At 38.1% G+C, this 57,671-nt stretch carries 58 protein-coding genes, 1 pseudogene and 2 riboswitches (2 of these 61 cut by a window edge); of the genes and pseudogenes, 40 read left to right on the plus strand and 19 right to left on the minus strand.

The window, feature by feature from the left end; genetic code table 11:
• Window positions 1-502 carry the 5' portion of an ABC transporter ATP-binding protein gene (locus FI644_RS13255; protein WP_142108491.1) on the minus strand. 287 nt of this gene lie to the left of the window's left edge, so the window shows 502 of its 789 coding nt (coding positions 1-502); it begins with the start codon at window positions 500-502; its stop codon lies beyond the left edge, outside the window.
• A gap of 120 nt (window positions 503-622) precedes the next feature.
• Here FI644_RS13255 and FI644_RS13260 point away from each other — a divergent pair, with 120 nt between their 5' ends.
• On the plus strand, window positions 623-1,636 hold the full coding sequence (locus FI644_RS13260; protein WP_053477719.1) for an NAD(P)/FAD-dependent oxidoreductase: 1,014 nt from the start codon (window positions 623-625) through the stop codon (window positions 1,634-1,636).
• A 42-nt stretch (window positions 1,637-1,678) separates the two neighbouring features.
• On the opposite strand, the gene FI644_RS13265 is transcribed toward FI644_RS13260, so the two are convergent.
• Window positions 1,679-2,674 carry an ABC transporter substrate-binding protein gene (locus FI644_RS13265; RefSeq protein WP_053477720.1) on the minus strand — a complete coding sequence of 332 codons (996 nt, stop codon included), beginning with the start codon at window positions 2,672-2,674 and terminating at the stop codon, window positions 1,679-1,681.
• A gap of 150 nt (window positions 2,675-2,824) precedes the next feature.
• On the opposite strand from FI644_RS13265, the gene FI644_RS13270 reads away from it, so the two are divergent.
• Together FI644_RS13270 and FI644_RS13275 are read left to right on the plus strand one after the other, a co-directional pair.
• The gene (locus FI644_RS13270) at window positions 2,825-3,871 is read left to right on the plus strand and encodes a FecCD family ABC transporter permease (RefSeq protein WP_082446703.1); all 1,047 of its coding nucleotides are present in this window, start codon (window positions 2,825-2,827) and stop codon (window positions 3,869-3,871) included.
• Entirely contained in the window at window positions 3,871-4,890 is a 1,020-nt protein-coding gene (locus tag FI644_RS13275; protein WP_142108492.1) for a FecCD family ABC transporter permease, read from the plus strand. The genes FI644_RS13270 and FI644_RS13275 overlap by 1 nt, the downstream gene beginning before the upstream one ends.
• A 151-nt stretch (window positions 4,891-5,041) precedes the next feature.
• Here the strand turns inward: FI644_RS13275 and FI644_RS26325 are convergent, their stop codons facing one another.
• From FI644_RS26325 to FI644_RS13285, 3 genes are all read right to left on the minus strand, one after another.
• Window positions 5,042-5,179 (minus strand): hypothetical protein, encoded by a 138-nt coding sequence (locus FI644_RS26325; protein ID WP_156319154.1) that lies wholly within the window; start codon window positions 5,177-5,179, stop codon window positions 5,042-5,044.
• A 395-nt stretch (window positions 5,180-5,574) separates the two neighbouring features.
• The gene (locus tag FI644_RS13280) at window positions 5,575-7,689 is read right to left on the minus strand and encodes an MMPL family transporter (RefSeq protein WP_142108493.1); all 2,115 of its coding nucleotides are present in this window, start codon (window positions 7,687-7,689) and stop codon (window positions 5,575-5,577) included.
• Between the two features lie 115 nt (window positions 7,690-7,804).
• Window positions 7,805-8,380 (minus strand): TetR/AcrR family transcriptional regulator, encoded by a 576-nt coding sequence (locus tag FI644_RS13285; RefSeq protein WP_142108494.1) that lies wholly within the window; start codon window positions 8,378-8,380, stop codon window positions 7,805-7,807.
• Between the two features lie 256 nt (window positions 8,381-8,636).
• On the opposite strand from FI644_RS13285, the gene FI644_RS13290 reads away from it, so the two are divergent.
• The 4 genes from FI644_RS13290 to FI644_RS13305 all read left to right on the plus strand — a co-directional run bounded on the left by FI644_RS13290 (window position 8,637) and on the right by FI644_RS13305 (window position 13,391).
• Window positions 8,637-9,236, plus strand: a complete 600-nt coding sequence (locus FI644_RS13290) for a TetR/AcrR family transcriptional regulator (RefSeq protein ID WP_142108495.1) — start codon at window positions 8,637-8,639, stop codon at window positions 9,234-9,236.
• Window positions 9,237-9,265: 29 nt separating this feature from the next.
• Window positions 9,266-9,421, plus strand: coding sequence for an anti-repressor SinI family protein (locus tag FI644_RS13295; RefSeq protein ID WP_246066938.1), 156 nt, complete (start codon window positions 9,266-9,268; stop codon window positions 9,419-9,421).
• Window positions 9,422-9,480: 59 nt separating this feature from the next.
• Complete coding sequence (locus tag FI644_RS13300; protein ID WP_142108496.1) at window positions 9,481-9,867, plus strand: PilZ domain-containing protein; 387 nt, start codon at window positions 9,481-9,483, stop codon at window positions 9,865-9,867.
• 116 nt (window positions 9,868-9,983) lie between these two features.
• A complete protein-coding gene (locus FI644_RS13305; RefSeq protein WP_142108497.1) occupies window positions 9,984-13,391 on the plus strand; it encodes an MHYT domain-containing protein in 3,408 nt (1,135 codons plus the stop codon).
• 197 nt (window positions 13,392-13,588) lie between these two features.
• On the opposite strand, the gene FI644_RS13310 is transcribed toward FI644_RS13305, so the two are convergent.
• On the minus strand, window positions 13,589-14,164 hold the full coding sequence (locus tag FI644_RS13310) for a helix-turn-helix domain-containing protein (RefSeq protein WP_142108498.1): 576 nt from the start codon (window positions 14,162-14,164) through the stop codon (window positions 13,589-13,591).
• A 16-nt stretch (window positions 14,165-14,180) separates the two neighbouring features.
• Window positions 14,181-14,900 (minus strand): EAL domain-containing protein, encoded by a 720-nt coding sequence (locus tag FI644_RS13315; RefSeq protein WP_053477729.1) that lies wholly within the window; start codon window positions 14,898-14,900, stop codon window positions 14,181-14,183.
• A 347-nt stretch (window positions 14,901-15,247) separates the two neighbouring features.
• Between FI644_RS13315 and FI644_RS13320 the strand changes: the two genes are divergently transcribed.
• From FI644_RS13320 to FI644_RS13335, 4 genes and pseudogenes are all read left to right on the plus strand, one after another.
• Window positions 15,248-15,973 (plus strand): LytR/AlgR family response regulator transcription factor, encoded by a 726-nt coding sequence (locus tag FI644_RS13320; RefSeq protein WP_053477730.1) that lies wholly within the window; start codon window positions 15,248-15,250, stop codon window positions 15,971-15,973.
• Window positions 15,974-16,033: 60 nt separating this feature from the next.
• Window positions 16,034-16,324: pseudogene (locus FI644_RS13325) on the plus strand (BCCT family transporter); the annotation flags it as partial.
• Between the two features lie 99 nt (window positions 16,325-16,423).
• A complete protein-coding gene (locus tag FI644_RS13330) occupies window positions 16,424-16,882 on the plus strand; it encodes a MarR family winged helix-turn-helix transcriptional regulator (protein WP_053477732.1) in 459 nt (152 codons plus the stop codon).
• Between the two features lie 2 nt (window positions 16,883-16,884).
• On the plus strand, window positions 16,885-20,022 hold the full coding sequence (locus FI644_RS13335) for an MMPL family transporter (protein WP_142108500.1): 3,138 nt from the start codon (window positions 16,885-16,887) through the stop codon (window positions 20,020-20,022).
• A 48-nt stretch (window positions 20,023-20,070) separates the two neighbouring features.
• Here FI644_RS13335 and liaG read toward each other — a convergent pair whose 3' ends face one another.
• Window positions 20,071-20,916: a LiaG family protein gene (gene liaG / locus FI644_RS13340; RefSeq protein ID WP_053477734.1), complete on the minus strand. Its 846-nt coding sequence runs from the start codon at window positions 20,914-20,916 to the stop codon at window positions 20,071-20,073.
• 222 nt (window positions 20,917-21,138) lie between these two features.
• Between liaG and FI644_RS13345 the strand changes: the two genes are divergently transcribed.
• Window positions 21,139-21,660, plus strand: coding sequence for a sigma-70 family RNA polymerase sigma factor (locus FI644_RS13345; RefSeq protein WP_053477735.1), 522 nt, complete (start codon window positions 21,139-21,141; stop codon window positions 21,658-21,660).
• On the plus strand, window positions 21,653-22,975 hold the full coding sequence (locus FI644_RS13350; protein WP_056686196.1) for a DUF4179 domain-containing protein: 1,323 nt from the start codon (window positions 21,653-21,655) through the stop codon (window positions 22,973-22,975). Before FI644_RS13345 ends, FI644_RS13350 begins: the two co-directional genes overlap by 8 nt.
• A 34-nt stretch (window positions 22,976-23,009) precedes the next feature.
• Here FI644_RS13350 and FI644_RS27140 read toward each other — a convergent pair whose 3' ends face one another.
• A complete protein-coding gene (locus FI644_RS27140; RefSeq protein WP_256376300.1) occupies window positions 23,010-23,144 on the minus strand; it encodes a hypothetical protein in 135 nt (44 codons plus the stop codon).
• Window positions 23,145-23,328: 184 nt separating this feature from the next.
• On the opposite strand from FI644_RS27140, the gene FI644_RS13355 reads away from it, so the two are divergent.
• From FI644_RS13355 to FI644_RS13365, 3 genes are all read left to right on the plus strand, one after another.
• On the plus strand, window positions 23,329-24,156 hold the full coding sequence (locus tag FI644_RS13355) for an amino acid ABC transporter substrate-binding protein (RefSeq protein WP_056686193.1): 828 nt from the start codon (window positions 23,329-23,331) through the stop codon (window positions 24,154-24,156).
• Window positions 24,143-24,841 (plus strand): amino acid ABC transporter permease, encoded by a 699-nt coding sequence (locus FI644_RS13360; protein WP_053477738.1) that lies wholly within the window; start codon window positions 24,143-24,145, stop codon window positions 24,839-24,841. Before FI644_RS13355 ends, FI644_RS13360 begins: the two co-directional genes overlap by 14 nt.
• A 204-nt stretch (window positions 24,842-25,045) precedes the next feature.
• A complete protein-coding gene (locus FI644_RS13365) occupies window positions 25,046-25,780 on the plus strand; it encodes an amino acid ABC transporter ATP-binding protein (protein ID WP_053477739.1) in 735 nt (244 codons plus the stop codon).
• Window positions 25,781-25,826: 46 nt separating this feature from the next.
• On the opposite strand, the gene FI644_RS13370 is transcribed toward FI644_RS13365, so the two are convergent.
• The 5 genes from FI644_RS13370 to FI644_RS13390 form a co-directional block, all read right to left on the minus strand.
• The gene (locus FI644_RS13370; RefSeq protein WP_142108501.1) at window positions 25,827-26,027 is read right to left on the minus strand and encodes a hypothetical protein; all 201 of its coding nucleotides are present in this window, start codon (window positions 26,025-26,027) and stop codon (window positions 25,827-25,829) included.
• 59 nt (window positions 26,028-26,086) lie between these two features.
• A complete protein-coding gene (locus FI644_RS13375) occupies window positions 26,087-26,821 on the minus strand; it encodes an ABC transporter ATP-binding protein (protein ID WP_056686184.1) in 735 nt (244 codons plus the stop codon).
• Window positions 26,818-27,516 carry an ABC transporter permease gene (locus FI644_RS13380; RefSeq protein ID WP_056686180.1) on the minus strand — a complete coding sequence of 233 codons (699 nt, stop codon included), beginning with the start codon at window positions 27,514-27,516 and terminating at the stop codon, window positions 26,818-26,820. The genes FI644_RS13375 and FI644_RS13380 overlap by 4 nt, the downstream gene beginning before the upstream one ends.
• A gap of 79 nt (window positions 27,517-27,595) precedes the next feature.
• Window positions 27,596-28,465 carry an ABC transporter substrate-binding protein gene (locus tag FI644_RS13385; protein ID WP_142108502.1) on the minus strand — a complete coding sequence of 290 codons (870 nt, stop codon included), beginning with the start codon at window positions 28,463-28,465 and terminating at the stop codon, window positions 27,596-27,598.
• Window positions 28,462-29,397 (minus strand): substrate-binding domain-containing protein, encoded by a 936-nt coding sequence (locus FI644_RS13390; RefSeq protein ID WP_246066940.1) that lies wholly within the window; start codon window positions 29,395-29,397, stop codon window positions 28,462-28,464. The genes FI644_RS13385 and FI644_RS13390 overlap by 4 nt, the downstream gene beginning before the upstream one ends.
• A gap of 221 nt (window positions 29,398-29,618) precedes the next feature.
• Here FI644_RS13390 and FI644_RS13395 point away from each other — a divergent pair, with 221 nt between their 5' ends.
• The 3 genes from FI644_RS13395 (at window position 29,619) to FI644_RS13405 (ending at window position 32,603) form a co-directional block, all read left to right on the plus strand.
• Complete coding sequence (locus tag FI644_RS13395; protein WP_056686174.1) at window positions 29,619-30,368, plus strand: FixH family protein; 750 nt, start codon at window positions 29,619-29,621, stop codon at window positions 30,366-30,368.
• A 152-nt stretch (window positions 30,369-30,520) separates the two neighbouring features.
• On the plus strand, window positions 30,521-31,285 hold the full coding sequence (locus FI644_RS13400) for a DUF4931 domain-containing protein (RefSeq protein ID WP_056686170.1): 765 nt from the start codon (window positions 30,521-30,523) through the stop codon (window positions 31,283-31,285).
• A 142-nt stretch (window positions 31,286-31,427) separates the two neighbouring features.
• Window positions 31,428-32,603, plus strand: a complete 1,176-nt coding sequence (locus tag FI644_RS13405) for an FtsW/RodA/SpoVE family cell cycle protein (protein WP_142108503.1) — start codon at window positions 31,428-31,430, stop codon at window positions 32,601-32,603.
• A 28-nt stretch (window positions 32,604-32,631) separates the two neighbouring features.
• On the opposite strand, the gene FI644_RS13410 is transcribed toward FI644_RS13405, so the two are convergent.
• The 4 genes from FI644_RS13410 to FI644_RS13425 form a co-directional block, all read right to left on the minus strand.
• The gene (locus tag FI644_RS13410) at window positions 32,632-33,699 is read right to left on the minus strand and encodes a Ger(x)C family spore germination protein (protein WP_053477747.1); all 1,068 of its coding nucleotides are present in this window, start codon (window positions 33,697-33,699) and stop codon (window positions 32,632-32,634) included.
• The gene (locus tag FI644_RS13415) at window positions 33,696-34,787 is read right to left on the minus strand and encodes a GerAB/ArcD/ProY family transporter (protein WP_053477748.1); all 1,092 of its coding nucleotides are present in this window, start codon (window positions 34,785-34,787) and stop codon (window positions 33,696-33,698) included. The genes FI644_RS13410 and FI644_RS13415 overlap by 4 nt, the downstream gene beginning before the upstream one ends.
• 18 nt (window positions 34,788-34,805) lie before the next feature.
• A complete protein-coding gene (locus FI644_RS13420) occupies window positions 34,806-36,299 on the minus strand; it encodes a spore germination protein (RefSeq protein ID WP_053477749.1) in 1,494 nt (497 codons plus the stop codon).
• Window positions 36,300-36,432: 133 nt separating this feature from the next.
• Entirely contained in the window at window positions 36,433-37,359 is a 927-nt protein-coding gene (locus tag FI644_RS13425) for an ABC transporter substrate-binding protein (RefSeq protein WP_053477846.1), read from the minus strand.
• A 226-nt stretch (window positions 37,360-37,585) separates the two neighbouring features.
• Between FI644_RS13425 and FI644_RS13430 the strand changes: the two genes are divergently transcribed.
• The 5 genes from FI644_RS13430 (at window position 37,586) to FI644_RS13450 (ending at window position 41,600) form a co-directional block, all read left to right on the plus strand.
• Window positions 37,586-38,587 (plus strand): FecCD family ABC transporter permease, encoded by a 1,002-nt coding sequence (locus FI644_RS13430; RefSeq protein ID WP_053477750.1) that lies wholly within the window; start codon window positions 37,586-37,588, stop codon window positions 38,585-38,587.
• Window positions 38,587-39,642: a FecCD family ABC transporter permease gene (locus FI644_RS13435; protein ID WP_056686165.1), complete on the plus strand. Its 1,056-nt coding sequence runs from the start codon at window positions 38,587-38,589 to the stop codon at window positions 39,640-39,642. Before FI644_RS13430 ends, FI644_RS13435 begins: the two co-directional genes overlap by 1 nt.
• Window positions 39,643-39,738: 96 nt before the next feature.
• Window positions 39,739-40,569 carry an ABC transporter ATP-binding protein gene (locus tag FI644_RS13440; RefSeq protein WP_053477752.1) on the plus strand — a complete coding sequence of 277 codons (831 nt, stop codon included), beginning with the start codon at window positions 39,739-39,741 and terminating at the stop codon, window positions 40,567-40,569.
• Complete coding sequence (locus FI644_RS13445; protein WP_142108504.1) at window positions 40,562-41,362, plus strand: IucA/IucC family C-terminal-domain containing protein; 801 nt, start codon at window positions 40,562-40,564, stop codon at window positions 41,360-41,362. The genes FI644_RS13440 and FI644_RS13445 overlap by 8 nt, the downstream gene beginning before the upstream one ends.
• Window positions 41,355-41,600, plus strand: coding sequence for a YusU family protein (locus FI644_RS13450; protein ID WP_053477754.1), 246 nt, complete (start codon window positions 41,355-41,357; stop codon window positions 41,598-41,600). The genes FI644_RS13445 and FI644_RS13450 overlap by 8 nt, the downstream gene beginning before the upstream one ends.
• Before the next feature lie 66 nt (window positions 41,601-41,666).
• On the opposite strand, the gene FI644_RS13455 is transcribed toward FI644_RS13450, so the two are convergent.
• A complete protein-coding gene (locus FI644_RS13455) occupies window positions 41,667-41,798 on the minus strand; it encodes a YuzL family protein (protein WP_075209222.1) in 132 nt (43 codons plus the stop codon).
• A 215-nt stretch (window positions 41,799-42,013) separates the two neighbouring features.
• On the opposite strand from FI644_RS13455, the gene FI644_RS13460 reads away from it, so the two are divergent.
• The 16 genes from FI644_RS13460 to sufC form a co-directional block, all read left to right on the plus strand.
• Entirely contained in the window at window positions 42,014-44,395 is a 2,382-nt protein-coding gene (locus FI644_RS13460; RefSeq protein WP_053477847.1) for a 3-hydroxyacyl-CoA dehydrogenase/enoyl-CoA hydratase family protein, read from the plus strand.
• A gap of 56 nt (window positions 44,396-44,451) precedes the next feature.
• Window positions 44,452-45,627: an acetyl-CoA C-acetyltransferase gene (locus FI644_RS13465; protein WP_056686156.1), complete on the plus strand. Its 1,176-nt coding sequence runs from the start codon at window positions 44,452-44,454 to the stop codon at window positions 45,625-45,627.
• Between the two features lie 314 nt (window positions 45,628-45,941).
• Entirely contained in the window at window positions 45,942-47,726 is a 1,785-nt protein-coding gene (locus tag FI644_RS13470) for an acyl-CoA dehydrogenase FadE (protein WP_053477756.1), read from the plus strand.
• A 338-nt stretch (window positions 47,727-48,064) separates the two neighbouring features.
• A complete protein-coding gene (locus FI644_RS13475) occupies window positions 48,065-48,424 on the plus strand; it encodes an arsenate reductase family protein (RefSeq protein WP_053477757.1) in 360 nt (119 codons plus the stop codon).
• Between the two features lie 69 nt (window positions 48,425-48,493).
• Entirely contained in the window at window positions 48,494-48,877 is a 384-nt protein-coding gene (gene gcvH / locus FI644_RS13480) for a glycine cleavage system protein GcvH (RefSeq protein ID WP_053477758.1), read from the plus strand.
• Window positions 48,878-48,972: 95 nt separating this feature from the next.
• Window positions 48,973-49,221: a YusG family protein gene (locus FI644_RS13485; protein ID WP_142108505.1), complete on the plus strand. Its 249-nt coding sequence runs from the start codon at window positions 48,973-48,975 to the stop codon at window positions 49,219-49,221.
• 234 nt (window positions 49,222-49,455) lie between these two features.
• Entirely contained in the window at window positions 49,456-49,812 is a 357-nt protein-coding gene (locus FI644_RS13490) for a toprim domain-containing protein (RefSeq protein ID WP_075209220.1), read from the plus strand.
• A gap of 6 nt (window positions 49,813-49,818) precedes the next feature.
• Window positions 49,819-50,127 carry a thioredoxin family protein gene (locus FI644_RS13495; protein ID WP_053477761.1) on the plus strand — a complete coding sequence of 103 codons (309 nt, stop codon included), beginning with the start codon at window positions 49,819-49,821 and terminating at the stop codon, window positions 50,125-50,127.
• A gap of 129 nt (window positions 50,128-50,256) precedes the next feature.
• Entirely contained in the window at window positions 50,257-51,528 is a 1,272-nt protein-coding gene (locus FI644_RS13500) for an MFS transporter (RefSeq protein WP_053477848.1), read from the plus strand.
• 150 nt (window positions 51,529-51,678) lie between these two features.
• On the plus strand, window positions 51,679-52,017 hold the full coding sequence (locus FI644_RS13505; RefSeq protein WP_053477762.1) for a hypothetical protein: 339 nt from the start codon (window positions 51,679-51,681) through the stop codon (window positions 52,015-52,017).
• An 88-nt stretch (window positions 52,018-52,105) separates the two neighbouring features.
• Window positions 52,106-52,208, plus strand: a riboswitch (SAM riboswitch).
• A gap of 151 nt (window positions 52,209-52,359) precedes the next feature.
• Complete coding sequence (locus tag FI644_RS13510) at window positions 52,360-53,676, plus strand: O-acetylhomoserine aminocarboxypropyltransferase/cysteine synthase family protein (protein ID WP_056686150.1); 1,317 nt, start codon at window positions 52,360-52,362, stop codon at window positions 53,674-53,676.
• 165 nt (window positions 53,677-53,841) lie between these two features.
• Window positions 53,842-53,949, plus strand: a riboswitch (SAM riboswitch).
• 150 nt (window positions 53,950-54,099) lie between these two features.
• Window positions 54,100-55,125, plus strand: a complete 1,026-nt coding sequence (locus tag FI644_RS13515; protein WP_142109032.1) for a methionine ABC transporter ATP-binding protein — start codon at window positions 54,100-54,102, stop codon at window positions 55,123-55,125.
• On the plus strand, window positions 55,118-55,786 hold the full coding sequence (locus tag FI644_RS13520) for a methionine ABC transporter permease (RefSeq protein ID WP_142108506.1): 669 nt from the start codon (window positions 55,118-55,120) through the stop codon (window positions 55,784-55,786). The genes FI644_RS13515 and FI644_RS13520 overlap by 8 nt, the downstream gene beginning before the upstream one ends.
• A 13-nt stretch (window positions 55,787-55,799) precedes the next feature.
• On the plus strand, window positions 55,800-56,657 hold the full coding sequence (locus tag FI644_RS13525; RefSeq protein WP_142108507.1) for a MetQ/NlpA family ABC transporter substrate-binding protein: 858 nt from the start codon (window positions 55,800-55,802) through the stop codon (window positions 56,655-56,657).
• A 205-nt stretch (window positions 56,658-56,862) separates the two neighbouring features.
• Window positions 56,863-57,057 carry a YuzK family famiily protein gene (locus FI644_RS13530; protein WP_053477766.1) on the plus strand — a complete coding sequence of 65 codons (195 nt, stop codon included), beginning with the start codon at window positions 56,863-56,865 and terminating at the stop codon, window positions 57,055-57,057.
• Between the two features lie 460 nt (window positions 57,058-57,517).
• Window positions 57,518-57,671: the beginning of a Fe-S cluster assembly ATPase SufC gene (sufC, locus tag FI644_RS13535; protein ID WP_053477768.1), read on the plus strand. The gene runs 632 nt beyond the window's last position; only the first 154 of its 786 coding nucleotides appear in the window; its start codon is at window positions 57,518-57,520; its stop codon lies off the right edge, out of view.

The raw sequence follows: 57,671 nt of genomic DNA on the forward strand, positions 1-57,671 counted from the left end.
TGGTAGGCTCATCCAAGAAGATAATCTCGGTTTCCTGTGCTAGTGCCATGGCAATCCAAACACGCTGTCTTTGACCGCCTGATAGGGAATCTACAGTCCGAAATTTGTAATCAAATGTATTTGTTACTTGTAAAGCCCAATCGATGACTTCATAATCTGCCTGTGATAATTTTCCGAACCCTTTTTGATAAGGAAATCTTCCATATGAAACGAGCTCGCCTACCGTTAGACCGGTTGCACTATCTTGGGTTTGCGGCAAGATAGCCATTTTTTGTGCTAGTTTTTTTGTGTTTTCCTTTGCAATGGATTGCCCGTCTAATAAAATACTTCCTTTAGAGTGGGGGATAATACGTGTAATTGCTTTTAGCAAAGTGGATTTTCCACAGCCGTTTGGGCCGATGATGGTCGTAATTTCATTGCTATTAAACTGTATATTCATTTGGTTAACGATGATATTTTCTTGATAACCGACAGATAAGTCTTTCGTTAATAGACGATTCATGCCAAAGCCTTCCTTCATGAATTCTTTTCATTCATTATTGAGTTGTATCTAAATTCATCTTATACTAGTTGATAATGAGAATCAATCATAAATAGACATTAGGGAGTGGGGACTGCAACCATGGAGATATTTGATGTAACCATAATTGGCGGCGGACCAGCAGGTTTGTATGCAGCTTTTTATAGTGGATTAAGAGAGCTAAAAGTAAAAATTATTGAGGGACAGCCTTATTTTGGCGGGAAGATGCAATTATATCCAGATAAAGTTGTATGGGATGTTGGGGGACAGCCGCCTACTTTAGCTTGCAAGCTTTTAGATCAAATTATTCGCCAAGGCTTAACATTTAATCCCACTCTCTGCCTGAATGAAAAAATAACGAGTATTGAAAAACAGGAAGATGTATTTATTGCGCGTTCAGATAAAGGAGAGCATTTTTCTAAAACGATTATCCTGGCCATTGGCGGTGGGATGTTCTCCCCGCAAAGGCTGACGATTTTTGAAAATCACCTTGAAAATGTGCATTACACATTAAAGGCTCCAAGCTTTTATAAGGATAAAAGAATTACCGTTTCTGGTAAAGGGATATCAGTATTTGATTGGGCAAATGCGTTGGCAGATGTTGCTCAAAAGGTAACGATTATCATTTCTGAGGGTCAGGAAAAAATTCCTGCAGAGCTTCTCAAACAGTTAACAGAGAAAGCAGTTGACATTTTTGATCACTCTACGATTGCTCATGCAGAAATGAATGATAATAACCGTATTATATCTTTGCGATGTGATAGTAAGGAAAAAAGCACAACACATCAAGTGGATGAAGTGCTGATTAATTTAGGCTATGACAGGGATTTTACATTACTCAGAAATTGCCAGCTTCCAATCCAAACAGTAGAAAACAGCTATATTGATGGACAGCCAAATGGGACAACCTCTGTGCCCGGCTTATTTGCGATTGGTGATATTATTAAGCATAACGCAAAACTAAATTTAATCACTGGTGCCTTTCAAGATGCAGCTAATACAGTAAATGAATTGACGCAATTTATCGATCCAAAGGCACGCAAAACAGCGATGGTCTCAACTCATAATACTGTGTTTAAGGAGAGAAACAAAGAGATCCGCCGAAAACTAAACTAACTAATAAGGGCTATCACAATGAATGTGATAGCCCTTTATCAATTATTTTACGATGCTTTTTAAAATGTTATCGATCATTTGTTCATTTGCAATTGCACCAGTGTACAACCAGCTTTCGTCAGGAGAGAATTCGTATACATTGCCTGCCTTAACTGCAGGAACACTCTTCCATAATGCATCGCTTAAGGAAGCAGATCCGCTTGCTGCATCACTGTTAATAAGGAATAGGTGATCTGCATCAAGTTCAACTAACTTTTCTAAAGAAATCGCATTCCAGTTGCTTTCTCCACTAGCTGAAATTTCTTTCACGACTTCTGGCACCTTTAATCCTAAATCCTCGTACATGACTGCACCGCTTGATAAGTTTTCACTAACGACGAAGAATTTTCCGCCTACTAGCCAAATTGCCGCAACAGAAGGATTCCCGACTTTATCTTCTATTTCTTTCTTTGCTTCCGCAGCTTTTGCTTCATAATTTTCTAATACTTTCTTTGCTTCTTCTTCCTTGCCAAATACTTCACCTACACGAAGAAGCTCATCACGCCAGTCATTGTTTACCTCTGTACCGATTACATATGTAGGGGCTATTTTGCTATATTGTTCGTATTTTCCGCCTTCAACCATACTAGCAGAATCCATAATAATTAAATCGGGTGAAAGCTCTTGAACCGCTTCAAATGGCAGATCGTGAGGGATTGTAGGGATTCCTTTTAAATCACCTTGTAAATAGCCTTGGATGCTAGCTCCATCCTTTACACTCCATTGAGCGACAGGCTTGATTCCTAATGCGACTAAATTATCTTCAAGATACGATGCAAGCACACGCTCAGGATTAGCCGGAATAACCACTTCATTGCCCATCGCGTCAGTTAATGTCCGTTCAGCTGCAGTCTCTTTATTTGTATCTTGCTGTTCCATTTTTTCTTGAGAGGATTGATCCGTGTTCTTGTCACCATTTCCGCAAGCTGTAAGTGACAATGCAACAAGTCCAGCACCCATTAACTGAATGAATTTCCTTTTACTTATTATATTACTCATTGGAATCCTCCTAAAATTATGTTAAAATACAATTGTTAATTATTAATTGATAACGATTATCGATTTCAATTAAAATATAAAACCATCAACTTGTCAATAATATTTATGAATTAAATGTGGACAATATTTGAAGGAAGAAGCTTACATATTATGAGTCAAAGAGAAAAAAACCATTCTGAATTAGTTAAAAATAAGATACATAGTAATCGATTACTTGGATCGCTCATCGTATTGGGTGGTTCGATTTTGCTTTTATTTTCAGTCATCGCATCCATTCATTTTGGGGCAGCAGATCTTAGCTATCACACCGTTTGGAACGCGTTGTTTGATTTTGACATTGAAAATTCCTCACATGTCATTATTAGAGAATTACGGCTTCCGCGTGCGATTGCGGCTGTCATTGTTGGTGCAGCACTGGCAGCTTCGGGTGCGATTATGCAGGGTATGACGAGAAATCCACTCGCTTCCCCCTCGATTATGGGTGTAACATCGGGATCCTCTTTTCTGATTGCCATTGCTTTCGCGCTCTTTCCAGCGATTTCTTATTCTGGCTTAATTACATTTTCATTTATTGGTGCAGGTCTGGGAGCTGCTTTGGTGTTTGGGATTTCTTCTTTATCCAAAGGGGGAGTGACTCCTGTAAAGCTTGCGCTTGCCGGATCAGCAATCACATCATTGCTTAGTGCATTATCAACAGCCATTGGGATTAAATACAATGTGTCGAAGGACATAAGTTATTGGTATGCTGGGGGTGTATCTGGCGTACAGATGCAGCAATTAATGTATGTCCTTCCTTTTGTTGCTGGAGGATTAATCCTTGCATTACTCATCTCTCGTTCCATTTCCATTTTAAGCTTGGGTGAGGAGATTGCGAAAGGTTTAGGCCAGAATACAAGAATCATTAAACTACTAGGAACGGTAGCAGTTTTATTTTTAACAGGGGCTGCTGTTTCTATTGCTGGAATGATTGGATTTGTCGGTCTTGTCATCCCGCATATTACCCGTTTTTTAGTCGGGGTAGATTATCGGTGGATCATTCCTTGCTCAGCTATTCTTGGGGGGATTTTGTTAGTTGTTGCCGATATTGTCGGACGGATGGTAAATGCTCCTTTTGAAACACCAGTCGGTGCGGTAACTGCGTTAATCGGTGTGCCGTTCTTCCTTTACTTAGCTCGTAAAGAAGGGAGAGGACTATAATGCAATTATCGAAAGATCAGCATAAATTTAAAATCCTCATGATTGTAACAAGTATTTTAATAGTCATTGTTTTTCTTCTTAGTATAAATGCAGGCTATCTTAAAATTCCCTTGAATGAAGTTTTTGCTACACTTATTGGTCAAGGGACATCGAAAAATGAACTGACGATATTTGATTTCCGCCTCCCAAGAATTATCATGGCCCTTCTAGTCGGGATGGGAATTGCTGTTTCAGGCGCAATTCTCCAAGGCATTTCACAAAATCCGCTTGCAGATCCAGGCATTCTTGGCATCAATTCTGGGGCAGGATTTGCTGTTGTCTTATATATGTTTTTCTTTCAAGGAACGGCATTTTTTACAGGGATGCTATCGATCTTTATCATGCCGCTGACTGCATTAGCAGGGGCATTTATCGCAGCATTAATGATTTACTTGCTCTCCTGGAAAAATGGAACAGTGACACCTGTTCGATTATTATTAGTTGGGATCGGAATAAATGCTGCCTTTGGTGCAGGATTGATCATTTTCCAAATGAAAATGGATTCGATTGATTTTATGAAAGCCATCATATGGATCTCAGGGACCATTTGGGGAACGAACTGGACCTATGTATGGGCGCTTTTGCCTTGGCTGCTCATTCTTATTCCGTTTGCAGTATATAAGGCTAGATTTTTAGATGTATTGCGCTTGGGTGATCCTATTGCCATAGGGGTCGGTGTTCGAATAGAGAAAGAGAGAGTAATCTTACTGCTTGTCGCTGTCGCTCTAGCTGGTGCCAGTGTATCAGTAGGAGGCGGTATTACTTTCTTAGGGTTAATCGCTCCGCATATTGCAAGGCGTCTCATTGGTGCAAGACATACAAAGATTATCCCGCTAACTGCGGTAATTGGTGCATTATTGCTGCTCACAGCTGATACGCTGGGCAGAGTCGTTATGGCACCAATGGAATTGCCAGTGGGTTTAGTTGTATCTATTTTAGGTGCACCCTATTTCATTTATTTATTAGTGAAAACAGTGTAGGACGTTCAGAAAGTAAATCTTTCTGAACGTTTTTTTTGTAGGTTTTGTCGAAAAATCGATATTTCGGAAATTTCGTAGATACTAAGAAAATAACGGATTACAAGAAATTCATTTGAGTAAGTGAAATGTTAATATTCACTCCCTGAAATTTTTATTGGTTATTTTCATCTTCGGAAGTTTCGTTGTTATCTTCCTCATGTTTATTTTCGTCATTATCTAATTGTTCAGTGAGTTTTTCTTGTACTTGCTCTTGTACAGTTTTAATTTTTTCTTCTAATTCAATCAGCATATTTTGCTTTCTTTCGATGTTCACTCCTATATTGTTGTCTTGTTTAATTTCGCTTTTAAGTATATTTTTTTGACCCTCTTTGGGGCAGAGGGAGCCCACTTTTTATTTAATGCTTCATTGTAAAATGAAATTTTCACAGCGATTCTCTCCTTTCTTTTATTATATCGGTAAAATCCGGTATATCTGAAAATGTTTTATACTAAAGGGCGATATCAAATTTGATTATAGATTATCAATCTTACTTTCAAATACTTGAACTATATTTTAAATGGCACTAACTTTTAAAAAGCAACATTAGAAAATCCCCTATTCGGGAATGAATAGGGGGAGAGTTGTATCAGCTAATCCTTTTTGATAAATAAAAAGCCGATAAACATGGTTTATCGGCTCAACAATTAATTAGCTGTCTCTTTCTTGCTATCTTTATCTTTCTCAAACAAAACAATTAGTCCAGGCAATAAAACCCCTCTGACTAAGAATGTATCTAGTAGAATCCCGACTGCGACAATGAATCCAAATACAAATAATAATTGGACGGGTTGTGTCATTAAGACAGCAAAGGTCGCAGCAAGGATAATTCCTGCTGAAGAAATGACCCCTCCGGTATTGGCAACAGCAATTTCTATAGCTTCCTTGACAGAATGCTTTCTTCGCTCTTCTTGGAATCTAGATATTAAAATAATATTGTAGTCAATGCCAAGCGCAATTAAGAACACAAAGGCATAAAGTGGAACACGGTTACTAATGGTGCCAATATCAAAGATTAGATCGGTTAAGAACATGCCTAAGCCTAAAGCGGCAAGGAAGGAAACGAGAATCGTGCCCATCATATAAATTGGCATTTTAATCGATTTCGTCAACACAATTAGCATGACAAAGATTAATATGGTTTCTAGGAGAACAATCAGAAGGACATCCTTATTATTAACAGACCGATCATCCACTTTAGTGGCTGTTTCCCCTGCGAAGTAAAGTTCTCCGGCAAGATTGCTGTCAGCCACGATCTGTTTCGCATCCGCTATCATCGTTTCCAATGCATCGATTGTCTTAACGGAATATGGACTTTCCTCAAAGGTAAGGCTGTAATTAATGGCCTTATTATCTTCAGTTTTTCCGTTTATTCGAACATTGCTGACAAGCGGCTGATCCATAAGTTCAGCTTTTAATGCTTCTTGCTGCTCAGCACTAACCTCATCTTTTGCTTCGAATAATACGGTTGTCGGAGCCAAATCGCCCTTTTCAAACTTTTTCTCTAAAATTTCATAGCCCATCCTGGATTGCATATCTTCAGGGAAAGACTTCATTGTATCGAATTCATATTTGAGATTAAACATATTGCTTGCAGATAAAAGGAGAAAGGCTCCAATGACTACTACGGATAATCCAGGTTTTTTCACGACAAAACGGCCAATTTTACTCCAAATGGAATTCGTTTTGACTTTTGTATCCCCCACTCGCGGAATTTTAGGCCAGAATGACTTTCTTCCGAATAGGGTAAACAATGCTGGGACAAGGGTAATGGACGCCAGCATGATAATCGCCATGGTTGTGGCAAAGGTCGGAGCAAAGTTGCGATAATCTCCTAGTCCTGCAAAAAATAATACGAGCATGGCAGCTAATACGGTTCCGCCAGAGAAGAAGACAGGCATACCCGTTTCTCTCATCGCTGCCTTCATCGAGCTAAACTTATCTTCATGTACCTTTAGCTCTTCACGATAACGAGAAAAGACAAATAAGGAATAATCAATGACCGCAGCAAATAAAAGAATCGATGCAATTGATATGGTTTGATTACTAATATCTAATCCTGCTTTTCCCATTATGCCGAGTGTTTGCATGACAATTTCATAAACGAAGACAGCGGCTAACAGCGGGATTAGCGCTAATAACGGTGAACGGTAGATAACAATCAATAGGATAAGAATCAATCCTACCGTTGATAAAATCAGGACAACATCTGCTCTTGAAAATAAATCAAGCGAGTCTGTAGCAATTCCTGCAGGTCCTGTCACATATAAGGTTAAATCAGATGATTCTTTTACAATAACCTGAATGGACTCTAATGAAGCTTTTAGTTCTTTCGTCTCTAAGGAAGAGTCAAATGTTAATGGAATTAAAGCAGTTGTCTTATCTTCTGAGAAAAATCCAGCTGCAGCTTGAGGCGGCAAGGCAGATAGAGGAATCACTTGCTCGACTCCTTCAATATCTTCACTCTCAATTTTATCTAAGAGCTCAGCCAACTGTGTAAGTTCCACTTCTCCGTCTTTAGACTGAAAGACAAGAATAGCTGGAGTACCATCATTGTCTTTAAAGTACTCATCTACCTTGGTTTGCGCAATAACAGATTGGGCATCTTCAGGCAGGGAGGCAATTCTTGAAACTTCATAATTCTTTACATTTGGGGCAAATACGGCTAGCGATATTGTGGCCACTAACCAAATAGATAAAGTGATCCACATTCCCTTTTTCGTTGTGACACGGTCCGTAATGGCTTGTAAAATTGATTTCATATGTTTACTCCTTTCATATTTTATATAGAAAAGGTGACAGTTGTGTCACTTTGATAAAAATAAAAATTACACGATTGTCACTGTCATTATCTTTTAAAAGTGACACGAGTGTCAATTAATTATTTGTGAACATTCCGTGACTGATAATTTCTTTAATGGATGTGACCCATTCGGAATGTGGAATTCCGAAATGATTAGGAATGGCAATCGTTTGAAAAATAAACCCGAGAATTAATCCATCAGCAATATGAGCTTTTAATTTCTTCTCATGTTTGCCTAAGTTAATAAAACTCTGCAAGTGTGTATACATCTCTAAATGGAGCTTATCTAAATGAGCCTTATTTTCTCTCACCTTTTCATTCACGTTTACAGGAATTTGCACAGCGATTTTTATCAGCTGCTGAACCTCAGGCATGTCAAAGATAAGGTTCATAAGGAAATCAAACTGCGCCTCAAATCCTTCACAGTGTTCAATTTTTTGTAAATCAGTTAAAAATTGATTCAATTCAGTAATCATATAGTCGGTAATTAATTCTTCTTTATTCTCATAGTACTTGTACAATGCTCCTCTTGAAACTTTCAATCGATCTGCTAGCAAACTAAAGGTAAATCCTTCATAGCCATGAATAAGAAGAAGCTCTTTTGCTGCTGAAAATAACTCATCCATTGAAAACTTTCGCTCACGTGCCATTTGCTCACCTCCATCCTTATTATAGTAAAATACTGTAGATACACAAACGTATTGTATCTTGTTTCTAATAAATATTAAAATTAGAAGAGGTTCAACAGAAAACTAGGTGAGCATTTCAATATGGAGAAGCAGTTGAAATGTATTCGTTTACTAAAAAAACAAAAAATTCCAAAAATAATATTGACTCAGCAAATGCTTCGTAAGATAATAATACTCATGAGTAATATAAAATATTTACAGCATGGAGATGTCACTAATGGGCCAAAGAGGGAGAAAAAAGGGATCGAATGGAGAACAGAGCAGAGCACTCCTGTTAAGTATCGCTGCAAATGAGTTTGCAGAGCATGGTTACCATGATACGAAGGTTAGTTCTATTGTAAAAAGGGCTGGTTTGACTCAGCCAACCTTCTATCTATATTTTCAAAATAAAGAAGCGATATTTCAAGAATTAGTCGAATTGTTTAGAGAAAGCTTATTTAGTCTCACAAGGAAAAGCCGCCTGGAACCTGGAATCGAATTAGCTTCTTTATCTGAACGGATTGCATATGGTCTAGCAGGAATTTTTTCCTTCTTCAAGGAAAATCCTGATTTAACGAAAATTGGGTTCTATGAATCTGCCATTGCCGAAGAGATAAAAAAGGAGCTTGCTATACAAATTGAAGAAAATCTTACATCGGAAGTAGAGAATGGCTACTTTAGTCAGGCTATTGATATGTGTATTTTTGCAGAAAGTCTTGTTGGAATCATTGAACGCTTGACTGTTACTAAATTATTGCCTGGTTTAAAGGGACCGAATAGTCTTGCCGAAGAGATTGTTGATATATTCTTGAACGGAATCATTAACAAGAATAGCTGAGGAAAACGATCATAGGGGTTGAGAGTTGGATGAATTCGATGAAGAACGTGCAGCATAAAGAGCTAGACAAAGAATGGATTGCTCTTATTCTTCAGGCGAAGCAGCTGGGGCTTACTACGGAGGAAGTACGGGCATTTATTCTAGGAACAGAAGCAAAGTTAATGAAAAAGATAGAACAAAAGTGACCATATTTTTTTGTAAAATAATAGGTGGTATAAGATAAAGTATAAAGGGCGGTAAATGTATGAGATTCAAGAGAGATGAGGGCTTCCGTTTTTCATTTGGTACACCAATTGCTGCTTTTTTTTCGATTGATGAAATGAATGGAATTAAAGTTGGAACTTCAGAAGGTGAGGCAAGGCTGATTGATTTAAGTCCCAATGGGATGAAATTAAACACTTCAATTGATATCCCGATGTCAAATCGAGAGGATGTAAAGATTACTGCCAGATTCAAATTCTCTCAATTAGAACACTGCATACACGGGAAAATCATATGGAAGCAAAAGGCAATCAATAGTTTTTTTTATGGTATTCAATTTTCATTGGATGAACAAGAGCGAGAAGAAATGATTAGAGATCTAAAGCATTTTGCAAAACAGCAATATAACAAAAACAACACCACTTATTAAAATAACAGCAAATTCCCTATGTCTAAAGTCACAGGGAGATTTGGCAATAAAACACCAATTGTCTAACTGAAAGGAATCTTATATGATGAAGGCGGTGAAATAAAAGGAGTGGTTAAGTGACATACATAGGATTATATAATGATGAGCTTGTCCTTTTATCGATATTCATTGCCATCATTTCTTCATATGCCTCATTTAATATTTTCTCCCGAATCCCCCAATCAAAGGGGAGTAATCAGCTATTTTGGTTAATGACGGGTTCTTATATATTGGGCTTAGGAATATGGACAACCCACTTTATTGGCATGCTTAGCTTTGATATGCATGCTCCTGTTACTTATCATTTAAAGCTGAATGCATTTACTTTACTTTTGGGGATGGCTGTTTCTTTCATTTGTTTCTATATTGCTACTCATTCAGAGAAGAAATTTTCTTCTCTTTTCATTTGTACATTAATTCTTGGAATTGGAATCATTGTTATACACTATATTGGCATGGAATCCATGCATACAAATGTGGTCATGAGTTATCATTATTTCTTTATTATTTTGTCCATGCTCATCGCTTTAGTCACAACAGGGGCTGCCCTTTTTCTATTCTTTCGTAAAAAAATGAACAATCAGAGGGTGTTAAAGCTTTCAGTCAGTTCCATCATATTAGGAAGCGGGATTATTGGTACGCATTACACGGCGATGCACGCTGTCACGCTAAACGGAGATCCTACTTCGTATGAAGATGAGAATATGACGCATTTTGACTATGCACCCTATCAAATCTCAACCGAGGCTTTAGGCTATGGACTTGCGATCGCTGTCATGCTTATAATTGCTGTCGTTATTTCTTTAGCTTATTTTGATAAAAATAAAGCAGAAAGGCTTCATAAGCTATCAAATGCTCACTATAAATCACTTGTTGAACACAATCCGGATTTAGTTTTCAGTGTGAATGTCAATGGAGTCATTACGAATGTAAATCCAAAAGGAATTGAGATGTTAGAGGAAAGCCGCGAGAACATTATTGCTAGAAATCTATTTTCCTATTTTCATGATGCTGATAGAGAGAGGGTTAAGCATCATTTTTATCATTTGCAGGACAAGAACCAAAGTGATTTTGAAGTGCTGATCAAAAATGGAAAAGACAAATGGATTCCCATTGTTATTACCTTTGTTCCGATTATTGTTGATAAAAAACTTATTGGGATCTTTGTGGTGGCAAGGGATAATTCGGAATTAATCAAATACAAGGAACAGATGAAGAAAGCTCAAAGGGAATTAATAGAGACAATACAAAAGCAGCAAGGGTTAATTTTTAAGTTTATTAAACTTGAAAATCGTTTTATTCATACACTATGTGATGGTGAATTACTTTACAGAGTAGGTCTAACTCCAGATAAGGTAATTGGAAAGGAACTTCATCATTTTCTTTCTTTAAATGAAGCTGAAAAAAGTCTACAGGCATATAAGAAAGCTTGGGATGGGGAAATTACTAAGTTTGAGGCAAATACAAACGGGATTGACTATTATATCTATCTAAGTCCTGTATTTCGAGATGGTGAAGTAATCGAAGTGATTGGTTCAGGTATGGATATAACGGAGCGGAAAAGGGCTGAGAAAATTCAGCAGGACAATGAAAAATGGTACCGAAATATATTAAATATGATGAGTGAGGCTGTGCTCGTCTATGGAGCAGATGATCAGCATATTGGTTTAAACGATAGTGTTTATCAAATATTTAACTTAAAAAAAGAGGATTTTGAGAAGCAAACAATCCATCAGCATACGCTGTCACTCGTAAAGGAGGATGGCTCTCCTTTACCGAATGAAAAGCTTCCGATCCGTATTACACTTGAAACTGGAAAGACGATAACGGGAGAAATCATCGGGATCAAAAAGAAGCATCGAACGAGCTGGTATTCAATCAATACAAAACTAATTAACTCAGCAAACCGAAATGATATTCCAAGAGTACTGATGACGATGTCAGATATCTCTGCACTAAAAAAACAGCAAATTAAATTAAGAGAGTCTCAGGCATTACGAAAGACTCTTATCGATAGTTTGCCGATCGGTGTTTTAGTAGTTGATAATGATTGGAATATTGCGGCCCTGAACCGGCCATTTTGCCAAATATTTAAGATTGAAGAGCCAATAAAGAATATTATTGGGAGTAACAAATCATCATGTTATCAATATATCTATTCGAATTTGAAAAATAATGAGGATAATATTTTGGACATATTATCTGCTGGTGAAGCGACTGTTGATGAAATTGAAATGGATGATAACCGAATGATTAAAAGAAGTTATTTTCCTTTTATTATAGATGAAGAAATTAAGGGGCATTTATTGACATTTGAAGATATCACGGAACGGAAATTAATGGAACAAGGCTTGATTAAGGCAAAGGAGGAAGCAATCAAGGCTAATTTAGCAAAATCCGAATTTCTTTCAAAAATGAGTCATGAGCTTCGTACACCATTAAATGGAATATTAGGGTTTTCTCAATTATTAGAAATAGACGAACAGCTAAGTGAGCAGCAGCAAAAGTTTGTTCAGGAAATATTAAAGGGTGGAAGACATCTATTAGATTTAATTAATGAAATATTGGATCTCTCAAGAATCGAAGCAGGAAAGTTTAAAATTACAAATGAAACAGTAAATTTAAGTATGCTGATTGATGATTGTCTAAATCTATTAGTTCCAGCAGCCAATAAAAAAGGCATTAAAATCAAGAAAATTAAAGATTGTGATGACAGATATGTATTTATAGATGAAGTTCGCTTTAGACAGATCCTATTAAATTTATTGGAAAATGCAATTAAGTATAATAATAAAAATGGTGAAATTACGATATCATGTGACTATAATGAGGGACTTCTGATTATTCACGTAATCGATAATGGGATTGGCATTCCGAAGGAAGAGCAGCAGCGAATCTTCGAGCCTTTTTACCGCTTAGACCATCATCATACGATTGAAGGAGCGGGAATCGGTCTTGCGCTTGTTAAGCAGCTTGTTGATTTAATGGGTGGAAAAATGGGTGTTTATAGTCAAGTTGGCGAAGGCAGTGATTTTTGGTTTAGTCTCCCAATTGAAAAAACAAGCGTGATTGAATCAAAGAAAGGCTCTGATTTTCAATACAGATCCCTAGCAAGAGACGAAAACTATCAAATTTTATATATTGAAGATATTTCCTCTAATCGGGAGCTTGTATCAGAAATTCTCTTGAATGAACAGGGAATTACCTTACTCGCAGCCGAAACGGGTAAAAAGGGACTAGAAATTGCTTGTGAAAAAGAGCTAGATTTAATCCTATTGGATATACATCTCCCTGATATGAATGGACTTGATGTGTTGGACCAGTTAAAAGCAGATCCTAAAACAAATTACATTCCAGTTATTGCATTAAGTTCAAATGCGATGCTAAACGATATTAGCAAAGCGATGGATAAAGGAGTTAAGGAGTATATAACAAAGCCTATTCAAGTTTCTACATTCCTTGAGACAATTTCAAAATATTTGTAAGAGGATAAATTACCTAATAACTAGCACACAAAAACGCTTGGGGCACTTTAGTATTTCATAGTACCCCAAGCATTTTAAGTTATGGATTTACACTCTCTGCTTGGTTAGTCTGTCTAGCGTAAATTTTTTTTATTGCAAATCTTGCTATTGACTGAGCAATTTGGTTTGCTGTATGGCAAAATCAATAAGATTTGCTATTAAAGAGTATTAATAATTTTTTTGTATCTTCGCTCAACACTGATGGCACTGCGGTTCATTAACATGCCGATTTCTTTGTATTTATACCCTTGAGAACGCAATTCTAAAAGCCTGTAGTCTTCTTTTGTTGTCCATGTTTGATACGTTCTTTTCTTTGTTATGCATTTATCCTTCATACGCTCCTCTGCCACCCAGTCAGGTTCAGGCAGAAGGGTTTGTGGTTCTATGTTTGAAAATTGTACTTTCTCTTTATGAAGAGCAGCCCAATTCCAAAAGTCGGAGGGGTCAATAAAATAAAATTTTCTAGATTGCCTAGTAATCTTCTGGGAAAAGGGCAATCCGTGTTTTTTTGTCCACCCTCTTACAGTAGCCCGATCTACTTTTAATATTGCAGCTAATTCCCCTACTGTAACAAGACCCGTATGCTGTCTCGTATTAGATATTTTTAGCCTTGTCATCTTTACACGAATAGATTCATATGAACGCTCTAGCTTTTGGGCAATTGTAGATACTTTATACATTCCGATGTTATCTTCCAGAAAAAGGAGCTCATCATCTGACCAAATCTTACGCACGTAGTAGCCTCCTCATTTAGATAGTTTCTGGTTTTCCTAATAGATAGCCTTGAGCAAAAGGGATATTCAAGGCGATTGCCTGTGCTAAATCTTTATTTTTCTCCACCCCTTCTAAAATTAGCTCCATTTTTTGCTTTGAATATTGAAGCAGAAGGGCCACCATTTGCTGCTTTTCTTTCGATTTATGGAGATTATTTGCAAAGTAGCGATCAAGCTTAATAAATTGCGGAGAAAACTCGATGATTTTACGTAAGGATGCCCCGCCTTTTCCAATGTCATCTATGGCAATACGAAAGCCATACTCCTTAATAATTGCTATTTTCTCTTTAAATTCAGATAGATCCCATATAGAATCTTCCTTATCTGTTTCACTAAGTTCGAAAACAACCTTTTCTTCAATATGAGGGAAGTTTTTTTGCAATTGATGAATAAAGTTTTCAAAGTTTTTATGTAGAATTGTTGAGGGATAGATATTAATAAACAACAATTCCTCTTTTAAGCGATCGATAGGAAAGCAGCTTATGGCATGTCGGATTGCCTTAGTGTCCAATTCATATAAACAGCCGTTTTCTCTGGCTAATTCGAATGCTTTTTCGATATTCCCGTTGCAAAATCCATTTGGAAATCTTAGAAGTGCTTCATAGCCAAATACTTTCCAATGGTTTAAATTCCACATAGGCTGATAAACACTTTCAATGCTTTGATTCTCTATACGTGCTAACATATCAATGCTCATTTTTTATCCCTCAATTTCCAATGCCATCTTGTTGTTAAATAATATAATTAATGTAACTTTTATCCCATGCTCTGTCGAACGCTTAAAAAGCATGAAGAGTAGAGAAAGGGACTGTTTGGACTATTTTCAAGACAGGTTAAAACAAATTAAAGACATCTTACGGTATTAATTTACAAAAGACTTCAAAATGGTGGTTATAAATACCTATTTTTTTGGGGGGAGTTGTGGATTGGACAATTCGTGACATGCCTGATATTCTATTTGGATGTGTACAAGTCATAAAGGAATAGTATTATTTATATTTGAAAACGATAAAGCATATATGCAGGTCTTAATAGGGGATGAGCATGGAGAAATTTAAAGTAATTATTGCAGATGATGATCACCCTTCAAGAATGATATTGATGCATTTTATCCAGCTCCTCCCGGAATACGAGGTTGTTCAGGAAGCATCAAATGGAGAAGAATTCATTCAATTCGTAATGAAGGAAGAGCCAGAAATTGTTCTTGTGGATATTCATATGCCTGGTTTAAATGGAATGGAAGCGGTTAAGATTTGCAAAGAAAGGCTGCCAGCTTTACAGGTCATTTTCACAACGGGTTATGATGAATTCGCCGTGGAAGCATTTAATATTTCGGCAGCGGACTATATTGTAAAGCCAATAGAGCGTACAAGGTTATTTATAGCTTTGGAAAAGGCTAAAAAACTTATTCAGTTGAATAGCGGTCCAAATCAATTAAAGAAAACGGTAAACAAGCTAGCAATTAAATCAAATAATACCTTTCTATATCTTTCAGTGGATGATATTCTTTATGCAGAAAAAGAAGGGCGAAAAACGATTCTTCATACGAAAAACAGCTATTTCGAAACATCTGAATCCCTCCAAGAGCTTGAAGGGAAGCTGCCAAATCAATTCTACAAAACCCATCGATCTTTTTTAGTTAACTTAAAAAAAATAACAAAGATTGTATCGTCCGGTGAAACGTATTTAGCCTATTTCAATTGCACAGAAAAGATTGCTTATATTTCTAAGCTGAAAATAAACGACGTCCATCGATCAATGGGAACTTAAAGGGCACTGCAATCCTAATAGGAGAGCAGGCCCTTTTTTTAAAACTTCTGCTTGGTAAAGTTCATTCATTTCATTATTGCTCGAGTATCCAGAGGAAGAACCATTCGTGAATTTATTATTGGCGTGTTATTGCTCCCTGCTCTTGTTAGTTTTTTCTGGTTTGCTGTATTTGGGACTTCATCCATTGAGGTACAACATGCAGGAAATGTTGATTTAACCAAATATGCTACAGAAGAAGTTTTATTTGCTGTCTTTAGCGAATTTCCTTGGTCAATGTCTTTGTCAATCTTAGCCATCTTCCTTATTGGTATTTTTTTTATTACGTCGGCTGATTCAGCGTTTTTTCTTATTGACAAAAAAAGCATCCTTTTAGTAAAGTTAAATTCGTTAATAGTTAATGAGTTGAACAATTAAACAGTAGAATTAGTTTAATCGAGGTGAAGGATAACGTTGTTAGAGAATATACAAGAGCTTATTGATCAATATATCGATTTGTCTTTTTCTGTTCATCGAAAAGGAGAATCGCTCATTAGGGATCAAATCGGCAGTGATCTTACAAATGATCAGCATTATATATTGAGGTATATCAGTCAAACTGAATCATGCACCTCATCGGAATTAGCTGAAGAATTTGATGTGAAAAAGAGTGCCATAACAGCCATTATCAACCGAATGTGGGAGAAGGGGTTGATTCAGAGAACACGTGATGAGAAGGATCGCAGAGTGGTTTATCTTACATTAACGGAAAAAGGAAATCAGCTGTATGTAAATTGTGAGGAACGGATTTATAAGCTTGTAGAATCTTTTATTAAAAAGTTTGATCCTAAGGAAATTAAGCAATTTCTTGAGACATACAAAAAATTAAACCAAATACTAATAGAGAGTAAAGACTACAAGGTGGAGGAATAGGGATGCATCAAATTATAAAAAATAAGTGGATAGTCATCGTTGCCTGGATCGTTATTGCTGGTGGTCTATTTATGGTTGCGCCAAACATGGCTGAGCTTGTCCGTGAAAAAGGACAGATTACTGTTCCTGATGAATACTCTTCCGCGCTTGCAGGGGAAATAATGGCAGATGTAGCCAAGCAAGAGGGCGGAGGAGATGAAACCCAAGTTGCATTAGTTTTTCATAATGAAAAAAAACTAACAGCAGAAGATATGAAGGAAGCGGAAAAAGCGATCCGCATTCTTGAAAAAGACAAGGATTTAGGAATAAATGAAATCCTAACCCATTTCAATGAAAAGTCTTTAAAGGAACAGCTAGTTTCAGAGGATGGAAAGTCGATTCTTACCTCCATCACCCTTAACTGGAATGACCGCGAACCAAGTGAAGTAAATGATGCTTTATATAAAGCCATAAAAGATATAAAAGTGGATCACTATTATACTAGTGAATGGCAGATAAATGAAGATCTAATGGCAAGTTCTGAAGAGGGATTAAAGAAAACAGAGGGAATTACTGTTGTCTTTATCTTAGCTGTATTATTGCTCGTGTTTAGATCTGTTATTGCTCCAATTATTCCTTTAGTGACGGTTGGATTATCATATCTGGCTTCACAGTCGATTGTTTCATTTTTAGTCGATCGGTTTGATTTTCCGCTCTCCAATTACACGCAAATTTTCTTAGTAGCTGTATTATTTGGGATCGGTACGGATTACTGTATTTTATTGCTTAGCCGCTTTAAAGAAGAATTATCACAACGGGAAAGTGTTGCTGAAGCAATTGTTGCAACCTACCGCAATGCAGGGCGCACCGTATTCTTTAGTGGTGTAGCAGTAATGATCGGGTTTGCAGCGATCGGATTTTCTCAGTTTATTTTATATCAATCGGCTGCAGCAGTGGCAGTAGGTGTAGCTTTATTACTTGTAGCCTTATTTACAGTTGTTCCATTTTTCATGGCAGTCTTAGGACCAAAGCTCTTCTGGCCGTCGAAAAGCAAAGCAGAGCATGGGGAAAGCAAGATTTGGGGTGCAGTTGGAAGATTTTCATTGGCTCGTCCTTTCATTGCTTTGCTCATTGTAGCTGCAGTTTGTGTCCCATTCCTAGTCACTTATGATGGAGAGCTATCTTACAACTCATTAGAAGAAATTAGCGGAGATGTTAATTCAATTAAAGCATTCAATGCGATTGCTGATAGCTTTGGACCAGGTGAATCCATGCCAACACAGGTCGTTATTAAAAATGATGAGGAAATGGATTCCGCTGAATATATCGGATTAGCTGAAAAGATTAGTAAAGAGCTGGAAAAGATTGATCTAGTTGACACCGTACGTTCAGTTACAAGGCCAACAGGTGAGCCGATCGAGGACTTCTTTGTTGCGAAGCAGGCTGAGACACTTGAAGAGGGCTTAGGTGAGGGAAAAGAAGGAATCGATAAGATTAGTGAGGGCTTAAACGAGGCTGGCACCGAATTATCTAAATCAGAGCCAGAATTAAAGAAGGCTACAAATGGGATTAATGACTTAATTTCAGGAACGAGTGAACTTCAATTAGGATTAAAAGAAATTCAAACAAATCTAGCGAAGATTGAAAACGGAATTCGTCAAGGGACAAAAGGTTCTGATGATATTAAAGCAGGTTTAGCCCAGTCTAAAAAAGGTGCAGAGGATTTACTTGCCGGTTATAAAGAACTCCTTGGAGGATATCAAAACATACACGGGAACTTACAAACGATTACAGCAAATTATCAAAAAGTGAGTCAAGGATTGACGGCTTTATCTGCGGGAATTGCACAGGCAAATGACGGGATGTATGGTTATTTGGAAAATAAGTATACAGACTTATCAGCTGATGACCAATATCAAAAGATGAAGCAAACGATATCGGGAGAACAAGGTCTGCTTAAACAGCTTAGTGGGTTGTCTGCCAATATAAATGAATTAAATACAGGGCTTGCTAAAGTAACTGAAGGAATGGCTGGAGCCAATACCGGATTTGAAAAAGCAATGGGCGGCCAAGGTGGTTTGGCGTCAGGTCTGGAACAATTAATTAAAGGTATTGAGGCACAGCAAGCTGGATTTAATCAGCTAGCCAATGGGCAAGGACAGATTATTAAAAATATGCCAAAGGTAACAAATGGATTAAATAGTGTGAATGATGGGCAGAAACAGCTTCTTGCAGGCTTTGGCGATCTTGGCGGCCAAATCGGCCAGCTAACAGATGGGCTGGACCAAAGTGCAGAAGGATTGAATAAAGTTTCTGAGGGATTAGAATCTGCACAGGATTACCTTGCTGGATTGTCTAAATCCGAAAATATGGATGGTTTTTACTTGCCGTCAGAAGTATTGGAAAGTGAAGTCTTTGCCCAAGTATTTGATACGTATATGTCAAAAGACCGTAAAGTGATGACGGTTGATGTTATCTTTAAAGCGAACCCGTATTCTAATGAGGCAATTAATCAGGTTGATGAAATAAAAGATGCTGTTGTAAGAGCAACAAAGGATACGAAGTTAGAGAACGCAGTGGTAGCAGTAGGCGGAATTACGAGCACGAACGCTGATTTAAGCAAAATGTCTGATCAAGACTATTCTCGTACAGTTGTTCTAATGCTCGTCGGAATTTCGATTATTTTGGTATTCCTATTCCGTTCCATTATTATGCCTGTCTATATTATTGGTTCTTTAATTCTGACTTATTTTACATCCATGGCAATCAATGAAGCTATTTATGTCAATATTTTTGGCTATACAGGCATAAGCTGGGCGGTTCCGTTCTTTGGATTTGTTATACTTGTTGCCCTTGGGGTCGATTATAGCATCTTCTTAATGGATCGATTTAATGAGTACAAAGATCTTTCTGTGGCAGAGGCCATGCTAATTGCTATGAAAAAAATGGGAACAGTCATTATTTCGGCTGCGGTCATTTTAGGGGGAACATTTGCTGCGATGATGCCATCTGGCATGCTATCACTGCTGCAAATTGCTTCAATCGTAATTGTTGGTTTATTCTTATATGCATTTATCATGCTCCCGCTGTTTATTCCAGTGATGGTGAAAAACTTCGGAGCAGCCAACTGGTGGCCGTTTAAAAGAAGTACTAATGAATAAAAGAAAACCGGATGGGTATCTTCATCCGGTTTTTCTTAATATTAATATTTAATAAATTTTAACCATTCCGCTTGTAATATTTACATCGATAGAATGTTTTCCAGAACCTATCATACCTTCAATCTTATTTTTCTCAACGACTTTATCAGTAAGTGGGAGGTCACAATCGATATAGCCGCTGCTCATTTCCCCGTTAAGCTTGAAATTGGCATCGTCAGGAAGATCAAGCTTAATTTGCCCTGAGCTTGCCCTTAATTGAATATCATTTACAAGCTTATTCAATTGAACGTCTAGCTGCCCCGATGTAACTTCTGCTTCAAGCTCCCCTTGGTAATTGTCTATTTTTATTTTCCCGGAACTCATATCAATCCTACCGGAGTCAGTAATTAGTGTATCAATGTCAATCATGCCAGAAGAACCTTTATGGATAAATTCTTTTGTGCTTACGTTTGTTAGGTCAACCTTTCCAGAACTCATATTTATTCTCAGTTGTTCAAGTTCGGTTGAAGGACCCTCAAAATTCAAATAGCCAGATCCTACATCGATTGCCATATTGCGGTTAAAGTCTTCAGGAATGTAAATATATAGCTCTGGTGTGTGGTTAAAAATCTTGAAGCCATCGAACCATTTGCGGCTATACTCAACCTTAATTTTGTCCCCATTTCTCTTTACATCTACTGCACCTTTGCCATCGAGATCTGCTTTAATATCATTTCTTTTTTCAGGGATGATTGTAGCCTTTACAGAGGATAGGTTAATTTCAACCATCTTAATATTATCTGCTGTTGCTGAAGTTGTCTCGTCTTTTGCGAATGGCAGCCAGCTTCTAATATTTGAAGTGAGTAATACATAGAGGCCAATCAAAATAATAAAAATGAGAAATATTCTTTTCAATGATATCCCAACTTTCCTTTGCAATCATTTTTGTTACACTTATTGTATGACATAGAAATGATGAAAACATTGAGCCACAGCACGAATTGTCTCTAAGACTAGAGGCTTATTCGGGACAGGGGATCAGGTTCCAATTTTATTGTAATCGAAAAAAAAAAATTATAAAAACTTTTTGCAGAGTACGAAGTCTAATACATAGAACGAACATGGGGAGGGCATGATGTGAGCTTTGAAGAAGTTGTACAGAAGGCCATTCGAGGGGATGACCAGTCCTTTCTTGCAGCCATCCAAACGGTGAAAATAGATTTGTATAAAACTGCGTTAGCTTATTTGCGGAAGGAAGAGGATGCATTGGAAGCTATACAGGAAGTAACCTTCCGTGCTTATAAGGGGTTGAAAGACCTTAAAGTGCCAGGCTACTTCAAAACATGGATCATTCGAATTATGATTAATTATTGCAATGATACATTAAAAAAGCAGAGGAGAATCATTTTGAATGAAGAACTGCTGCTTGCAGAAGGCGAGGCAGAAGATCATACACTTCTAGAGATCGAAGAAGCGATGCAAAGATTGGATGAACGCTCCCGCGAAATTATTACGTTGAAATATTTTCATGATCTAAAAATAAAAGATATTGCACTAACACTAGATTGCCCTGAAGGAACGGTAAAAACATGGCTGTTTAAGGCTTTAAAATCTTTGCGGAAAAATCTGGATGAAAAGGGGGGAGTCTCTCATGTTTGAAAAGGAAGAAAAGAACCTTTCCGAATTGAAAAAAATGTATGAAGACCTGCCATTTCCAGAGGATAAAATTGATGAAGCAATTCTTTCAGGCTTTAAAAAAGCAAAAGAGAAGCCCGAGGTTATAAATAAACCCCGTCAGAAAAAGTGGCTTTTATCCGGATTAATAGCTGCTGTTTTTATAATCGGCTTTCTCACAAGTATTCGAGTTTCTCCTGTTTTTGCAAGTTATGTTTCAAGTATTCCTGGCATGGAAAAATTAGTTGAGCTAATTAGTGATAATAAAGGATTAATGCTGGCGGTTGAGAATGAATATGTACAAGAAATCAATACGGCGCAAGAAAAAAATGGTTTGAAGGTGACGTTTGATTCGGTAATAGCCGATGAAAAAGGAATGGTGATTTTCCAGACAATCGAAGCAAAAAAGAAACAAGAAAAATTCTACGTGAACGATTTAAAGCTTGAATCAGCTGATGGGACTGAACTGCAGTTAGGCAGTTATAGCTATGGTGCCCATAAGCCACATGGTGAACTGAGAACAACGGAAATGGCAACAATGGATTTCTTTTTTGAGGAGCCCTTGAAAACAAAGGAGTTTACTCTTACTTTTACCGTTGAAACAAATGATTATGAAGAAGACTTCCAGTTTCAGTTTACATTGGAAAAGCCGTTAAAAGCAACAAAGTCAATTGAAATGAACAAAACGATTTTAATTGAAGGACAGAAAATAACCATCAAAAATATTAAGATTTATCCTTTGCGGGTGGCAGTGCATGTTGTGATGGATCCGGAAAATAGCAAGAGAATTTTTACATTTGAGGATATTCGCTTGGTGGATGAAAATGGAGAAGCATGGACGAAAATTGCAAATGGGTTTACTGCCAGTCAACTAAATGATAATGAACATATTCTTTATTTACAAAGCAATTATTTTAAAGAGCCTAAAGAGTTATACCTTGTGATGAATAAACTGCAGGCTGTTGATCAAGAGGATGCTTATGTAAAGGTAGATATAGACAATGAGAAAATCATTAATCAGCCAAAGGGGAATATGCTGACAAATTTGAAGGTCGAAAATGGGAGAATTTCTTTTATATTGAATACGGAAAAGGAATTTAATCATTCTCTCTTTGTTTCGATGAGAGAAGCGGATGGAAAAGAAATCGATAGCAGCTCTTTTTATTGGACAGGAGATAATAATGGAAAGAGAGAGATTGGGGTAGAATTTCCACCCGGTTCGTATAAAAATCCACTAGAGCTTAAACTGTCAGCTTTTCCTGCTTGGATCGAAGGAGATGTGAAAATAAAGGTGAAATGAACAAGACCCGGCTTTCGCAGCGAAAGCCGGGCCTTTATTCATCATTCGTTTTTGCATGCTGATCCTTATTCCTTTTGTTCCCCTTACTATTATCTCCACTCACTTCTGATTGATTGCCCCTAGGCGAACTTTGATTGTGGCTCCCTTTATTATCCTTTTTCGTCATCATTACTCCCCCTTTCATTTTTCATAGTTATTCTTCTTCTGCTCGATGTATTTTATGTATGGATCAAGTAGTAATAAGAACAGGATTGGAAAAGATAAGAAGGAAAGAATATTTCTTTTGACAGAACCGTGCACATACACTAATATTATTAATACCAATAAAACTTATAGGAATTGAGGGGTTAAAAGTGAGAAAGTTTTCATTATTAGCACTATTATTTAGTTTTGTATTAGTGATTTCCGCTTGCGGTACAAATAAAGCAAATCCGGAATCTGAAGGCAACAATGCAGAAAAACAAGAGACACAAACTGAAGATCTGATGGCAAAAGTAAAGGATGAAGGAAAACTGGTAGTTGGAACAGAAGGCACATACCCTCCATTTACGTTTCATGATGATAAAGGGGAATTAACCGGGTTCGATGTGGAAATTGTAAAAGAGGTTGCGAAGCGCCTAGGAGTTGAGCCGGTATTTATGGAAACACAATGGGATGCAATGTTTGCCGGCTTAGATTCAAAGCGTTTTGATCTGGTTGCGAACCAGGTGGGAATTCGTCCAGACCGTCAGGAGAAATATGACTTTTCTGATCCGTATATTACCTCTGCAGGTGTATTGATTAAGCATGTGGATAATGAAGCTGTTACGAGTTTTGAAAATATTGAAGGATTAAAGGCAGCACAATCGATGACAAGCAATTACGCGGATATCGCAAAATCTCATGGGGCAGAAATAGTTGGTGTTGAAGGCTTTAACCAAGCGATTGAATTAATTAACTCCAAACGAGCAGATGTAACTATTAATGATAATCTTTCTTTTCTGGATTTTAAAAAGCATAAGCCAGATGCACCGGTCGAAATTGCAGCAACTTTAGATGATGCTTCCCAAAGCGGCTTAATGTTTAGAAAAGGAAGTGAGACGCTTATTAATGAAGTGAATAAAGCATTGAAAGAAATGATAGAGGATGGAACGTATTTAGAAATCTCAGAGAAATGGTTTGGTGAAGATGTTCTTAAATAGTATAATTGCTGATCCAGAGCGCGTTTCACGGCTCATAGATATTGCTCAAAGTTCCCTTCAGCCTTTGCTGAAGGGAGCCATTTTATATACGATTCCCTTAACGCTCATTACGTTTGTTTGTGGACTTATTTTGGCTGTTTTAACGGCTCTTGCACGTATATCTTCAGTTAAGCCGCTGCAAATCATTGCGAGGATTTATGTATCAGCGATTAGAGGAACCCCGTTACTTGTGCAATTATTTATTATTTTTTATGGGCTGCCTACGATCGGTGTTGTGATCGATCCATTTCCTTCTGCAGTGATCGGCTTTTCATTAAATGTAGGAGCGTATGCGTCTGAAATAATTCGTGCAGCTATTTTATCTATACCTAAAGGACAATGGGAAGCAGGATATTCAATCGGGATGTCCTATCCTCAAACACTGAAGCGCATCATTCTTCCGCAAGCTTCGCGGGTTTCATTGCCGCCGCTGTCGAATACCTTTATTAGTCTAGTGAAGGATACGTCTTTAGCAGCTATGATTTTAGTAACAGAAATGTTTAGAAGAGCACAAGAAATTGCCGCAACCAATTATGAGTTCCTGCTTCTCTATTTAGAAGTTGCCCTCATCTACTGGGTCATTTGCTTTATTCTATCTATTGTTCAAGGCAGATTGGAAAAGAGAATGGACCGGTTTGTTTCGTAAATATCAGCAATGCTAGATAAATCGGGGAAATTGCTAGATAAATCGAAGAAGTTGCTCGATATTTCGGAAACAGTGCTCGATAAACCTGAGCAATTGCTAGATAAACAAAAAATTAGCTCAATAAATTAAAATACGACAGAAAATCGCAGGCGATACCGTATCATAACAGATGTTTGACCTTTTTTGCGATAAAGGAGTATTCAAATGATTAGTATTAAAGGGTTACACAAACGATTTGATCAGCTTGAAGTATTAAAAGGAATAGATTTAGAAGTAGAAAAGGGAAAGGTTGTTGTTGTGATTGGTCCCTCAGGATCAGGTAAAACGACGCTTCTTAGATGCCTAAATATATTAGAAACGCCAACCTCCGGATCAATAGAAATCGAAGATCAAACTTTGGATTTTTCCAGTTCGGTATCTAAAAAAGCCATTCCTCCATTTCGCCGCCTGACAGGAATGGTATTTCAAAGCTATAATCTATTTCCTCACATGACTGCTCTTGAAAATGTGATGGAAGGACCAATTACAGTTAAGAAAGAATCCAAGGAAGCTGTTAGAAAAAAAGCAGAACAGCTTTTATCTAAAGTTGGTTTAGGAGATAAGCTTGATTATTATCCATTCCAATTATCGGGTGGGCAGCAGCAGCGTGTAGGCATTGCCAGGGCGCTAGCGATGGAGCCTAAAGTCATGCTCTTCGATGAGCCAACATCTGCGTTAGACCCAGAACTCGTCGGCGAAGTGCTGAAAGTAATGAAGGACCTTGCAAATGAAGGAATGACGATGATTGTTGTTACACATGAAATGCGGTTTGCGAGAGAAGCAGCAGATGAAGTCATTTTCATGGATGGCGGATTTATAGTGGAACGAGGAAAGCCGGAGGATATGTTTACTTCTCCAAAAGAAGAAAGAACCAAACAGTTTTTGAGATTAATTCAATAAGAGAAATCCTCGCTGTAGACGCAGCGAGGATTTTTTTCTATACAATCTAACCTTTCGAAGAAATATCCGATTCTGCTAGATTGTAGTAGTCATATTCATCTTTAATAAAATGTATAACGGTTAAAAGGATGCCGATAATGAAGCAGATAACTGTTATACTGGATAATCCGAGTAGGATATACACGATAAGTGTTGAAAGAATCGTTAAGAGAAAGCCGGTAAGCGGAGCTTTAAGAGGAATGCCCATTTCTAATCCTTGCCTCCAATCAAATAAAGAAACAGCATATTTGAATCTATGCTGTTTCTTTATTCAATATGCAGACTCATATCATGAATGAATGGAGAGGCATATTGATTGGGATTATTCAATACATTAGCGGTTGAGCCGATTTGTACAATGTGACCGTCCATTAGAATAGCCAATCGGTCACACATAAATTGGATCTCTGTAACATCATGGCTGACAAAAATTGTTGTTGTTTTCGTTTGTTTGATGATCGCTTTAAAATCTTTCAACAGCTTCACTTTAGTCGGGTAATCAAGAGCTGTGAATGGTTCATCTAAATAGAGTACTTCAGGGTCAAGAATTAAAGCCCTTGCTAAATTGACTCTTTGTGCCTCGCCACCAGACAGCTGATGAGCATTTTTCTTGGCAAGGTGGGAAATGCCGAATTGTTCAAGCCAGAAATCAACCTTTTGTTTAATCTGTGACCTAGGCACCTTTCGGATTTTTAATCCGGCGGCAACGTTTTGGAATACAGTTGTATCAAAAATTAAGGTTTGCTGCAGAACAACTGCCCATTTCCTTCTTTGTTCTAATGGGATTCTGCTAATGGGCAATTCTGCATTTTTGTAATAAAGCTTTCCACCAGTCGGGGCTTGCAGGCAGGATAAGATTTTAATAAGTGTGCTCTTCCCTGCTCCATTTGGCCCCATCATTCCAAGGATTTCTCCTTGTGTAATAGAAAGTGATGGAACAGAGAGAATCGTTCGATCCTTATTCGTATATTGAATATTTTCTAGACGGATCATTGGATTCATCGCACTCTGTTCCTTTGCTGTAAATTTGTTAAAAGGAAGGTGATTATAAAGGCTAAGCTCATTAATAGGAAAGAGAGAGCTAATGCGACATCGAAGTTTCCTTTCGATACTTCCATGACGATGGAGGTGGTTAATATCCGCGTTTCGCCTCGAATATTCCCTCCGACCATCATGGCGGCCCCCACTTCAGCAATCACGCGGCCGAATCCCGCAATAACTGCAGCAAGAATGGCAATTTTGACTTCTCTTACTAACAATCGTACGGTTTGAAGCCGTGTGGCACCAAGAGCTTTAATTTGTAATAGCATTTTTTCATCCATTTGCTGAAAGGCACTGCAAGTAAGTCCAATGATGATGGGAAGTGAAACGAGAATTTGCGCCATGATAATGGCAAATGGACTATATAATAGAGAGAATGACCCTAAAGGGCCTGAACGCCATAATAACATCGTAATCCAAAGTCCAGCTACAACTGGAGGGAGCCCCATTCCGATATTAATCAAGATGAGGACAAACCTTCTGCCTGGGAAAGATGTCAGACCTAATATGACACCAGCAGGTATTCCAATGAATGTACTGATTAAGACGGCTGTTAAGGATACCCTTAAGGTTAGCCAAGTAATCTCAAAGATTTCAGGATCACCTGAAATCAGCATTTCTATTGCTTTTTTCAAACCCTCTATTAAAAGATCCATAATCATTCCAGCTTTCTAACATGTGTCTACACCAAGTGGACAAAACTAGTAAATTTGTACACGGTTGGTTTCTTGCACCCTATTCTGTGTATGGGAAGAATAGGGGTTCGCCATATTCTTCTTGGCCGAATTCTTCGATGACTTTTTGTGTTTCTTCATTGATCATGAAATCAACAAACTTTTCTGCGCCTTCACTAAATACTTTGTCATGCTTCTCAGGGTTTATCTGCATCACATGGTAAATATTTAACAAGTCTTCATCGCCTTCAACAAGGATTTCTAAATCTAAGCTTTCCTTTTGTGCTAAGTATGTTGCTCGATCAGTAATGACATATCCTTGTTTTTCAGCAGCTACTTGAAGGGTATTACCCATTCCTTGTCCCGTTTCTGCATAGCTAGTATTATCCCCAGGTGTAAGTTCAAGTGACTTCCAAATATCTAACTCTTTTTTATGTGTGCCGGAATCATCTCCTCTAGAAATGAAGACAGCTCCATCATTAAATAGCTTTTGGAATGCTTCTCCTACTTCCATTCCTTTTATACCTGCTGGATCATTAGCCGGACCAACGAGAATGAAATCATTGTACATGACACGTTTCCGATTGATGGCATCTCCACTGTCAACAAGCTCTTGTTCTGAATCGGGTGCGTGAACAAGAAGCACATCAGCCTCTCCCTTTTTTCCCATTTCTAACGCTTGCCCCGTACCAACTGCAATCGGCTGTACATTTGTATTACTTTCTTCTTCAAACATTGGAATTAATACATCAAGCAAGCCGCTATCCTGGGTGCTTGTCGTTGTTGCTAATATTAAATCCTTAACCTCTTCAGCTGCTTTTGGCTGTTCTTCTTGTTTGCTGCTTGTCTCATCTGTCGAATTTGAGCATGCTGTCATCATGAAAATGAGCATTGCGATCAAACTGAGTGAGAAAATTTGTTTTAACTTCATTTCGTTTTCCTCCAAACTTTTGTTTCATACATGATTTGTCCTAGCTCTGAACCGTCATAGCCTTCATTGCTGCTGATGCTTTCTTTAAAATCGGTCAGCTGCAGAATATCGATTAAGTGCTCCATTGCATTCTCGTTCTTATTCGTCCATCTGAGCACGAGATCAAATTTTTCCTTTGCGATCGGAATAAAGTGTAAATCCAGCTTATTTGCAGCAGAACGAATGCCAAAAGTTGCGTCTGCTATTCCACCGCTAATATAGGAAGCAGTCGCTAAATGATTCCATTCCTCAAGTTCATAGCCGACAATATCAAAAGGATTAATATTTTCATCTGCTAACAGTGAGTCAAATAGAAAGCGGGTTCCTGCACCCTTTTGACGATTCACAAAACGAATATTTTTCCTCGTAAGGTCTTTAATGCTAAGAATGCCTTTCGGATTTCCCTTTGCAGTAATTAAGCCTTGCTCTCTTCCCGCAAGCCGCAATACGGTAATTCTTTCATGAATGAAGAGCTGCCGGATAAAAGGGAGATTATATTCTTTTGATGTAGGATCTAACAAATGCATTGCCGCGATGTCACAGTTTCCTTTGTAAAGCATCATTAAGCCTTCGAGACTTCCGATATAGGTTGGCTGAATGGTGAGTGCAGGTGATTGGCCCGTTATATACTTGATGAGCTGTTCAATTAAAAAATCGTGGCTGCCTGCAATATGTAATAACTGCTCTTGAAAGGGAGTGTTTGCTGATTCAAGAGCAGGAGATGGTCTGCCAGCATCCTTAAATCTATTAATCTCACTTTCCACAACCCTCATTTTATTTCCCACTTTAAAAGCATGGAGCTCTCCGCGTTTAATCAGCTCATAAACCGTATTTTTGGAAATCTTAAACATTTTTGCAATTTCATCTGGCGTATAAGTCTTTTCGTGTATCATAATCACCCTCCCTTGCTCCTTTAATAAAATACAGAATTTATGGATAATCCACTGTGATTTATGTTATGTTTTATCAAGTTTTGTTGACTTTTGTATGATGTTGTCACAATTTGTTCAAAATGTTTAGAGGACTAATAGCGTCTATTTCATTCTTTTAACACAACTCCCATGTATAGTTACGTTAGTAAAGATAGTCATTTAAAAAGAAAGAAGGAATTAACTTGAAAAAAACAATCTTTGCCATTTTTATGGCCTTTATATTTTTAGCAGGGTGTGGGCAAACAAGTGAAGATCATACAAGCGGAAAGAAAGAAGAAGCTCCGGCACCAATCGATGCGGTAATCGAATTGCCCGAAAAAGGAGAGCCGAATGCAGAAGTTGCTATTGCTGTAACGGTTTCACAGGGAAAGAAACCAGTTGAAGATGCGAGTGAAGTGAAATTTGAAATTTGGAAGGAAGGCAAAAAGGATGCAAGTGAAAAGGTAGAAGCCAAGCATTCTGAGAATGGCAAGTATACGATTACCTATACATTTTTAGAAGATGGACTCTATCACGTTCAATCCCATGTAACTGCAAGAGACATGCATACAATGCCAACGGAGACAATCCAGATTGGCAAAGTTGAGGAAGGTCTACATGAGCATAGCGAAGATGCAGCTGAAGAGGGGCATCACCATCATGGAGAAGTTGAAATTCAGTTAGAAAAGCCGGAAGTAATCAAAGCAAAAGGTCAAACTCCGTTGGCTGTTCTTTTGGAAAAAGATGATAGCCCTCTTACAGATGCAAGGGTTCGATTAGAAATTACACAGCAAGGTTCGAATCCAGCTTGGGTAGATATGGAGGAAGCGACTGATGGAGAATATAAATCTGATTACCAATTCCCTTCTGGCGGAACATATACAATAACAATTCATGTTCAAAATGATGCTGGACTTCATGAACATACAGAGGTTGAAGTAACAGTTGAATAAATAGAGAAAAAGCGCATCTTATGGTGCGTTTTTTTCTGCATCTATGTGCCTGACAAACATTTTTCAATCAAGCTATAAAAGCTTTCTTCTCGCCAATTCTTCCACATAGTTTTAAAATAAAGTTAGACAGATAGAAAAGCAGGTGGGGGAAAATGACGAATACACATTTACACTTTAATACTGGCATTGGCAGACAGAAGCCGAATAGTATTCGCAATAAAGAGCAAAGCTGCCCTTTTTGTGCAAGAGATCAGCTGACAGATTTAATAGCAGTTGACGGTCCAATTATTTTATTAAAAAATAAATTTCCTGTTTTAGAAGATACGTATCAAACCGTTTTGATAGAAACGGATCAATGTGATGGGGAACTATCTATGTATCCAGAGGAACATTTACTAAAGCTGATTCGTTTTGGTTTAACCCATTGGCTAGGAATGACACAATCTGGTGAATTTCAATCGGTCATATTCTTCAAAAATCATGGTCCATTATCCGGAGGAACGATCGCACATCCTCATATGCAAATTATTGGATTAAACCATCTAAATTATCAAGAAAAGGTTCAAGCGAGTGATTTTGAGGGAATAACAATCGCTGAGAAGAATGGGACGATATTTTCGATTTCTACCGCTCCAAGAGTGGGCTTCTATGAGTTTAATGTGAAGCTAGGGGATATTCAAGATATTCAAGCATTTGCTATTTATATTCAAACAGCCGCCCATTATATTTTGCATGCCTTTCCTTTTAGCTGCAGCAGCTATAATTTATTTTTTTACGAATGGAATGGGCAAATTTATGCAAAAATTGTTCCGAGATTTATTACAACCCCGTTATTCATTGGGTATTTTATCCCGCAAGTTCCAAATAATATAGAATGGATGAGAAATGACGTTCAGGAGAAATATTTCAGAAAATAAAAATGTTGATTAGAAATTATCACCATTCACATTTTCATAGTTGAGATTTGCTCCTGTAAAAAATATAATTGAACTTTGGACAAAGGAGAGAGTCCATAGCTGGACCCGTCTTTTTATGATCTTTTATTAACGGGAGAACGATATGACTTCAAATAAAACAGCATCACCCCCTCGGCTTGATTTTGGGTTAATATTAATCTTATTTTTATTATTTTTGGTTAGCTGCATTTCGATTTATAGTGCCCAGACGACAGGACAATATAAAGAGAATTTTCTCTTAAAGCAAATAGTTTGGTATATGGTAGGCACAGGCATTATCGCAGCAGTCATCACATTGGATTCAGATCAGCTAAAAAAAATATCTTGGTATGCGTATGGCTTTGGATTATTCCTGCTCGGTTTTTTAATTGTAGCTCCAAGCGGTATCGCCCCTGTCATCAATGGGGCAAAGGCATGGTTCAGGGTGCCTGGCATGGGGTCGCTCCAGCCATCCGAGCTTGTTAAAGTTTTTATCATTCTGGCGCTTGCGAAGGTCATTGATGATCATCATCAAAAGAATCGGATTAAAACAATACAAACGGATCTTTGGCTGCTCGTGAAAATCGGGCTATTCACGATGCTGCCGCTTTTACTAGTAATGCAGCAGCCGGATCTTGGAACGGGTCTCGTGTTCATTGCCATCATGCTCGGAATGATTTTTATTTCCGGCATTACGTGGAAACTGCTTGCACCTATTTTCTGCACAGGTATTACCCTGATCTCTGTTATTTTCTATTTTGTACTCTGGCAGCCTGATATTTTAGAGAAATATCTAGGCGTAAAGGAATATCAATTCGCCAGGATCTACTCATGGATCGATCCTTATAATTATCAGAGTTCGACAGGGTTTCAATTAACGAGATCTCTTCTTGCCATTGGTTCAGGAGAAACAACTGGAAAAGGCTATGGAACGAGGGAAGTTTATTTACCGGAGAGTCATACTGACTTCATTTTCAGCATTGTTGGCGAAGAATTTGGTTTTATTGGGGCAAGCATTTTAGTTAGTTTGTTCTTCTTACTCATTTATCATATTACGAGGGTGGGGATGGAAACAAAAAATAATTTCTATACTTACATTTGTATAGGTGTTATTAGCATGATTACCTTTCACGTTTTTCAAAATATTGGAATGACCATCGGCTTGCTGCCGATTACAGGTATTCCGCTGCCATTTATCAGCTACGGCGGCAGCTCTTTGATGGGGAATATGCTAGCAATGAGTTTAATCTTTTCAATCAGTTATCATCATAAAAAATATATGTTCTCAAACAATGATTAAAGAGCGGCGCCTAAAGCAGGCTCCGCTCTTATTCAACTACGCCAGTTTCTACAATATTCACATCTGTTTTGATCTTAAAGGTTAGTCTCTTATAATCCTCTTCCCACTTTTTAAAGTCATAGCCTCTAATTTGTTTTCTATGATAAAAGCCGAAACCAATGGGGTCAATACCCTGTTCTTGAAATTGTTTTACTAAACTTAAGCATTCTTTATTTACCTCTTTTTCGAGTGCCTTCTCTACTTCTTTCACGATTTGTGGTGTGATTTTATCACCGGTATATTCTGGGATTACCCCTTTTATTTTGATATGAATCACTACTTGAGAAGGGTATTTTTTTGATAGTTTTATTTTACGTTTGGAAGCGATACTTTTAATTTCTGCTTCTTTGTCTATTCCTAAATCCACTTTAAAACTGCCATTGCTATGCCTATCTGCAAGCAGTTTAAAGAAAAACATTTTCTCTGTTGGCAGGACATGGACTTCCCGATCCTTTTTAAATAGACTTAATCCACTAATTTCTACTTCTTTGTTATTTATTTGGCGTAATTCTGGAAGGTATGGATCCTTTCCTTTTGTATAATAATCTCGTATAAAGATGTGTAGGTTTGTTTCTGGAAGATCCCTATACCTCATATTATGTTCAATCAGGTTATTCAGATAGTCTGAGTTTCCGCGTGGACCGTATTCCCCTTTTAAAATTTGCAAAGCACTCCCTGACGATGTTGCTAGGAAATTTCTTGCACCAATGCTGGGATCTCTCTGATAGTTATCAACGAAATCTATAATACCTCTATCAGCAAGCTTATCACCAAAAATGGTCACCATTAATCCGCCAAGGTGAAGGGGTTCGGAAGATTGTCTTTGGATGTTTAAAAGAAGATCTCTTCTTAAATTTGCTGTTGCTGTAAACGTCTTATTCTCTGTTGATTGATCAGGAAGGTATTCTTGAATAAGGACGGTGCCAATAAATGTATCATCTTCGAGTTCATCGAATGCAGAAGCAGCTTCAATATTAATATCATCTATAATCGATTTTGGGACACAACCAGTAGTAAATAACATCAAAAAGATAGGGATAAAGAATAGTTTTTTCATTTTTTTTTCACCTTCTTAACAATTAAGACCATAACAAGCAAGAGGGGGATGTAGAGAAAGGTAAAGATGAATCCTGCTTTTCCTGTGTAATCATTGATAAGTCCTACTTGTTCGCGTGTATCAATAAAATTAATCACAATTAAATTGGTAATGGAGATTAAAAAAACTCCTTTTTTCTGCTGTAAATTAAATATTCTTTTTAGCAGTCTTGAGGCAACCCATAAAGAAATACAAAAGTTCGGAAGAATGACTAAACTCCATGTAGCGATGCCAATATATTCAAAGCGTTCAACAAATGGCATTTGTACAATTTTCCACATTGTCAATGTTGCCCATATGGATTTTCTCAGCTGTTCTTCTGAAAAAAAAGAGAGTGTCAACATCATTAATCCCGTGTATAGAAGAGTTGTTGTCAATATAGCTAGATGTGCCCATTTTTTTGACTTTTGCGGGTTCTTAATGAATGGATAAAAGAATAAAACAATTTCGAACCCAATGAAGGTGAGCGACATATGATAGGACCCCAATAAGATATCTTTAAAGGAGTTATCCAATATGGGCAATAGATGTTCAAAATTGGCAAACTTTAAATTGAATCCAAATATAAGAAATAAATAGGCAGGTAACACAATGCCGAAAAAGGCAATGCCTACCACTGTTCGGAATCCTCCATAAATGATGTAGATACAGAGAAGCAAATAAGCTAGCGTAAACCAGAAAATGCTCATCGTTGGAAACATCCAAACTTGGATGACCTCAAGATAGGAGCGCAGGATGGTTAAAGAATAGGTGAAAAAATAAAAAACAAAAAACGTGCTTAAAAGCTTCCCAATAAAATTTCCTGCTACGTATATATGTGCAGTGACGAGGTCACCATCAACCGTTTCCATAATTTTGTACATCATCCAGACAATAATATGGATTAATGACCCAGCGATTAGAACCGATATCCATGCATCTTCATTAGCATATTGAGCAATCAGCCGCTGATATCCGAGAACGCCAATTCCAATTTGCATCGAAGTGATCATATAGAACACAAGAAATGGAGATATCTTAAATCTATCCTCAATTGGCAGATTAGGCATTATGTGTCACCTCCAAGCCTATTCATCAATATCCTTCTTTTCCGTCGCTTTCTTTTTATTGTAACGGGTGCGATTTTTTGTTCTTAAAAAAAGTGGACGCAGTGTTTGTTTATTAAATGGAAGTCTGATAAAAGCATCCTTTAAGTCTGTTGCCCTAGGCGGGTAAAATGGCTCTAAAAAGGGCCGTCCTAAGGAAGTCAGGCGAATTAAATGGGTTAGCATAATACAGAAGGCGAATACAATGCCAAGTAAACCCCAAAGCTCTGCGAAAATGAGAAAGGGGAAGCGCAATAGACGGATCGTGTTGCCCATTTTATATACGGGTGTTGTAAAGGAAGCGAGCGCGGCTAGGGCGACAATAATAAGAAGAACATTACTTGTTAACCCTGCCTCAACAGATGCTGTCCCGATTACAATTCCTCCAACGATACCGATAGTCTGTCCGACTTTTGTCGGGAGCCTTGCTCCCGCTTCTCTTAAGAGTTCAATCGTCAATTCAAGAAATAAAGCTTCAAGTATTGGAGGCAATGGAATTTGTCTCCTTGAAGTAACGAGGGTTCCTAATAAATCTTTTGGAATTAATTCATAATGATAAGAAAGAACTGCGACATAAATGGGCGTAACGAGTAAGGAGAATAATACTGCACATCCCCTTATTAATCTGAAAAAGGAAGCTAATATCCAATTTAAAAAGTAATCCTCAAATGAACTGAAGAATTCAATTAAAGTGGTTGGTGCAATCAGAACATGCGGTGAACCGTCAACAACAATCGCAATTTTCCCCTCAGCTAAAATGCCTGCAATCCTGTCGGGACGTTCTGTATCTAATAATTGCGGAAAAGGAGAGTTGGAATTATCGCTAATTAACTGAACGATATAGGAACTATCCGTAATTGCATCAAATTCAACCTCACTTATTCGCTGTTTTACTGTATTTATATTATCTTCGTTTGTAATCCCTTCCATATATAAGACAGCAACCTTTGTTTGTGATAAGCTGCCTAGGGTGTATTCCTCGATAATTAGCTCTTTTACAGGCAATCGCTTCCTAATTAAGTTTAAATTTTGTCCTAGGGATTCAACGAATGCCTCTTTTGGTCCAATGACAGAGAACTCGATTTCAGGAGGACTTAAGCTGCGGACAATCTCTTTTTGGGTTGCAATAAATGCAAAATGCTCTGGTTCAGAATCAATTGTCAGCATAATATACCCATTGAGTATTTTTTTATCAATTACCGTTTGATCATTAGATATTTCTACATCAGCGGATGGTACAGTCTTTTTAATATCCTCAAGCGTTTTCAGCTCTCCTTCTAATAAATAGGGGAGGACGCCTTGTTGGATGATTTGCTCATCTACTAATGTAGCTATGAAGGTAAGGCAAAAGTGAACATTACTCTTTTGATTTATATAATTAGATCTGGTAAAGTCATTCGACTTTTCTAATGTTTTTTCCCAGTCTGCTTTATTTGGTTTCGTTTCATTTTGTTTTTTATTTAACCATCTTTTCATTCATGATCACCGTCAGTTTTGGCATTACAATTATTGTTACCGTAATTGGAAAAGTTATGAATCGTACCCAAAAAAGATAGGAGAATAAATGAAAATAAAAAAGAGCCCGCAGTATCTGCGGGCAGGATTATCATTATTTTAGAAAGTATTTCTCGATATCATCTAGCATTAAGTTTGCAGCCTTTACTCCGCCAGCAGTATTCCAAATGATGTCATCTACTTTCTGGATTTTTCCTTCTTTAACAACGTTTAAATTTTTGAATAATGGATCGTCAAGCCATTCCTTTTCAAGATTGCTTGCTTCACCGTCACCTGTTTCGTAAGTAAAGTAGAAAAGTACGTCTCCCTCCATTGCTGGGATTCGTTCTTTCGTTGCATTTGTTTCTGCGAAGTCATCAACATTTTGACTTTCAGGACGGGCAAAGCCGATTTGGTCTAATATTACGCCAGAGAAGGTATCTTTATGGTAGATTCGGACGTCCCCAGCTATAAAGCGGACCATAGATATTTTTTGATTGACTTTATCTCCTAGTTTCTCTTTTAAATCTGCAATCCTCTGATTGTAGTTATCAATGACCTTTTGCCCTTCTTCTTCCTTATTTAATGCTTTGGCATATAGTTTGAAATTTTCTTGCCAGTCTCCACGTAGTGTTTCTGCGAATACAGTTGGGGCAATTTTACTTAGCTGTTCATATATTTTTTCCTGACGGATTTTGTTTCCGATGATTAAATCTGGTTGAAGTCCTGCAATCGCCTCTACATTCACTTCACTCTCTGTACCAACAACCTGAACATCTGTTAGCTCATCAGCAATATGCGGATACCATGGGTCACCTGTCCATGATTGAACGGCTCCGACCGGTTTTACGTCAAGAGCTAGAAGTGCCTCTGTACCTTCATTTGTTAGAATAACGACTTTCTTGGGTGTATCTTTAATTGTGGTTGAACCCATCGCATGTTCAACTGTGTAGCCTGAATCCCCAGCAGTATTTTTATCGTTATTCTTTTCTGCTTTTTCATCATTATTATTTCCACATGCTGCTAATAGGAGCAGGGACATAATCGAAATAATAGCTACTAAAAATTTAATGTTTTTCAATGTTGGAACCTCCTAATTCATTATACCGATGATAATGATTTTCAATTACTAATTTATCATAATTTCCCTTCGCAAATATGTCAATCATTTAATTGAAAATGATTTTCAAACTCATTGACATGTAGTTTTCCTTCTAATAGACTTGAGAAAGGGAATACATTTATTTTTAGATAGGAACGGTTTCGCTATGTTATTAAAATCAAATTTGCAAAAATGGAGCGGCTTATTGTTTGCTGTGATCCTCTTATTACTATTAATGTGTGTAAGTATTGTATATGGCTATACAGATACAACCTGGAAGATGGCGATTGATGCATTTACATCCTTTGATGGGTCAAATGAACATCTCATTATCCAATCAGTCAGGCTGCCTCGAGCGCTTATTGCTGCTGCAGTTGGAGCAAGCCTAGCAATTGCAGGTGTCTTATTACAAACAATAACGAAAAATCCACTGGCAGCACCTGAGATTTTTGGGATTAATGCTGGTGCTGGTTTTGCGGTTGTCATAACTGTTACACTCTTTTCTTTGAGCAATCTTCAGGTTTTTACATGGATTTCTTTTCTTGGGGCAGCTGTTTCTTTTATTCTTGTTTATATTATTGGATCTATTGGCAGGGATGGGTTAACCCCGATGAAGCTAACATTAGCAGGAGCGGCTATGAGTGCTATGTTTGCATCGATGACTCAGGGATTTCTTGTCATTAATGAAACGGCACTTGAACAGGTTCTCTTCTGGTTAGCCGGTTCTGTATCTGGTCGTAAGCTGGAAACTCTTCTTTCTGTTCTTCCATACTTAATAATAGGATGGGGCTTAGCCCTGCTCATTTCTAATAAGCTAAATATCCTATCAATGGGTGAAGATGTTGCAAAGGGTCTGGGATTAAAGACTGGCATGCTAAAGATATGGTCCGGGCTGATTATCGTCCTTTTATCTGGAGGAGCAGTAGCGGTAGCAGGTCCAATTGCTTTTATAGGAATTGTCATCCCCCATATCACACGTGCAGTTGTAGGAATTGACCACCGCTGGGTGATTCCATTTTCAGCTCTCTTTGGCGGAATGCTGCTTCTTATAGCTGACACTGCTTCTCGGTTTATTATTATGCCGCAGGAAGTGCCGGTTGGTGTAATGACAGCTGTTATCGGAACTCCTTTTTTTGTATATATCGCAAGAAAGGGGTTCAATAAATAATGAGGAAATATCAAAATTTTCGTGTTTTTAAAGAGAAAGTTTCTTTTTTAGTTGATCGAAAAGCGTTAACAGTTGTTATCTTATTATTACTCGTTATGGCTGGTGTATTCATCTTTAGTACAGGAACTGGTGAGATGAGGATTAGCCCAATAAATGTAGTGAAAGTTTTCTTTGGAGGCGGCTCAGATATGGAACAGCTTGTTGTCCAATCTTTCCGTTTACCAAGAATTATCGTGTCATTAATGGTTGGAATCGGTCTGGCGGTAGCAGGTGGAATTCTTCAAGGAATTATACGGAATCCGCTCGCTTCTCCGGATATTTTAGGGATTACAGGCGGGGCATCCGTAGCAGTTGTTGGCTTCTTAGCTATTTTTAGTGATGAAAGCAATGCTTTAACTGTGAGTATCCAATGGCTTCCGGTCGCGGCTTTTGCTGGAGCGACTATCATTGCATTTCTTGTTTACTTCCTGTCATGGAAGGATGGCGTTTCACCGATTCGTTTAGTTTTGATTGGAATTGGCATTTACAGCTTAATGAAAGCATTGACTACACTTATGATGCTTCTAGGTCCAATCTATCAAGCGAGTCAAGCGAATATTTGGATTACAGGTACCGTGTACGGATCAAACTGGAGTAATGTAGCTATATTAGTTCCGTGGATTTTAGTATTGTGTGTTGTGGCATTCATATTAGCTAGAAATATAAATATCCAGGAACTTGGTGACGATATTGCCACTGGAGTAGGAAGCAATGTTCAACGATATAGATTTCTTCTTCTTATGGTTAGCACCGCTTTAATCGGTGGTTCAGTAGCATTTGCTGGGGGAATTGGCTTTGTTGGCTTAATGGCACCCCATATGGCTAGAAGGCTGGTAGGATCCTCTTTCGGGGCACTGCTTCCAGCATCAGCATTAATCGGTGGAATTCTTGTGATGATCGCCGATTTGATCGGTCGGACACTGTTTTCTCCGCTTGAGATTCCTGCAGGTGTATTTACAGCCAGCATAGGTGCACCATACTTTATTTACCTTCTTTTTAAAACAAGAAATGGGTAAAAATATTTTTGATGAATGATAAAAAAATGAAGCTACTAGAAAAAATAGAAAAGTTGTTAATTAAAATATGAAACTGCAAAAAGGAGAGGGCAGACGATGAATACAAACCAAGCGATTTCAACAAAACAATTAACACTGTCATATGGGGACACCACAATCATAAATGAGCTTGATTTGGAAATTCCTAAAGGGGAAATCACTGTTTTTATCGGTGGAAATGGCTGTGGGAAATCAACTTTACTTCGCTCTATTGCTCGTCTCCTTAAGCCTAAATCAGGTGCAGTGTTATTGGATGGGGAAGCTATTGCCAAGTTATCGACGAAAGATGTAGCGAGAAAAATGGCGATTCTTCCACAATCACCTTCTGCGCCAGAAGGATTAACGGTGCTTCAACTTGTCAAGCAGGGAAGATATCCCTATCAAACATGGCTAAAACAATGGACATCTGAAGATGAAGAAAAGGTGAATAATGCATTAGAAGCAACTGGGCTTATGAAATTAAAAGATAGAGCCGTGGATTCGCTCTCAGGCGGACAGCGGCAACGAGCTTGGATCGCAATGACGCTTGCTCAAGATACAGATACAATCCTTCTTGATGAACCGACAACCTATTTGGACATGACCCATCAAATTGAAATACTCGATTTATTGTTTGAGCTAAATGAAAAAGAGCAAAGAACGATTGTGATGGTGCTGCATGATTTAAACCTTGCTTGTCGCTATGCGCATAACGTTGTTGCGATTAAAGATCAAAAGATCTATGCTCAAGGAAAACCAGAGGTTGTCATAAATTGCAGTTTGGTGAAAAATGTGTTTGAAATGGAATGTGAGGTTACGGTTGATCCTCTATTTGGGACACCATTATGTATTCCTTATGGAAAGGGACGTTGTATCTTAAAGCAGGAAAGGCTTTCTAGGAATGGGTAATATACTTTCCGACTACCAGAGAAGTGAACTTAAGCAGTTTCGTGTAACAACTAATAGAAATTCATCAGCGCTTTCGGTGCAAATAGACAACCTCCTTGACGAACAATCAATGAGACAATACCTTAGACAGCTTGGCAAACATATTGGTGCTGCAAATGATAAAGTAACTGCATCCATATTTATAAAACGATATGCACTTCTTGCGGTTGCTTATTTATATACAATGACTTTGAAAAATGCGAAGCTCAATATTTCTTTCGAGAATGTCTCGTTTGAAACAGATGAACAAGACGAATTATGGCTGCCCAACTTTTACTTTAATGACTTTCATATGGAAACATTGATAGAAAATCGAGAAAAATGGCGAGAAACATGCGTGCATTCCTTATTCAATAACCATCTATATCCAATTTTTGATTGCCTTTCAAGAGTAACGAAAGTATCCAAATTAATACTATGGGAAAATATCTCCATATATATTTTTTGGTTATATGAAACCATTTTACAAAGGGAAGAATTGACTGAGGAAGTTATTCTTCGTTCAAAGGAAGACTTTCAATATCTTCTTTTTCAGGCTCCTGGTTCATTATTTGGCGGCTATAACGAAAATCCGCTAAAGAAATATTATAATGAGCGTATATATATAGAAGAATATGAAAAAGAGGTTAGACCGAGAAATACTTGCTGTTATTCTTACTTAACAAGATCGAAGAAACGCTGTACATCATGCCCGCAGGTTTGTGAAGTACTTCCGAGTGAAATGCAAAGAAGGGATGAGCAATCGGATGAATGAGGAATTGAAGGTACAAATGGATGGATTGTTAGAAAAGTATACAGAGCTGCTGTTTGGTGAAACGAGTCCGGAGCTGAAGGAGCAAGTTCATGCATGGGTTCTCTATTCTCATATTGCTAAAACGATGCCTCCGCTTGTTCAACATTGGAACAGTACATATCCTGATGCGAAGGAAGATATGAGAAAGCTGATTGCAGAAATTAAAGCCCTTAATGAACAATATAGAAATAAAAAATAATATTATTGTAATCATAAAAGCCGTTTCCTAAATTCACAGGAACGGCTTTTATGACAAGTTCTTTTATTATTTCTTATATTGATTATTTTGGCTGTTCACCTTTCCGCCGCCATCTGCCTCAACTGTTGGTCCAGCGTCTCCTTTTACACTAGCTGCGCTAACCCCTGCTTTGGAAGGGTTCTTCTTTCTTCGTGCCATTCACTCTTCACCTCCACTTTTAGCCTATCCAAAATAAGAGAAACAAATTTACAATAATAATTTTTTAAAAATTTCCTAATTTCAGTTAGGAAATGATTGCGTAAATTTTTCAAATATTTTATAGTTATAGATAACAGGACTCATTCGAGCAATTTTTTTTGACAGAAAAATGAATGAGTATTCATTCAAAATGGCAAAAGGGGGAAAAGAAGTTGATCCAGCAAATTAAGAAAGCTGCAGTTCTTGGATCTGGTGTCATGGGCTCAGGCATTGCTGCCCACTTAGCAAACATTGGAATTCCAACTTTATTATTGGATATTGTACCTCGGGAATTAACGGATGCAGAAAAAACAAAGGGATTAACCCTTGAGGATAAAGCAGTCCGCAATCGCATAAGCGAATCAGGAAAACAAAAGTTATTAAAGCAAAAGCCGGCACCGCTTACTTCTAAAAAGAATCTCGCATTAATCGAAGCAGGAAATTTTGATGATGATATGGAGCGCCTAAAGGATGTAGATTGGGTTATTGAGGTCGTTGTTGAAAACCTCAATATTAAAAAACAAGTTTTTGAAAAAGTAGACCAATATCGTAAGAAGGGCAGCATCATTAGCTCTAATACCTCCGGAATTTCTGTAGAAGCGATGGCGGAAGGACGGTCTGAAGATTTCCAAGAACATTTCCTTGGAACACATTTCTTCAATCCACCGCGTTATTTAAAGCTATTAGAAGTGATTCCTACGAAACATACAAACCCAGCTGTTCTATCTTTCATGAAGCAATTTGGAGAAGATGTCCTTGGCAAAGGGGTTGTTGAAGCAAAGGATACACCTAACTTCATCGCTAACCGGATTGGAACGTATGGACTACTGGTCACTGTTCAAGAAATGCTTAAAGGCGGCTACAGTGTTGGGGAAGTAGATTCCATTACAGGTCCAATGATTGGCCGCCCGAAAAGTGCTACCTTCAGAACACTTGATGTTGTTGGTCTTGATACTTTTGCTCACGTAGCAAATAACGTATATGAGCAGGTTGATGGTAAAGAAAAGGAAGTGTTTGAAGTTCCGGCATTCATGAAGGCGATGCTTGACAAAGGATGGCTTGGAAGTAAGTCAGGGCAAGGGTTCTTTTTGAAACAAGGGAAAGAAATACTAGAGCTGGATCCGCAAAGTTTAGAATATGGTCCGCGCAAAAAGCTGAAAACAGCTGCAACTGAGTTAAGCAAGCAGGAAAAAGGCACGGCAAACAAAATGAAAGCGCTTGTTTACGCTGATGACCGTGCAGGCCATTTATTATGGAATATATTAAGTCCAGTGCTCATTTATTCAGCACAATTGCTCGGTGATATTGCCGATGATGTGGTTGCAATCGACCGTGCGATGAAATGGGGATTCGGCTGGGAGCTAGGTCCATTTGAATCATGGGATGCGATCGGCCTAGAAAAATCAGTTAAGAAAATGGAAGAAGCAGGCCTTGAAGTTCCAGCTTGGATTAAAGAGATGATCGAAAAAGGATTCACTTCTTTCTACAAAGAAGAGGACGGGGACTTATTCTTCTATGACAACGGCGAATATATGCAAATCCAAGAAAACCCAAAGGTTATTAACTTAAAGCGCCTGAAAAAGAAACATGGTGTTATAAAAAAGAATAGCGGTGCAAGCCTTATTGACCTCGGTGATGGTGTAGCACTTCTTGAATTCCACTCTAAGAGTAATGCGCTAGGTTTAGATATCATTCAAATGATTAACTTTGCTGTTGATGAAGTGGAAAAAAATTATAAGGGACTTGTCATCGGCAACCAAGGAAAGAACTTCAGTGTTGGTGCAAACTTAGCGATGATCTTAATGGAAGCACAGGATGACAATATTTACGAGCTTGATATGGTTGTTCGTCACTTCCAGCAAGGTATGATGAAAATCAAATACAGTTCTAAACCTGTGGTTGCAGCACCATTTGGTATGACGCTTGGCGGAGGCTCAGAGGTTTGTCTTCCTACTGCACATATTCAGGCAGCTAGTGAAACTTATATGGGTCTAGTTGAAGTAGGTGTAGGTCTTATCCCTGGCGGTGGCGGAAACAAGGAGCTTTATATAAAGCATCTTAACTCCATGCCAAGCGGGGTAGAATTCGACCTTCAAAAAGTGGCGAATAAAGTATTTGAATCCATTGCGATGGCGAAGGTTTCTACTTCTGGAGAAGAAGCGCGTGATAATAACTTCTTAAACTTTGCTGACGGTATTAGTGTTAATGGCGACCATCAGCTTTATGATGCGAAGCAAGCTGTTCTTTCACTCTATGAAAACGGCTATAAGTCTCCGGTTCGTAAGAAAATACCGGTTGTCGGAGAAACAGGCTATGCAACTCTGCTTCTAGGTGCACAAGCCATGATGTATTCCGGTTATATTTCTGAACATGATTTAAAAATTGCGAAGAAGCTTGCCTATGTTATTGCAGGTGGGAAAGTACCTTATGGCACGGAAGTGGATGAACAATACTTGTTAGATTTAGAGAGAGAAGCATTCCTAAGCCTTGTTGCTGATCCGAAATCACAACAGCGTATGCAGCATATGCTGTTGAAAGGAAAACCGTTACGCAATTAATAGCTTGATAGAGTTAGAGAATTAATTTTGGCGCAGTAGGAAAGAGAGGGAACGAAATGAGAGAAGCGGTAATCGTTGCAGGTGCTCGTACTCCGGTCGGCAAAGCAAAAAAAGGCACATTAGCAAATGTAAGACCGGATGATTTAGGTGCCCTTGTCGTTCAAGAAACGTTAAAGCGTGCAGGGAATTATGAAGGCAATATCGATGATTTAATTATTGGCTGTGCGATGCCTGAAGCAGAGCAAGGGTTAAATATGGCCCGTAATATTGGGGCATTGGCTGGTCTGCCATACACGGTTCCAGCTATTACAATTAATCGTTATTGTTCTTCAGGGTTAAATGCCATTGCCTATGCTGCTGAAAAAATTATGATCGGCCATGCAGATACAATCATTGCAGGTGGAGCTGAATCAATGAGCCTTGTACCAATGATGGGGCATGTGACTCGTCCAAATGCGAAGCTGGCTGAAACAGCTCCGGAATATTATATGGGAATGGGGCATACAGCAGAGGAAGTTGCAAAAAAGTATGGAATCTCACGTGAGGATCAAGATGCTTTTGCTGTAAGAAGCCATCAAAAAGCGGCTAAAGCGATTGCAGAGGGAAAGTTTGCCGATGAAATTGTGCCGGTAGATGTAACTTTGAGATCTGTTGGCAAAGATTATAAATTGGTGGAAAAGACCATTCAATTTAGCCAGGATGAAGGGGTTCGTGCGAACTCAACTGTAGAAGCACTTGCAAAGCTCCGTCCGGCATTTTCAGTGACGGGTTCAGTAACAGCAGGAAATTCTTCACAAACAAGTGATGGAGCTGCAGCTGTTATGGTCATGGATCGTGAAAAGGCAGAGTCGACAGGCTTGAAGCCAATGGCAAAGTTCAGATCCTTTGCTGTTGGTGGTGTGCCACCTGAAGTAATGGGAATTGGACCGATTGTTGCCATTCCAAAAGCGCTTAAGCTTGCAGGATTGGAGCTTTCTGATATTGGCTTATTTGAGTTAAATGAAGCGTTTGCCTCACAATCGATCCAGATTATTCGTGAGCTTGGTCTTGATGAAGAAAAGGTTAATGTAAACGGTGGAGCGATTGCACTTGGCCACCCGCTGGGATGTACAGGCGCAAAACTTACTTTATCCCTAATTCATGAGATGAAGCGCCAGAATCAGCAATTTGGAGTAGTTACGATGTGTATCGGCGGCGGAATGGGTGCTGCTGGGGTATTTGAATTACTTTAAATATTTATAAATAAATACTCTTTTTTAAAAGATAACAGCTTTTGACCCAGATGTGTGAATTGACACTTTTGGAAAAAAAGTTTGGTTGACTGGAGCGGAAGGTGCGAGACTCCTGCGGGAAGTGTGGGACAGGTGAGACCCCACAGGAGCGTGAGCGACGAGGAGGCTCACCGCCCACCCCGCGGAAAGCGAGCATCCTGGAGCAGAAGTCAACCTTTAACCAACTATGTTTTAATTTGCAACATTGTTTGTGAAACGGCCTAAAAACGGGAGCCATTCGCGGTTCCTCTTATAACAGAATGGAGGAAGAAAAAATGACTAACAATACAGATAATATTATTAAAGGCGGAAGCTTTTTAATTGAAGATGTAACGTATGAGCAAGTGTTTACTCCAGAGGATTATACTGATGAACATAAAATGATTGCGAAAACAACAGAAGACTATGTTGTAAACGAAGTTTTGCCGCAAGTTCCATATTTAGAAAAGCATGAATTTGAACGTTCGGTAAAATTATTGCAGCAGGCTGGGGAACTTGGACTATTAGGTGTGGATGTCCCAGAAGAATATGGCGGTCTTGGCTTAGATAAAGTGAGTTCAGCATTAATCGCTGAAAAAATGTCTATTGCTGGCGGATTCTCGATTACACATGGCGCACATGTTGGTATCGGCTCTTTACCAATTGTCCTTTTCGGAAATGAAGAACAAAAGCAAAAATATCTTCCTGCTTTAGCGACAGGTGAAAAAATTGCTGCTTATGCATTAACTGAGCCTAGCTCTGGATCCGATGCGTTAGGGGCAAAAACAGTAGCAAAATTAAATGCAGCTGGAACGCATTATGTATTAAATGGCGAAAAGCAATGGATTACAAACGCAGGCTTTGCTGATGTATTCGTTGTTTATGCAAAAATTGATGGTGATAAATTCTCTGCTTTCATTGTTGAAAAGGAATTCCCTGGCGTTTCAACTGGTGCTGAAGAGGAGAAAATGGGAATCAAGAGTTCATCCACTCGAACATTAATTCTTCAAGATGCAGAAGTTCCGGTTGAGAACTTGCTTGGGGAAATCGGCCGCGGACATATCATTGCTTTTAACATTTTAAATATTGGCCGTTACAAATTAGGAGTTGGTGCACTTGGTGCTTCAAAACGTGCATTGGAAATTACCATTCCATATACAAATCAGCGTCAACAATTTAAAACACCAATCTCTTCTTTTAACTTAACAAAAGAGAAGCTATCTACAATGGCTTCAAAAACATATGCAGCAGAAAGTGCCATCTATCGTACAGTTGGTTTGTTCGAGGATCGTATGAGTAAGCTTTCTGATGAAGAAGCAAAAACGGGTAAAGCAGTAGCCCAATCAATTGCTGAATATGCGATTGAATGTTCTTTAGGTAAATTCTTTAATACGGAAGTCCTTGATTATGTTGTTGACGAAGGTGTTCAATTGCATGGCGGCTACGGCTTCATGGAAGAATATGAAATCGCACGTGCTTACCGTGATTCCCGTATTAACCGTATTTTCGAAGGAACAAATGAAATTAACCGCTTATTAGTACCTGGCACATTCATGCGTAAAGCATTTAAAGGTGAGCTTCCATTATTCGAAAAAGCAATGGCGCTGCAGGAAGAGCTTATGATGATGATGCCAGAAGAGCCTGGTGATGCTCCATTAGCTCAAGAAAAATATTTAGTGAGGAATGCGAAGAAAATTGGCTTGCTTGCTGCAGGCTTAGCTGCTCAAAAATACGGCAAAGCATTAGACCAAGAGCAAGAGGTATTAGTGAATATTGCCGACATCGTTTCTAATGCATATGCAATGGAATCAGCTGTTCTTCGTACGGAAAAAGCAATTGAAAAAGAAGGGGTGGAAAAGAGCAAACAAAAGCTTCTTTATACACAAATCTTCTGTCAAGAAGCATTCAACAAAATTGAACAAGATGCGAAGGAAACACTTGTTGCTGTTGAATCTGGCGATACACTGCGTATGATGCTTTCATCTTTACGTAAATTTACTCGCCATACACCAATTAACGTAATTGCGAAGAAGCGTGAAGCATCAGAAAAACTAATTGATGCAGAGAAATTTGTTCTATAATTATTTTATAAAAATGCGGCTCCCTTCATTAATGGAGGGAGCTTTTGAATGCGGTATTAATAAAATGCTAGATAAAATTGATTAGCAGCTAGATAAATACAAAAGAATGCCCGATAAAATGGAATAGATGCTAGATAAACTCAAAAAGTTACTCGATAGAATTAACATCCTGCATTTTTTCCTAAAAATCTTCGTGTAAATAGAAGGATAAAAGAGAATTTTGTCGAATTATCATCTGGAGTCATCCGTTATGAAATATACTATAATTATGATAGTATTTATTTAAAGACAGTTCCTTTATTTTTAAAATGGGACATGATAATCTAGGTGGTGGGACAGTGAGTCTAACTTTTTATTGGTACCCGAAATGCGGGACATGCCGAAAAGCTAAGAAATGGCTCGATGACCATAATTTAGCTTATGAAGCAATACATATTGCAGATAATCCGCCTTCTGCTGACTCCTTAAGAAACTTGTATGAAAAAAGCGGCTTAGAAATTAAGAAGTTCTTTAATACAAGCGGTCAGAAGTACCGTGAGCTCGGCTTAAAAGATCAAGTTAAATCATCAACAGATGATGAGCTGCTTAATCTTTTGGCATCCGACGGAATGCTTATTAAACGTCCGATTTTAACGGATGGGAATAAAGTGACGGTTGGCTTTAAGGAAGAGGATTATGAAAAAACATGGCTTGCGTAAGATTGCCATGATGGAAAAGAGATCGATACTACGATCATAGTTTGAAATAAAAAAATGGAGGGATTTGGAATGAACACACCAAAGGAATTACGTTATTCAGAAGAGCATGAGTGGGTAAAAACAGAAGGTGAGCAGGTTCGTATTGGGATTACTGACTTTGCTCAATCTGAGCTTGGAGACATCGTTTTCGTTGAGCTTCCAGAGGTAGGAGACATCGTTTCTGCAGACGAGCCATTTGGAAGTGTAGAATCAGTTAAAACGGTATCTGAGCTTTATGCACCAATCAGCGGAAAAGTTGTTGCTATTAACGAGGATTTAAGCGACAGCCCTGAATTTGTTAATGAATCTCCATACGAGAAAGCATGGATGATTGTAGTTGAACCATCTGATGCAGGTGAAATTGATAACTTAATGACTGCAGAACAATACGAAGAAATGGTTAAAGAAGACTAATAAAATGGGAGGTGCTGCATATGCGGTACCTCCCTTTATTTGGTTTTTTTATTTCTTTAGAAAGGGAAACACTATAACCAATAGAACGAGAGAGGATGGTTATTGTGGTATTAAAGAATAATAAAATTGATATTACAGATCGTGTGGTTGGAAAGTTGAAGGATGGAGAAATTGAACTATATTTAGAAAATGAAAGAATAGGGAGTATTCGTCTGCCTCAAGAGCCTGCCATTCAGATGGACCATCATTTTGAAACAGATAGGCAAAAGATTTACCAGCATGTAACAACGACAGAAAGTCCGCAAGCATGTTATACAGATTGCGACGAGGGTGGCTGGTGTTAGTATGAACAGCGGGAACGTTTCCGCTGTTTATTTATTTTATTTAGCTGAGATGAATGGATATAATGGATGAATAAGAGTAAGCCTATTTACTATAGTATTTTTACTTAGCAGGAGTTGAACACCATTATCTCGAATATTGAATATGGTATGATAAAGTTACACATATCAATTGGATTTTGCTTTCTAACATATTAGGCTTATCCCAAAACTCCAACTCAGGTTCAGGTGATGAATATGAATGAAACATTTCCAGAGAAGGTTATTATTGTAGAGGGTACTTCGGATAAAAGAAAGGTGAAAGCAATCGTAAGTGAGCCTGTCGAGATTATTTGTACAAATGGAACCATCAGCCTGACTAAGCTTGATGAGTTAATTGAAATGCTGCTTGATAAGGATGTATTTATTTTGGTTGATGCAGATGATGCAGGTGAAAAGCTTCGGAAACAATTTAAAAGAGAATTTCCGGAAGCTGAGCATCTGTATATTGACCGGATGTATCGGGAAGTAGCAACCGCACCTGAGCACCATTTAGCAACTGTGTTATTGGGTGCCAATATTGATGTAAATATGGAGTTTTTAGATAGAGGATGATTTGTTTTGCAGGAATGGTCACGGAAAATGATAAGTGAGGCATTAGCAGGAGATCAGGTAAGCTTGATTTACTTATACACTCCATTATGTGGAACCTGCCAGGTGGCAGGGAAAATGATGACGGTAATAAAGGAGCTTTTGCCAAATCTCCCAATTGGAAAAACGGATTTAAATTATATGCCAGATGTAGCCGAAAAGTGGGAGATCGAAAGCGTTCCATGCTTGCTTATTTTTAAAAATGGAATGCTTGAAGAAAAAGTGTATGCTTTTCAGTCGGTTCCATATTTATTAAACAAAATAAAGAGCTTGATCTAAAAGAGTTAGGTGGCAAACACCTAACTCTTTTTTTTATTTTCGAAATTCTCGAACTAATATATTTACAAAACCTTCCTTGAGGGATTATTATATTTAGGGATGCGAAATATTGGTGGAGCAGGTGTGAAAATGGCGTTTTATCAAGAATGGGCCAGCCAAATTAAAGGGTATAATCGCAATATTCGGCTAGCGTTTATGGCAAATATCTTTACGCAAATCGGCTTTGGCATCTTTATGGTTATTTATAATTTCTATATCAGGGAATTAGGCTATAATGAGCAAATTAACGGGCAAGTGATATCGATGACCGCGCTTGCGACAGCTATCGCACTCGTACCGGCAGGTGTCTTCAGTGATCGAATTGGAAGAAGAAAAGCGATGCTATATGGGGCTGCAGCAACCGGACTTGTCTTACTATCTAGAAGTGTAATCGAAGCTCAATCCTTATTAGTACTAGCTGCTTTTGCAACTGGCTTGGCGACTGCTTTCTTTCAGGTTTCGGGGATTCCTTGGCTAGCAGAAAATTCAAAGCCTGAACAAAGGGTTCATTTATTTAGTATTCATTTTGCTGTCATGACAGGGGCAAATGTCATTGGAAACTTAGGCGGCGGCATATTAACTGATTTATTTTCCATAATGACAACAGAATTAAATAGTATTCGTTTTACCCTGCTGATTGGAAGCATTATCTTCCTAATAGGCATTATTCCAGTTACAAAATTTAATGAACAACGTGATCCGAGAAAGAACAGAAGGGACAAGAAAACCGTTTCAGTAAAACCCATTTTTAATAAAAATGAGCATGTAAAAATTATCTTTCTATTTGCATTCGCGCAGCTGTTAATTGGTGTCGGTGCCGGATTAGTCATTCCATATTTAAATTTATATTTTGCTGATCGTTTTTCAGCTTCTAATTCAGCAATCGGCTTGATCATTTCAATGGGCCAAGCGGCAACGGCAATTGCAATGATTATTGGACCAATGGTTGTTAGGAAGTTTGGTGAAGTGAAGGCGGTTGTTATCCTTCAACTATCCTCCTTGCCGTTTCTGCTAATGACAGCATATACGGAAAGTCTTTGGCTGGCAGCAATCGGCTTTTTATTCCGGCAAGCCCTTATGAATGCTGGAAATCCAATTCAAATGTCACTAATGATGTCGAAGGTTGGAGATTCGATGAAGGGGTTGGCAAATTCGGTTAACCAGATGGTTTTTAATTTAGGATGGGCCATCATGGGACCTGTATCCACGGGGATTGTCATAAAATACGGTGCATACTGGGGGTATGCAGTCGTATTTACTATTACTGCCTCTTTATACTTGGTAGGATCTGTGTACTTCTTTATCGTCTTTCGAAACTATAATAAGACAAACTCAGCTGTTAAAGTGGCAAAAACGGTCTGAAAAATAAATTAAATGACATATTTCTCAGGAAATGTTCCATAGTTAATGTCGAACGAATCATGCAGGAATCTTTAGTGAATGGAAGAAATAGTATTGTAAGACAAATGGATGAAAAGCCTGCTGTCTATCCGTTTAACCTGGGGTGAGGGCATGAAGGAAGTGACTGCTGCATTTATTCATGAGGTAAAAACAAAAGGGCATTTAGCTGTGTTTTTAAAGGGTGTTACGTTCACTTTATGTATTCGGACAAAGGATAAAATCCTATGTATTCGATTTCAGAATGGGGATGTGAAAATTTGCACTCCTGAACCTACTGATACTTATGATGTACTTATTACTGGCACGGAGGAGAGGATTTGCTCGATCTTAATGGGAAATGAAAAATTAAGAAGTGCAATACGAGCGAAAAATATACTTGTAGATTCTACTTTCAGAAGACTCCTCTTTCTAGAATCATTATTTCTTCTTTCAAAGCAGCGTGTAAGTTAAGTTATAAATAAATTCAAAATTCCACTTGACCTTTAAATTATCAATATGTTATTATTGGAATTAATTAACTGACTGAAAAAACTGAATATTCTTATCAAGAGAGGCGGAGGGACTGGCCCGACGAAGCCCGGCAACCGGTAATTTACACGGTGCTAATTCCAGCAGAGCATGATTGCTCTGGAAGATAAGAAGAGATGATATCAACCCTCTTCTTGTGAAGAGGGTTTTTTTCAGCTCTTCTTTTAAATGGGGTTGTTGTCTTTTAAGTCAGTGATTCTATTGTGATTGCATATCAGAGGATAATGCCTGACCTTCATGCACATAAAAAAGGAGAGATGAAAAATGAGTGGAAAACAAAGAAACTATCGTTTGGAAACAATTGGTGTACATGGCGGGTTACAGCCTGATCCTGTAACAGGTGCAAGGGCTGTACCAATCTATCAAAACAATGCTTACCAATTTAAAAATACTGAGCATGCAGCAAATCTTTTTGGGTTAAAGGAATCCGGATATATTTATACGAGGATTCATAATCCAACAGTAACCGTATTTGAAGAGAGAGTTGCTTTGTTAGAAGGCGGTGTAGGTGCACTAGCCGTTTCAAGTGGGATGGCGGCAATTACGTTAGCAATTCTTAACCTTGCTCAGGCAGGCGATGAGATTGTTGCAGCATCTAACCTGTATGGAGGAACCTACAATCTCTTTGCTGTAACTCTTCCAAAATACGGAATACATGTAAAGCTAGTCGATCCAGAAAATCCAGAAAACTTCAGAGAAGCGATAACAGAAAAAACGAAAGCGGTTTTCGCAGAAACGATCGGCAACCCAAGTCTAAAAGTGCTTGATATTGAAAAAGTAGCTGAGATTGCTCATGAGAATGGGATTCCTCTTCTAATTGACAATACATTTGCCACTCCATATCTTTGCAGACCAATTGAACATGGAGCAGATATTGTCATTCACTCCGCTACAAAATGGCTGTTAGGTAATGGGACGACATTGGGAGGAATTATTGTAGATGGCGGTAAATTCGATTGGAATTCACCAAAATTCCCTGGATTTACAGAACCGGATTCCAGTTATCATGATCTTGTTTATAGCGAGGCACTTGGACCGGTTGCGTACATTACAAAAGCTAGGGTTCAGCTGCTGAGGGATTTAGGACCTGCATTGAGTCCGCAGAATGCATTCCAATTTACACTTGGATTAGAAACGCTGCATGTGCGAATGAAAGAGCATATAGCAAATACGAAAAGAATCATAGAATATTTAGAGGCACATCCTGCTATTAATTGGATTCTATATCCTGGAAGTGAAAATCACCCTGATAAACCGTTAGCAGATAAGTATCTGCCTAAAGGTGCTGGCTCTGTTGTGGTCTTTGGTATATCCGGAGGAAGAAAAGCTGGAGCGAGTTTAATAAATAATTTGGAGCTATGGGCTCATGTAGCAAATGTAGGAGATGCTAAGAGTTTGATCATTCATCCAGCCAGCACGACACATCAGCAATTAGATGAACAAGGGTTAAAAGCTGCAGGTGTACCAGAGGATTTAATTCGTATTTCGGTTGGAATTGAAAATGCAGAGGATTTAATTGATGACTTAGAGCAAGCCATTGAGTCTGCAACAGGGATTACATCGTTAACTTCTAAGGCATAAGCTTTGACATATCTTAGTTTTTTGAAAGTTGGATAAAAATACTATCTTTTAAAAATACTAAATTATAATTTAAATCGTTGACACCCTCAATAAATCCGTGATACGATAATTTTCGTAAATGTAATCACTACTAATTTAAAGTGTTAATTGAATATAGATGTTACGCTCTTATCAAGAGAGGTGGAGGGAAGTGCCCTTTGAAGCCCGGCAACCGTCATGAAAATGAAATGGTGCCAATTCACACAAAGCAAAGCTTGCTTTGGGAGATGAGAGAAAGGACAATAATTATTTTATGCCTTTCTGCTCATTGTCAGAAAGGCATTTTTCTTTTCCAAAAGAAAAATACTAGAATGAGCGCATATATATTAAGGCTTTTAAAAGTGATAAGCAAAATTGGATTTAAAGAGGGTGTGCAGCATGACGATGATTTCAATCAAAAAGGTACAAAAAATATACCCTTCCCAAAAAGGTCAGGTAAAAGCTGTAGATAATGTTAATCTTGAGATTAACGAGGGAGAGATCTTCGGTGTCATTGGCTATAGCGGAGCAGGAAAAAGCACGTTAATCCGAATGTTAAATGGTCTTGAACTGCCGACCGAGGGAACAGTGGTTGTCGCAAATAATGAAGTATCTAAAATTAAGGGTAGCAAGCTAAGAAGGGCACGGCAAGAAATCAGCATGATCTTTCAGCATTTCAATCTGCTATGGTCAAGGACAGTCAGACAGAACATTTCGTTTCCGCTTGAAATCGCAGGTGTGTCAAAGAGGGAAAGAGCGAAACGTGTCGACGAATTAATTAAGCTTGTTGGTCTCGAAGGAAGAGAGGATGCGTATCCCTCACAATTAAGCGGAGGACAAAAACAAAGAGTCGGAATTGCAAGAGCACTTGCGAATAATCCGAAAGTACTTTTATGCGATGAAGCTACCTCCGCGCTAGACCCGCAAACAACAGATGCCATACTTGATTTACTCGTAGATATTAATAGGCGTCTTGGGTTAACGATAGTCCTAATTACACACGAAATGCATGTTATCCGTAAAATCTGTCATAGAGTTGCGGTAATGGAAGACGGAAAAGTAGTTGAAATGGGGCCGGTACTGGATGTGTTTAAAAACCCGCAAGAAGAAATTACAAAGCGTTTTGTTCAACAGGTGACGGAACCGGAGGAAACAAAAGAGACGATTGATCATTTACTTGATCTATATCCACACGGACGTGTCGTACAGCTTGGATTTGTTGGAGAGTCAGCAGAACAGCCACTTATTACCAATCTTATTCGAAATTTTCAGGTGACAGTTAATATTCTTCAAGGGAAAATATCGCAAACACAAAGCGGCTCATATGGGACTTTATTCATTCATATCGATGGGGAAAAAGAGGAATTAGCTAGAGCGATCGAATATATCCATTCCCAGCATGTTGGAGTGGAGGTGATTACGAATGCTTAATGAATGGTTTCCAAATGTAAAATGGGAGACGATGTGGGAGGCCACAAAAGAGACTCTTTACATGACAAGCATTTCAGTATTAGCCACATTTATTATAGGTGCTTTATTAGGCTTACTGCTCTTCTTAACATCTAAAGGTAATATATGGGAAAACGCTGTGATTAATAAAGTTATAGCAGCATTTGTTAATATTTTCAGATCGATTCCTTTCATTATATTAATCGTTTTATTAATTCCATTTACCACATTTTTAGTAGGTACAATGATTGGAGAAGATGCAGCCCTGCCGGCATTAATTATTGGTGCAGCTCCCTTTTATGCTCGAATGGTTGAAATCGGTTTGAGAGAAATTGATAAAGGTGTAATTGAAGCAGCTAAATCAATGGGGGCAAAAACAAGCACGATTATCTGGAAAGTTCTTTTGCCAGAATCAATGCCAGCTCTCGTATCAGGGATTACCGTAACGGCGATTGCCTTAGTGGGCTATACGGCAATGGCTGGTGCGATTGGTGCAGGAGGACTAGGTAATCTTGCCTATCTCGAAGGATTCCAAAGAACTAGACCCGATGTTACGTTAGTAGCAACAATCATCATTCTTATAATTGTATTTATCATCCAATTTATTGGTGACTTTATAACATCTAAATTAGATAAACGATAAGGAGAGGTCAAAAATGAAGAAATGGTTACCATTTGTTTTCGCACTAGCAGTTGCTTTATTCCTTACTGCATGCGGAACATCAGAAGAAAAAGGCAGTGAAAATGGTGGAGCAAGTGAAGGAAATAAAAGTGAAGAAACATCTAAACTAACTGTAGGTGCGTCTAACATTCCTCATGCTGAGATTCTTGAGGAAGCGAAGCCAATTCTGAAAGAAAAAGGAATTGAATTGGAAATTGTTACTTTCCAAGATTATATCCTTCCTAACAAAGCGTTAGAGACAAAGGAATTGGATGCTAATTACTTCCAACATATTCCATATTTAGAGCTTCAAATCGAAGAGAATGGATATGACTTTGTTAATGCAGGTGGAATTCATATTGAACCGATGGCTGTATATTCTAAGAAATATAAGTCTATTGCTGACCTGCCTGAAGGAGCACATATTATTCTAAGTAACTCAGTCGCTGAGCATGGTCGAATTCTATCAATCCTTGAAAAAGAAGGCTTAATTAAACTTAAGGATGGCGTAGAGAAATCGAAAGCAACACTTGAAGACGTAGTTGAGAATCCAAAAAATGTAGAATTTGATGCAAATTACGAACCAAAGCTGCTTACGCAAATTTTCAATAATAATGAGGGTGACGTTGTAGTCATCAACTCAAACTATGCAATTGATGTAGGACTTAACCCAGTTGAAGATTCAATTGCAATTGAAGCAAATGAATCTCCGTATGCAAACATTATTACTGTACGCAATGGAGATGAAACGAAGGAATCAATCAAAACACTTGTAGAAGTTTTACATTCAAAAGAAATCCAAGATTTCATCGTTGAAAAATATAAAGGTGCAGTGATCCCTGTATCTGAATAAACGAATAGAAGAAAGCAGGCATTTCTAATGCCTGCTTTTTAATATTTAAAGAATTTTGCACCATTTGTAAGCATGATATAAATGAAAGCGTTTTAAAGGTAATAATTCAATTTTCTGCATTTAATTTCAGCTAATTTCGTCATTGTCTTACATCCAGTGGAGATGTTAAAATTTGAACGTAAATTAAATCGCACAGACGAAAGGATTGGTTTTTATTAACCAGCTACAGTTGAATTACACAAGCGATATGGAAAAGGCAATGCACGGAGCCCATGGTGTAGGGTATGAAACATACAGCAGGAAGCATGAGGTTCGAATGAAGGTCGAAAAAAGACGCCAGGAAGAACATATTAAATGTCAGCAAATGATTGCTAATTTAGAAAAGAAGGTTCATTCCTAAAGCTGCACTATATAATAATGAAGGAAAAGGGAATTCAGTATATATATATTGCTGATTCCTTTTTTTATTTGTTCAGCTTCTCGTCACCACGAAGCAAGCTGTTTCTGCTTTTCTTTTTGCATGAAAGCTCTTATGGTATTATTATACTGAATATTCATGTATTCTTAATAGGTGGACAAGTTATAAAGGATGATTCTCAATTAAATTAATTTTATTACATGAAAAAATGTACTATGGTTAGAATAAATAGGTAAATGATTAGGATTGTATTTTCGGCAAAAGATAGGAAAGACACAAGGTTTAAAGCACTTTATTATTTTTGTATAAAAATGCTGTGAATGGGCTGAAAGAGTTGCTAACAGATTTCATTTGTTATAAGATTGGAATGAGAATAAAATGAGAATAGAAGGTTGCGGCATGGCCGTAATATAAATCTTCTTTTATTGATGGAGGTATAGTAATGGCAGGTTCTAAATTAACAATTAAAGATCTTCATGTTTCTATTGAAGACAAAGAAATATTAAAAGGTGTTAATCTTGAAATTAAGGGCGGAGAAATCCATGCGATCATGGGACCGAATGGAACAGGGAAGTCAACCCTTTCATCAGCTATCA

It is taken from the genome of Cytobacillus solani (assembly GCF_006704205.1).
GTDB lineage: Bacteria > Bacillota > Bacilli > Bacillales > Cytobacillaceae > Cytobacillus > Cytobacillus solani.

Coding starts and splice junctions, on each gene's coding strand:
- FI644_RS13270 (WP_082446703.1), top strand. CDS start 2,825: ATGAGTCAAAGAGAAAAAAACCATTCTGAATTAGTTAAAAATAAGATA.
- FI644_RS13505 (WP_053477762.1), top strand. CDS start 51,679: ATGAAGGAAGTGACTGCTGCATTTATTCATGAGGTAAAAACAAAAGGG.
- FI644_RS13360 (WP_053477738.1), top strand. CDS start 24,143: ATGTTCTTAAATAGTATAATTGCTGATCCAGAGCGCGTTTCACGGCTC.
- FI644_RS13390 (WP_246066940.1), bottom strand. CDS start 29,397: ATGATACACGAAAAGACTTATACGCCAGATGAAATTGCAAAAATGTTT.
- FI644_RS13415 (WP_053477748.1), bottom strand. CDS start 34,787: ATGCCTAATCTGCCAATTGAGGATAGATTTAAGATATCTCCATTTCTT.
- FI644_RS13370 (WP_142108501.1), bottom strand. CDS start 26,027: ATGGGCATTCCTCTTAAAGCTCCGCTTACCGGCTTTCTCTTAACGATT.
- FI644_RS13375 (WP_056686184.1), bottom strand. CDS start 26,821: ATGAATCCAATGATCCGTCTAGAAAATATTCAATATACGAATAAGGAT.
- FI644_RS13260 (WP_053477719.1), top strand. CDS start 623: ATGGAGATATTTGATGTAACCATAATTGGCGGCGGACCAGCAGGTTTG.
- FI644_RS13485 (WP_142108505.1), top strand. CDS start 48,973: ATGGTTATTGTGGTATTAAAGAATAATAAAATTGATATTACAGATCGT.
- FI644_RS13385 (WP_142108502.1), bottom strand. CDS start 28,465: ATGAAGTTAAAACAAATTTTCTCACTCAGTTTGATCGCAATGCTCATT.
- FI644_RS13295 (WP_246066938.1), top strand. CDS start 9,266: ATGAATTCGATGAAGAACGTGCAGCATAAAGAGCTAGACAAAGAATGG.
- FI644_RS13290 (WP_142108495.1), top strand. CDS start 8,637: ATGGGCCAAAGAGGGAGAAAAAAGGGATCGAATGGAGAACAGAGCAGA.
- FI644_RS13275 (WP_142108492.1), top strand. CDS start 3,871: ATGCAATTATCGAAAGATCAGCATAAATTTAAAATCCTCATGATTGTA.
- FI644_RS27140 (WP_256376300.1), bottom strand. CDS start 23,144: ATGATGACGAAAAAGGATAATAAAGGGAGCCACAATCAAAGTTCGCCT.
- FI644_RS13300 (WP_142108496.1), top strand. CDS start 9,481: ATGAGATTCAAGAGAGATGAGGGCTTCCGTTTTTCATTTGGTACACCA.
- FI644_RS13525 (WP_142108507.1), top strand. CDS start 55,800: ATGAAGAAATGGTTACCATTTGTTTTCGCACTAGCAGTTGCTTTATTC.
- FI644_RS13400 (WP_056686170.1), top strand. CDS start 30,521: ATGACGAATACACATTTACACTTTAATACTGGCATTGGCAGACAGAAG.
- FI644_RS13440 (WP_053477752.1), top strand. CDS start 39,739: ATGAATACAAACCAAGCGATTTCAACAAAACAATTAACACTGTCATAT.
- FI644_RS13490 (WP_075209220.1), top strand. CDS start 49,456: ATGAATGAAACATTTCCAGAGAAGGTTATTATTGTAGAGGGTACTTCG.
- FI644_RS13280 (WP_142108493.1), bottom strand. CDS start 7,689: ATGAAATCAATTTTACAAGCCATTACGGACCGTGTCACAACGAAAAAG.
- FI644_RS13510 (WP_056686150.1), top strand. CDS start 52,360: ATGAGTGGAAAACAAAGAAACTATCGTTTGGAAACAATTGGTGTACAT.
- FI644_RS13265 (WP_053477720.1), bottom strand. CDS start 2,674: ATGAGTAATATAATAAGTAAAAGGAAATTCATTCAGTTAATGGGTGCT.
- FI644_RS13410 (WP_053477747.1), bottom strand. CDS start 33,699: ATGAAAAAACTATTCTTTATCCCTATCTTTTTGATGTTATTTACTACT.
- FI644_RS13430 (WP_053477750.1), top strand. CDS start 37,586: ATGTTATTAAAATCAAATTTGCAAAAATGGAGCGGCTTATTGTTTGCT.
- FI644_RS13425 (WP_053477846.1), bottom strand. CDS start 37,359: ATGTCCCTGCTCCTATTAGCAGCATGTGGAAATAATAATGATGAAAAA.
- FI644_RS13365 (WP_053477739.1), top strand. CDS start 25,046: ATGATTAGTATTAAAGGGTTACACAAACGATTTGATCAGCTTGAAGTA.
- FI644_RS13350 (WP_056686196.1), top strand. CDS start 21,653: ATGTTTGAAAAGGAAGAAAAGAACCTTTCCGAATTGAAAAAAATGTAT.
- FI644_RS13315 (WP_053477729.1), bottom strand. CDS start 14,900: ATGAGCATTGATATGTTAGCACGTATAGAGAATCAAAGCATTGAAAGT.
- FI644_RS26325 (WP_156319154.1), bottom strand. CDS start 5,179: ATGCTGATTGAATTAGAAGAAAAAATTAAAACTGTACAAGAGCAAGTA.
- FI644_RS13435 (WP_056686165.1), top strand. CDS start 38,587: ATGAGGAAATATCAAAATTTTCGTGTTTTTAAAGAGAAAGTTTCTTTT.
- FI644_RS13470 (WP_053477756.1), top strand. CDS start 45,942: ATGACTAACAATACAGATAATATTATTAAAGGCGGAAGCTTTTTAATT.
- FI644_RS13405 (WP_142108503.1), top strand. CDS start 31,428: ATGACTTCAAATAAAACAGCATCACCCCCTCGGCTTGATTTTGGGTTA.
- FI644_RS13445 (WP_142108504.1), top strand. CDS start 40,562: ATGGGTAATATACTTTCCGACTACCAGAGAAGTGAACTTAAGCAGTTT.
- FI644_RS13450 (WP_053477754.1), top strand. CDS start 41,355: ATGAATGAGGAATTGAAGGTACAAATGGATGGATTGTTAGAAAAGTAT.
- FI644_RS13515 (WP_142109032.1), top strand. CDS start 54,100: ATGATTTCAATCAAAAAGGTACAAAAAATATACCCTTCCCAAAAAGGT.
- FI644_RS13500 (WP_053477848.1), top strand. CDS start 50,257: ATGGCGTTTTATCAAGAATGGGCCAGCCAAATTAAAGGGTATAATCGC.
- FI644_RS13420 (WP_053477749.1), bottom strand. CDS start 36,299: ATGAAAAGATGGTTAAATAAAAAACAAAATGAAACGAAACCAAATAAA.
- FI644_RS13320 (WP_053477730.1), top strand. CDS start 15,248: ATGGAGAAATTTAAAGTAATTATTGCAGATGATGATCACCCTTCAAGA.
- FI644_RS13335 (WP_142108500.1), top strand. CDS start 16,885: ATGCATCAAATTATAAAAAATAAGTGGATAGTCATCGTTGCCTGGATC.
- FI644_RS13520 (WP_142108506.1), top strand. CDS start 55,118: ATGCTTAATGAATGGTTTCCAAATGTAAAATGGGAGACGATGTGGGAG.
- gcvH (WP_053477758.1), top strand. CDS start 48,494: ATGAACACACCAAAGGAATTACGTTATTCAGAAGAGCATGAGTGGGTA.
- FI644_RS13285 (WP_142108494.1), bottom strand. CDS start 8,380: ATGGCACGTGAGCGAAAGTTTTCAATGGATGAGTTATTTTCAGCAGCA.
- FI644_RS13380 (WP_056686180.1), bottom strand. CDS start 27,516: ATGGATCTTTTAATAGAGGGTTTGAAAAAAGCAATAGAAATGCTGATT.
- FI644_RS13455 (WP_075209222.1), bottom strand. CDS start 41,798: ATGGCACGAAGAAAGAAGAACCCTTCCAAAGCAGGGGTTAGCGCAGCT.
- FI644_RS13465 (WP_056686156.1), top strand. CDS start 44,452: ATGAGAGAAGCGGTAATCGTTGCAGGTGCTCGTACTCCGGTCGGCAAA.